The sequence below is a fragment of the Kiloniellales bacterium genome (assembly GCA_030064845.1).
Classification (GTDB): domain Bacteria; phylum Pseudomonadota; class Alphaproteobacteria; order Kiloniellales; family JAKSDN01; genus JASJEC01.
On sequence record JASJEC010000086.1, the window covers coordinates 1 to 50,886 of the forward strand.

Below are 50,886 nucleotides of genomic sequence, written 5' to 3' on the forward strand. Positions count from 1 at the left end.
GACCCCAAGGCCGCCGAGGCCGACGCGCTGGCCCGCCACGCCGTCGGGCGCCTGGGCAAGCCGGCCGACATCGCCGCGCTGGCCGTCTGGCTCGCTTCCGACGAGGCGGCCTTCGTCACCGGTCAAATGATGATCGCCGACGGCGGATTGACGGCAGCCTCGCCGATCAACCCAGCACTGTTCTAGCGGGCTTCGAGCCGCTTCGGCTTCCGGAAAACAACCCTCGCCGTTTGGGAGAAGTTGGCGAGGCGCAGCTGATCCGGGCGAGGGCGCGTTGGTTTCTCGAAGCCTGCCGCGTCTGGGGCGGCTCTTGTCGTTGCCGGGCTTGACCCGGCAATCCAGGAACGGTCAGAAAAGCTGGATGCCCGGGTCAATCCCGGACATGACAACCTGCAAGGGGGATAGAGGCATGGCGAAGGATCCTGTGGCGCCGGATCAGGTCGAGCGGGTGGCGGTTCTCGGCGCGGGCACCATCGGCGCCAGTTGGACCGCGCTGTTCCTGGCCCACGGGATGGCGGTCGATGTCTTCGACGTGGCGCCCGATGCCGAGGCTAAGGTGCGGGGCTACGTCGAGAACGCCTGGCCCGCGCTGGAGCGCCTCGGCCTCGCGGCGAACGCCGACCCGGGCCGCTTGCGGTTCCACCGCGACGCCAAGGCCGCGGTCGGCGAGGCCCAGTTCGTTCAGGAGAACGTGCCCGAACGCCTCGAGATCAAGCACGAGACCTACCGCGCGATCGAGCCGGCGCTGGCGCCCGGCGCATTGGTCTCGACCAGCGCCTCGGGTCTGATGATCAAGGACATCGGCGCCGTCCTCGAGCAACCGGAACGCCTCTTCCTGGCCCACCCCTTCAACCCGCCCCACCTGATCCCCCTGGTCGAGCTGCTCGGCACGGAGGCGGCCGTGGCCTGGGGCGAGGGCTTCTATGCCCGCTGCAACAAGACCACGATCCGGCTGCACAAGGAGGTGCCGGGTCACGTCGCGAACCGCCTCCAGGCCGCTCTCTGGCGCGAAGCGATCAACCTGGTGGTCGATGGTGTCGCCAGTGTCGAAGACGTCGACAAGGCCATCGTGCACGGGCCCGGTCTGCGCTGGGCGATCATGGGGCCGCATATGCTATTCAGCTTGGCCAGCAGCGGCGAGGGCATCGAGGTCTTCTGCGACCGCTTCGGGCCCGGCATTCAGACCTGGTGGGAGGATCTCGGGTCGCCCGATCTCGGGCCAGCGGTGCGTCAGGCGCTCGCCGACGGCGTGGCCGCCGAGGAGGCTGGACGCAGCTTCGAGGACCTCGCGGCGGAACGCGACGTCAAGCTGGTTGAGCTGATCCGCACGCTAGCCGAGATCGATGCGGCGCGAGGTTGAGACCGGATCGCAAAGTCGAGGCGCCACACGCAAGTCAGGACAAGTAGGGCTCGTAGGCGCCACCGAACCTTGTCATTGCCGGACTTGATCCGGCAATCCAGGGTTGGCTGAACACCAAACCTGGAAGCCCGGATCAAGGCCGGGCATGACAAAAAGGGGCGTTAGGACCGAAATCGCCATCATCTCAGCGAAGAAGAACCAGGACATCACCATGGCTAAGAAACCCAACATCCTGCTGATCATGGTCGATCAGCTGGCGCCGCAGTTCCTGCCGGGCTACGGCCACCCGGTGGTCAGGGCGCCCAACCTGACGCGGCTCTGCGACCAGGGCGTGGTGTTCGACGCCGCCTACTGCAACGCGCCGCTCTGCGCCCCGGCGCGCTACGTCATGATGACCGGCCGCCTGCCGTCCAGGATCGGCGCCTGGGACAACGCCGCGGCGCTCTCCTCCGAGGTGCCGACCTTCGCGCACTACCTGGCGGCGCTCGGCTACCGCACCTGCCTCACCGGCAAGATGCACTTCTGCGGCCCCGACCAGCTGCACGGCTTCGAGGAGCGGCTGACCACCGACATCTACCCGGCCGATTTCACCTGGACGCCCGACTGGGACCGGCCCGGCGCCAAGCTCGACTGGTTCCACACCATGGCGGTGGTGCGCGAGGCCGGGACCTGCCTGCGGTCGAGCTACCTGGACTACGACGACGAGGTCGCCTTCACGGCGCGGCGCTACCTCTACGACCTCGCGCGCGGCGGGGACGAGCGGCCCTTCTGCCTGGTCGCCTCCTTCATCCATCCGCACGACCCCTACATCAACCGGCCGGAGTTCTTCGATCTCTATCGCGACGAGGAGATCGACCTGCCGAAAGTGCCGCGCGAAGCGGCACCGGACGATCCCCACTCGGCGCGCCTGCGCGCCGCCATGGCGATGGACGATCCGCCGCCAAGCGAGGCCGAGGTGCGCCGGGCGCGCCGCGCCTACTACGCCTCGATCGACTACCTCGACGAGAAGATCGGTGAGTTGCTTGGCACTCTCGAGGAGGCCGGGCTCGCCGAGGACACGGTCGTGGTCTTGACCGGCGACCACGGCGACATGCTTGGCGAGCGCGGGCTCTGGTTCAAGATGTCATGGTTCGAGCACAGCGCGCGCGTGCCCCTGGTGATGCGCTGGCCACGGCAGTTCAAGGCGGCGCGGCGGCCAGAAGCCGTCTCGCTCGCCGACATCCTGCCGACTCTGGTCGATCTCGGGTCCGACGGCGCGGGTACGGACTACGCAACGCCCCTGGAGGGCCGCTCCCTGCTGCCGCACCTCTCCGGGAGCGACGGCCACGACGAAGCCGTCGGCGAATACTTCGGCGAGGGCTGTGACACCCCGCTCTTCATGATCCGCCGTGGCGCCCGGAAGTACGTCACCGCCGAGGGCGACCCGCCGCAGCTCTACGACCTCGCGGCCGACCCCGCGGAGCTGACCAACCTGGCGGCCGACCCGGCGCAGGGGACCGACGCGGCGGCCTTCGCCGAAGAGGCGGCATCGCGCTGGGACGCGGCGCTTCTAAAGGAGCAGGTCCTGGAGAGCCAGCGCCGTCGACGCTTCCTCGCCGGCGTCATGAAGGACCACGCGCCCGCCTGGGACTACCAGCCCTTCCGCGACGCGGCCAAGGACTACATCCGCAACACCCTGCCGATCTCCGAGATCGAGCGGCGGTCCCGCTTTCCGAGGGTGGGATAGGACCATCAGGCCTCGTACCGCGTGGCGCCGCGCCGGTTCGCGTCGATTGGGGCGATCAGCGTGACTCCCTCTTGGGCGCGCTGGTCGCAGTGGCTGCGCGGGCAGATGCGGCAGTTGATCCCGATTTCGGTCGCGTGAGCGGCCGGCAAGCGCAGATCGCTCGCGTAGCCGATCGCCTCCGCGTGCTCGAGCGCACAGCCGATCGCGACGGCGAGACGATTGCCTTGGTTGTGGCGCGTGAAGCTGGGGCGGTCGACCGTGCGTGCGCAAACGAGATACTGGCTCGCGTCGGGCATCTCGACGAGTTGCGGAACGATCCGCCCGGGCATACGGAAGCAGCGGTGGACCTCGAGCCTGGGGCAAGCGCCGCCGTACTCGGCCAGCGTGAAGTCGGTAGAGTTGAACCGCTTGGTGACATTGCCCGCGTGGTCGATGCGCAGGAAGAACAGGGGGACACCTGCTGCTCCCGGGCGGCGCAAGGTGATCGCCCGGTGACAGGCCTGTTCGAAGCTGACGCCAAACCTCGTCGCGAGGTGATCGAAGTCGTACTTGGACGACATGGCTTCAGCGAGGAAGCTGTCATAGGGCATCAAGGCAGCCGCCGCGAAGTAGTTTGCCAACTCGACCCGGCAACGGGCCTTTCCCTGCTCGTGGTCGATGCCCGACTGCGCGACAAGGTCATCCAGCAGCGCGCTGAACTGCACAAGACAGCGCACATGGAGAATCTGGAATACGCGGTTGGGGTAATCCAGGGCCTCGGACAGGTGGATCACGCGTCGCGGGGAATCATAGCGCCGCAGCGTGTTCGGCAGTTCCGCAACGGGACGCAGCTGCACGTCAATCCCGAAATCCTCGCGCAGCCGCTCCTTCGCCCAGGAGTAGACTTCATCCGGCGGCGGCGGGTCGGCGGCGAAGATCGATTGAGCGCCCGACTCGAGCGCTTCGAAGTAATTGTCGTGCTTTCGGAAGAATGCGTGGACCAGGGCTTCGGGCGACGTCGAGACAAGTTGCGTGGGCGAGTCGCCGGCAGCTCCGCTCAATAGGCGTTCAGTGAGAGCCTGATAGGCGGCGTGAAGGGTCAGAAAGCTCGCGGCCAGCTCCGGGCAGTGAACCAACGAAGACCGCAACTGCATCAGATCTGGGCGTGCTTGGTCGAACAGGGGATCGAGCAGGGCCGCCCGCATGTCCGACAGCTTGTGGACGTGATCGTCTTCCGAGATCTCGCGCCAGTCGACGCCATAGGCCTCAAACAGCTTCAATAGCACGGCGGCCGAGACGCTTCGTTCGTTCTTTTCCAGGAGATTGACGTAGGACGTGCTTATTCCCAAAGCCTTGGCCATCTCGCTTTGGGTTTGCTTCCGTTCCTGTCGAAGGCGGCGCAGGTGAGGCCCAATAAACGTCTTCACGGGAGCTTGCTGCCTCTTTGGATTTCACAAATTTACGATAAGTATAAATGTAAATATTGCGTTTTACAAGTCGACCCGGATCAGCTTTGTGCCCGACGATCGGCATGATAGACCGTTGGAGATGGTTAATGCGGTGAAGCGAGTCGGCCGCAGCGTAGCCGGGAGTAAAGGGCACAACCGGCATGACCGTCGAAACAACCTGACCGGACTGAAAAGCAAGCTTCTGTGAGGGACGTCAAAATGGCCAAATACAACACCCAGTTCAGCCTCAGCATCAAGGACATGGACTTGATCGAGATGGCCCTGCGCTCAGCCCAGTCTGCCGGAAAGGCGGGTGATGCGCAGAGCATACAAAATCTCTTGGGCCGACTTCACAATCAGAAGATCTTCTTTCGGCCGCGCGAAGGCACTTACATCAGCGGGTAACGAATAACCTAGACCGGAATTTCTGCCGAGCTGCGTTCGACCTCGCACGTGTTCTTGCCGGTCTAGCCGGACTGCAGCAGGTCGGGCGCGGCGGCGACGGTCGGCTTCTCTGCCGTGTTGCCTCCCTTATCCACCCGCACGATCCCTCTATCAATCGGCCGGCGTACTTCGGTCGCTATCGCGACGACTAGATCGATCCGCCTGAAGTCTGGTTGGAAGCCGCCCAGCACTTGAGCGCCGCGGTCCGCGAGACTACGCCACGCCGCTGGAGGGTCGCTCCCTCCTGCGCCGCGCGCCTCTCTGACCTCCGGAACATTCACAAGCCGCCATCCGGGAAGCGGCCCCACCCTGCGACCTTCCGCTGCTTCCGATGCAAGTTCCTGGCCCGGCGGCAACTTGATGCCTACCCTGGGCTGAACAAATCATGCGGCTTGGACAGGGGGGAAATTGATGCTTGAGGTGATTTCAGAACCCGGAAGATCTTTCCTCGTCTTCAAAGTGTCGGGCCTTGTTCGGTCAAGCCACATTGTGGAGCGCATGACTGAAGTGAACAGCTTGATCGCGGAGACTCGTCCGAGAGGCTTGTTGTGCGACTGGACGGAACTGGAGGGGTGGGACGAAGAGTCCGAGTCCCTTCGCTTCTTCGCCCGCCTTGAAGTGCGCGACAAGTTCGAGCGCATAGCCGTCCTCGCCGCCAAAGCCTGGCACGCCGAGGTCTCTAGGTTGCAGGAAATTATGGATGTCCCGATCCGCCGCTTTTCGCCATCAGATCGAGACACGGCAATGGCTTGGCTGGAAACCGACTCCCCATAGCTGACCGGTTCGGCTTCGCGAATGCCGCCCCGGGATCTCGACCCCCAACGGGGATCCGGATCAGAACCCCTCGAGCACCATCTTGCCGCGGGCCTTGCCGCTGGCGAGCGTCAGGTGGGCGCGCCTCAGGTTCTCCGCAGAGATCGTGCCCAGCGTCTCGGTCGCGGTCGACCGGATCCTCCCGGCGTCGAGCAACTCGGCAACCTGGTTGAGGATCTCGCCCTGCCGGGCCATGTCGGCGGTCTGGAACAGCGGCCGGGTGAACATCAGCTCCCAGTGGGTTGAGATCGCTTTGATCTTGAAGGGCATGATGTCCATGGTCTCGGGATCGTCGATCAGGCCGAAGCGGCCCTGGGGCGCGATCAGCTCGACGATCTGGTCGACGTACTCTTGCGTGTGGGTGGTGGAGAACACAAAGCCGGGCGCGCCGATGCCGAGCGCCTCGATCTGCTCCGGCAGCGGCTTGGCGTGGTCGATGGCGTAGTGCGCGCCCAGTTCGCGCACCCAGGCCTGGGTTTCCGGCCGCGATGCCGTCGCGATCACGGTCAGGTCGGTCAGTGCGCGAAGCAGCTGGATGGTGATCGAGCCGACGCCGCCCGAACCGCCGATGATCAGGACGGCGGGCGCCGCGCCCGGCACGGGATCGGTGACGCGCAGGCGATCGAACAGCATCTCGTAGGCGGTCAAAGCCGTCAGCGGCAGAGCCGCGGCCTCGGTGTTCGACGCCGTCCCCGGCTTCTTGCCGACGATGCGCTCGTCGACCAAGTGGTACTCGGCGTTCGTACCCGGCCGGTCGATCGCGCCGGCGTACCAGACCAGGTCGCCCGGCTTGAACGACGTGACCGCGTCGCCGACCTGGACGACCTCGCCGACCGCGTCCCAGCCCAGAACGTTGGGCAGTTCGCCTTCGGGCGGGCGCCGGTTGCGGATTTTGTAGTCGACCGGGTTGACCGAGATCGCCTGAATCCGGACCAGCAGGTCGCGCCCGCTCGGAACGGGCCGCTCCATCTCGAAATCGACCAGGGCGTCCTCGCGGTCAAGGGCCCCCTGCATGGTGTAGCCAATGGCTTTCATGATTCTTCTCCACGGTTTGCGCCGTTCAGGCGAGCGCATCCTTGCCCTCAATGAGGACGTGGTCGCTGTCGCAGGTAGTCTTCAGCCCGGTCTTCGCGGATGGCCGTGACAGCCAGGACCGAGTAACAGGTCATCTGCTCGACGCGTCCGGTTTTTGACATTCGGGCGATGCGCAGGCATAGGTCGAGTGGCGCCCAGCGCGCAAGTACGCACAATTTGGGCTTATAGGGGTCGAATGGATACCATAAAGGGAACCGGCGTCACGACCGCCCGCTTCGAGCGCTACGATTGCAGCGGGGGCTGCCCGGTCGAGGCGGCGTTGGAGCAGATTGCCGGCAAGTGGAAGGGGCTGATCATCTTCCATCTGCTGAACGAGACGCTGCGTTTCAACGAGCTGTCCCGCCGGGTCGGCTCGGTCACGCAGCGCAGCCTGACCAAGCAGCTGCGCGAGCTGGAGGCCGACGGCATCGTGCGGCGGGAAGTCTTCGCCGTGGTCCCCCCCAAGGTGGAATACAGCCTGACCGACAAGGGCCGGCAGCTCCGCGATGCGATAGAAGCCCTGCGCCTCTGGGGCTCCTTGCACCCAAAGTGAGCGTGCGGCAGGCGGGGATTCTCCAGGGCGTGTCTGTCGATGGGCGTAGCGACGGCTTCCGGCTTCGGCGCCGACCCTTCATGTCGAGCGCCCGGGAGGCCCGGCCGCCGGCCGCTCAGGCGTAGCCGGCCTCGATCAAGCCGCGGAAATAGTCGATCGTCGGATCGAGACCGTCGTCCAGTGAAGTCGTCGGTGCCCAGTTCAGGATCTCGCGCGCGAGGGCGATGTCGGGCTGGCGCTGGCGCGGGTCGTCCTGGGGCAATTCACTGAACTGCAGGGTGGATTTGGAGCCGGTTTTCCGAATCACCGCTTCGGCCAGATCCAGCATCGTGAACTCCACCGGATTGCCGAGGTTGACCGGCCCGGTGACGTCGTCTGGCGTCTCCATCAGCGCCATCAAGCCGACGATCATGTCGTCGACATAGCAGAACGACCGGGTCTGCAGGCCGTCGCCGAAGATCGTGATCGCCTCGGCCCTGAGCGCCTGGAGAACGAAGTTCGACACCACGCGGCCGTCCGCCGGGTGCATGCCGGGCCCGTAGGTGTTGAAGATCCGCGCGACCTTTATCTCGAGCCCGTGCTGACGGCGATAGTCGAAGAAAAGCGCCTCGGCGCAGCGCTTGCCTTCGTCGTAGCACGAACGGGGCCCGATAGGATTCACGTTGCCCCAGTAGTCTTCGGCCTGGGGATGCACCGAGGGGTCGCCATAAACCTCCGAGGTCGAGGCCTGGAGGATACGGGCGCGGGTCCGCTTGGCCAGGCCCAGCATGTTGATCGCGCCATGCACGCTCGTCTTGGTCGTCTGGACCGGGTCGTGCTGGTAGTGGATCGGGCTCGCCGGGCAGGCGAGATTGTAGATCTGGTCGACCTCCACGTAGAGCGGGAAGGTCACGTCGTGGCGTAGGATCTCGAAGTTCGGTTCCGCTTCGAGACCGGCGATGGTCGTGCGGCGGCCGGTATAGAAATTGTCGACGCAGAGCACCTCGTGACCCGCGTCGACCAGCCGCCGGCAGAGATGCGAGCCGAGGAACCCGGCGCCTCCAGTCACGAGAACGCGGCAGCTGTTCGGATTGCCGTAGAGTTTCATCCCACGCTCAACCACGGCGTCTAAGGAACTGGCACGTCATCGTTTGTACCGCGGCGCGCGGATAGGGCCACGGAAGCCGCAACACAATCCTCGATTCGCTGACGGCTGTCTCTTCCACGTCCTAGCCCGTCTGTGCCTGCAGCCGCGCCAGCGGCTTCTCGTTGATCGGCAGGTGGACCGCGGCCGCGAGCAGCCCGAGGGCGATGCCGGCCCACCAGACCGGGTCGTAGGACCCCAGCGTGTCGTAGAGCCGGCCGCCGAGCCAGACGCCCAGGAAGCTGCCGATCTGGTGGCTGAAGAAGACGATCCCGAAGAGGGTCGCCATGTAGCGCAGGCCGAAGACCTGGGCCACGATGCCCGTGGTCAGTGGCACGGTGGAGAGCCAGAGGATGCCCATGACGGCGGCGAAGAGGTAGATCGTTGTCTCGGTCTTGGGTGCGAGGAGCAGGGCCGTGATCGCCACGGCGCGGGCGAAGTAGATCGCGCTGAGGCCGCACTTCTTGCTCCAGCGCTGGCCGGCCGCGCCGGCCAGGAAGGCGCCGGCGATATTGAACAGGCCGACCAGGGCGATGGAGTAGGCGCCGACCTGGGGGCTGAGGCCGAGATCGACGACATAGGCCGGGAAGTGCACCGTGATGAAGGCGACGTGGAAGCCGCAGACGAAGAAGCCGATGGTTAGAAGGATGTAGCCCCGGTGGTTCATGGCCTCGCGCACCGCGCCACCGACCGATTGTTCACTCGGCGCTTCGCCCTTGGCCCCGGGGTCGCTCGGCAGGATGAAGGCCAGAGGCAGGATGGCGAGAGAGCAGGCGGCCAGGATGACCATGGCCTGCTCCCAACCGTAGGCGGCAATGAAGCCTTGGCCGAGCGGCGAGAAGACCACCTGCCCGAAGGAGCCGGCCGCGGTCCCGAGGCCGAGGGCGAGCGACCGCCGCTCCGGGCCGACCACCTTTGCCATGGCCGCGAGCGCGAGAGAGAAGGCAGTGAAGGCGACGCCGATCCCGGTCAGGAGCCCGCCGAAGAGGTGCAGGCCCCAGCCGGACTCGACGCTGGCCATGCCCCAGACCCCGAAGGCATAGACCAGTGAGCCTCCGGCGATCACCTTGGACGGGCCGTAGCGGTCGGCAAGCGCGCCGGCGAAGGGCAGACCGAGGCCCCAGAGTAGGTTCTGCAAGGCCATGGCGAGCGCGAAGGTCTCGCGGTCCCAGCCCCGTGTCACGGTCATGGGCTCGAGGAACAGGCCGAAGACCGACCGTACGCCGAATCCAATCGTCGCGATCAGGCAGCCGGCGAGGATGACGACGAGGGGCGTGCGCCAGCCGGCGCGGGTGACGGTCTCTGCGCTGGTCATGACTCCGCTCCCCGAGATCGCGCTTCGCTGGGGGCCGGTGACCACGACGGCCTCTCAACATCCCGCGCCCAGCCGGTCACACTAGTAGAGCGATCCGGGACGGTCAAAGCCGGCGGCCCGCCGCCTGCCCGCCTCACGGCACGAATGCGCAGTCGACCGATCCGAGGCTCTCGTAGCGACCCTCGACCCGGACCGGCGCGTCGATCCAGAGGGTCTTGGCCACCGACCCCAGCGTTATGACCTGGCCGCTTTCCAGGCCGTCTGCCGCCGGCGGATGGTCGGCCAGCCAGCGTAGCGCGTTCAGCGGATGGCCCAGGATATCCCGCCCGTGGCCGGCGCCGGCGGCGGTCCCGTCGAGCAGGATTTCGCAGGTTTCCCCGGCCAGGTCGCCGGGCCGCCCGGCCGCCGGGCCGAGTACGCAGCCGGCGGAAAAGAAATCGTCGGCGACCAGGGTCGTCATTCCGATGGTCGGCCAATCCTCGTAGCGGTCCTCGACCAGCTCGATCGAGGGATGGAAGCTGGCGACCGCCGCCTCGATCTCCGCGGCCTCGTAGGGTCTCGACCGGGCCGGCAGGTCTCGGCCGAGCCGCACCGCGATCTCCAGTTCGACGCCGATCCTGCGGAACCGGGACAGAGAGAGGACGGCGCCGCTCTCGACCAGCGTCGAGCGGTAGAGGCCGCCCGCGCAGGGGTGCGCGATGCCGAGATAGTCCTGCATGACCGCCGTGGTGCAGCCGATCTTGAAGCCGACGCAGGGGCCGGGGGCGCGGTGAGCGAGCAGCCGGCGCAGGGCGGCCTGGATCTCGTAGGAGTCTTCGAGACCGGCGGGCCGGCAGCGTGGCGGCAAGGCAGCCAGCACACCTCCCTGACAGCGCAGCGCGGCCAGGCGTTCGGCGGCGGTTGCGATGTCGCTAGGCTCCATGGTCGTTCTCGCGAGGTCGCTGGAAGCCTTCATCGTACAACAAAAAAAGGACCTCGCGAGAGGTCCTCAGGTGGTAGCCCTGTTGGGGAGACAGGGCGGGGGCATACCGATTAACAAAAGCCGCGTTCGTCAGAATCGAGAAGAAGGTTGGTTAGCCGCATTTCCCGCAGACAAGATTTCTCGAGGTCGATTGCACATTCGTGACGCGGCGGTGAAGCTTTGATGGAGAGTCGGCTTCCGCATTCCGAATTCGCGATCGATCATTTTTCCGCCGCCTGTCGGATAGCGGGGCACCCTTCTTCATTTGCTTTGCGGAAAAGGGAGTAGTCTTTGACACTATTCCCGGCCGAGCGCTGCTGATCTAGGCTGGGCCTCCCCAAGAGGGAAGAGGAGGGTCCGGGCAATCATGGCATCGGAAGCAAGCGCGGCCGACCGGGAATTCATGCGCCTCGCGCTGGAAGAAGCGCAGACGGGTTTCAACGAGGGCGGCGTGCCGGTCGGCGCGGTCCTGGTCGAAGAGGGGGTGCTTGTCGCTCGGGGCCGCAACCGCCGGGTCCAGGCCGAGGATCCCATCGCCCACGGCGAGATGGATTGCCTGCGGCGCGCGGGGCGCCGTCCCGGCTATGGCAAGGCGACGCTCTACACCACTCTCAGCCCCTGCATGATGTGCAGCGGCACAATCGTCCAGTTCGGCATTCCGCGCGTCGTGGTCGGCGAGGCGCGCAACTTCCCGGGCAACCTCGACTTTCTGACCGAGCGGGGCGTCGAGGTCGTGCTTCTGGACGATCCTGCCTGCGTCGCCCTGATGAAGCGCTTCATCGAGGAGCGGCCGGCCCTCTGGAACGAGGACATCGCGGTCGAGGAAGAGTAGCCGGACGGGCCCGAAGTTCAGCACGATGAAGGTGCCAAACTTCTGGCCTCGGATCTTATCGGGGAAACTTGGCCCGCTTAAGCCCCTCTATCAGGTGCTTACGGTCTTCCGCGCGCTTGAACGGGTTGGTCTGCTCGAAGTGGCGTAGCGTGCCGGTTTCGCGCAGCTTTCGGAAGGCCTTGCGCTTGTCTTCGGCTAGCTTCTGAAGCCGCTTCTTCTCCGCCTGATCCTGGGCGATATGGGCCTTCTGCGCATAGATCGCGGCCATGATGACCAGGACCTCGGCGGGACACTTGCCTTCGCCGGGCTGCTCGCAGATCTGCTCGAGCTCGCGAATCGCAAGGTCGTAGTAGACCGGGTCGGTCCGCGCCTTGAAGTAGTAGGCCCAGCCAAGCGTCCAGCGGTACCAATCCGGCACTCTAAGTGCGCGCATTATCAGCTCAACCGCCTTGTCCGGGTCGCCGGCATAGACCCTTTCGTCGGCGTTCTCGACCAGCAGATCCCGGTTGCTGACGTTCAGGCGCCGCGCCGTCTCGAAGTTGCTCTGCGCCTCCGCCGCTTCCTTGCGGTGCAGTCTGACGTAGCCCCGGGCCCAGAAGGTGTCGTAGTCGCCCGGATCGAGCTCGACCGCCTTCTCCGCCAGCTGCAGGGCCTTGTCCAGGATTTGAGCGGGTTTCAGGCTGTGGTCTGGTTTCGGCAGTTTCCAGCCGTCGACGACGCTGATCGCGTAGCTGTATCCCAGCCAGCCGTGGCTGCGGGCGAAGCTGGCGTCCAGCCTGATCGCCTGCTTGAAATGCCGGATGGCGGTGTTGAACTCTTTCTGGTTGTTGATCGGAAACTGCTTCGCACCCTCGCGCCAGTGCTCGTAGGCGTTGTCCGGGCTTGCGTTGGCCATGGCTTTCCCCCTCAAGTCTTCTTGACGTGGTGACCTAAAAAAAAGTCACGGAGCGCTACGGAATTGTGCGCTTGGAACTAATCCGCAACCAAGCGAATCGCGTGTCTTGATCATCTCACAGCCGAATTGCCTTGGCCATGTCGTTGTGATGCCAACAATCTGGTCTGGCCGATTTCGGCCCTATCAGCGCTCCGGCAGGCCCGCCTCGCGCAGCGCATCGAGCCAGCGTCGCTCGTCCTCCTTGTTGCGGTAAGGCAGGGTTTGCCGCTCCTTTTCGACCGTCCAATCGGCGCGGCGCTCCAGGAAGGCTTTCATCGCTTCAGCCGCTTGCTCGTCGTTGCCCAGCAGAACGTGGTTGGCGGCCAGTATCAGCCGCACCTCGTTGTTGGGCCTCAGAATTTTCTGGAGCTCTGCGTTCGACTCCTCGTGCCGCCTGAGGTGATGAAGCACCCAGCCGCGAGTCCAGCAATACCATTCGGGATAGCGCGGATTGATCACCATGGCGTGGTCGATCTGCTCGAGCGCCTCGCGGTGATGGCCGAGGTAGCCCAGGGACTCCGCCATCTCGGCCCTGAGGTCGGCGTCGTTCTCGTTCAGCTCCAGGGCCTTGTGATACGACATCAAGGCGCGATCCAGCTCGCCGGACGCGGAATAGGCATAGGCCAGGGCCCAGTGGGTGTCGTAGTCCTCGGGCTCGAGCGCGACCGCTTTCTGCGTGCATTCCTTGGCCACGGTCAGAGCCTCCGGGCCTTCCCAGCCTTCGACATAGCCGATCACATGGGTGTAGCCCAACCAGCCCCACGCGCGGCCGTAGTAGGGGTCGAGGCTGGTCGCCTTCTCGAACCAATTGCGGCACTCGATCACCGCGGCTTGGCGTTCGTTGAGAAAAGGCAGGTTCGTCGCCAGTTGGTGGGTGCCGCGGAGAAAGGCGACATAGGCGTTGATATCCTGGGTCCCACTGCGCACCAGGCGCTCCCGCTCCATGGCGGTCACCTTGGGCGCCAGCTCCGCAACGGTATGCGCGATGATCTCGTCTTGTATGGCGAAGAGATCCGAGAAGTCCTTGTTGAAGCGCCGCGACCAGAGATGATGACCCTGTTGGGCATCGACCAGGACGGTGTTGACGCGCAGGCGCTTGTTGGCGCGCTGGACGCTGCCTTCGAGTATGTACTTGGCGCCCAACTCCTGCCCGATGTCCTGGACCCTCATATGCTTGCCCTTGTAGGCGAAGGCCGAGTTGGCGGCGATCACCAGGAGGTTGCGGAACTTGGAAAGGTCCGTTGTGATGTAGACCGTCAGGCCGTCGCAGAAGTGCTCCTGCTCCTCGTCGCCGCTCAGGTTCTCGAAAGGCAGCACCGCGATCACCGGCTTGCCCACGGCCGATTCGGTCGAGACCGGTTCTTTCGAGCCTGGGATCTTTAGCGCTTTGTACACCCGCACCGGGCTGTCGGTCTCTTCCAGCTGGTGCTCGCCCAGGTCCTGGAAGTGCAGCTCGAGCCGCCGTCTGACTTGCCGATAGACCTCGGCCGAGACGCAGATCCCGCCGGGTTCGGCCAGGCTCTCGAGGCGAACCGCGATGTCGACACCCTCGCCCTTGATTCTGTCGCCCTCGACGATGATCTCGCCGAGGTTGACGCCGATGCGAAACAGCATCCGGCGGTTCGCCGGCACGTCCGCGTTACGATCGGCCATCGCCGACTGGATATCCCAGGCGCAGGTGACTGCGGCCACGACACTGGGAAACTCGACGATGGCGCCGTCGCCCTGCAGGCGCACGATCCGGCCCTGAAACTCGGTGACCTTGGGGTCGACCAGCTCGACCCGATGACGCTTGAAGGCGGCGAGGGTGCCTTCCTCGTCTGCGCGTACTAGGCGGGCAAATTCCGGGATGTCTGCCGCCACGATCGCGGCCAATCGACGCTGCATCGAACTCCGCCCCCGCCGAGCGCGCACCGTGACACGCTGCGCTTTGTCTTAGGATTGCCATCGTAGGTCTAAAGGCCGGGGCCAAAAAGTCAAAAGGGCCGGCTCGTTAAATCCATTGTTTGTCGAATAGTTTCGACTATCTGAGCTGGAACGCGTCGCTTCCTTGGTCGGGCGAAAGCCTGGTCGTAAATAATACCAAAGGTAGTGTTCGGTTCGCGGGGGCGGTTATCCTTTGTTATCAAAGGGGCTGGCAAGCTCCCGTCAAATGGAGTACACGCGGGCGCCGCTCTGGCGTGACCGGGATGCGACCCTCAAGAAACCGGCGGTTCCGAGAGTTCTAGCATGCTTGATGAAAAGGAAAGTCAGGACGGGGGCACGGCTGCCTCGCCTGTGAGCAAGGCCGCGGCCGGCAAGGGCGGCGGCGTCGCCAACCCTATCGATGCCGGTCGCCTGACCCATCTGCGGCGGCTCGAGGCCGAGAGCATACATATCATCCGCGAAGTCGCGGCGGAGTTCGCCAAACCGGTCATGCTCTACTCGATCGGCAAGGACTCGGCGGTGATGCTGCACCTGGCCTTGAAAGCCTTCTATCCGGGAAAGCTTCCCTTTCCCCTGCTGCACGTCGATACCACCTGGAAGTTCCGCGAGATGATCGCGTTCCGCGACCGGCTGGCCGAGGAACAGGGCCTCGAGCTGATCGTGCACATCAATCATGAGGGCGTGGCGCAGGGCGTAGGGCCCTTCACCCACGGTTCCCAGCTGCACACCGATGTCATGAAGACCCAGGCGCTGAAGCAGGCGCTGGAACAGCACAGCTTCGATGCGGCCTTCGGCGGGGCGCGGCGCGACGAAGAGAAGTCGCGCGCCAAGGAACGGGTCTTCTCGTTCCGTACCCAGGATCATCGCTGGGACCCGAAGAGGCAGCGGCCGGAGCTGTGGAACCTCTACAACGGGCGGATCAACAGGGGCGAGAGCATCCGCGTCTTCCCCCTGTCGAACTGGACCGAGCTAGACGTGTGGCAGTACATCCACCTCGAGAACATCCCCATCGTGCCGCTTTATTTCGCCAAGGAGCGCCCGGTGGTCGAACGCGACGGCGTCCAGATCATGGTCGATGACGAGCGCATCCCCCTCAAGGAGGGCGAGAAGCCGCAGATGAAGTGGGTCCGCTTCCGGACTCTGGGGTGCTACCCCTTGACCGGGGCCGTGGAGTCCCGCGCGACCACCTTAACGGAAGTGATCCAGGAGATGCTCCTGACCAAGACCTCCGAGCGCCAGGGACGGGTGATCGACCACGACCAGGCCGGCTCGATGGAGAAGAAGAAGCAGGAGGGTTACTTCTGATGGCCCACGCCTCGGCGCTGATCGAGAGTGATATCGACGCTTATCTACAATCCCAGGAAGCGAAGAGCCTGCTGCGCTTCATCACCTGCGGCAGCGTCGACGACGGCAAGTCGACGCTGATCGGTCGGCTGCTCTACGACACCAAACTGATCTTTGAAGACCAGCTGGAGGCGCTGGGCAGCGACAGCAAGAAGTTCGGCACCCAGGGTGAATCGATCGACTTGGCGCTTCTGGTCGATGGCCTGCAGGCCGAGCGCGAGCAGGGCATCACGATCGACGTCGCCTACCGCTTCTTTTCGACCGACAAGCGCAAGTTCATCGTCGCCGACACGCCAGGCCACGAGCAGTACACGCGCAACATGGCGACCGGCGCCTCGACCGCCGACCTGGCCGTCATTCTGGTCGATGCGCGCAAGGGTGTTCTGACCCAGACCCGGCGCCACAGCTACATCGTCAATCTGCTTGGGATCAGGCAGGTGATCCTGGCAGTCAACAAGATGGACCTGGTGAACTACGACCAGGAACGCTTCGAGGAGATCGCGACGGACTACCGGACCTTCGCCGGCGAGATCGGGCTGGGCGATATCCGTGCCATACCGATATCGGCCCTGACTGGTGACAACGTCTTCTCCGCCAGCAAGACGATGTCCTGGTACCAGGGGCCGTCGCTGCTGCAATCGCTCGAGACCGCTCCGGTCGCCGCGGACCGCGTGGACAGCCCTTTCCGGCTCCCCGTTCAATGGGTCAACCGGCCGAATTCGGAGTTCCGCGGCTACAGCGGCACCGTCGCTTCGGGGCGTATCAAGCCCGGCGATACCGTGGTGGTCTGCCCGGCCGAGCGGTCGAGTACGGTCACCCGCATCGTGACCGCCGAAGGCGATCTCGAGGAAGCCCGCGCCGGACAGGCCGTGACGCTGGTCTTGGCCGACGACATCGACGTCAGCCGGGGCGATGTCATCGCCGAGAGTGCGCGGCCGGCCCAGCACACCGATCAGTTCGCGGCGCATCTGCTCTGGATGCACGACGACCCCATGCTGCCAGAGCGCCAGTACCTCATGAAGGCGGGCACCTGCGGTGCGACCGCCGCCGTGACCGACCTGCGTTACAAGATCAACGTCAATACCCTGGAACATGTTGCGGCCAAGACCCTCGAGCTGAACGAGGTGGCCTACTGCAACTTCAGCCTAGACCGGTCGATCGCCTTCGATCCCTATGCCGAGAACCGGGATACGGGAAGTTTCATTCTGATCGACCGCTTCACCAACGCCACGGTGGGCGCGGGCATGATCGACTTCGGCCTGCGCCGGGCGACCAACCTGACCTGGCACGAGATGGCCGTGGACAAGACCACCCGCGCCCGGCAGAAGACCCAGAAGCCTTGCGTGCTCTGGTTCACCGGCCTCTCGGGATCGGGAAAGTCGACCGCCGCCAACCGGGTCGAACAGAAGCTCCTGGCCATGGGCCGCCACACCTATCTGCTGGACGGCGACAACGTGCGCCACGGCCTGAACCGGGACCTGGGCTTCACCGACCACGACAGGGTTGAGAACATCCGCAGGGTCGGCGAAGTCGCCAGGCTCTTCGTCGACGCCGGCACCGTCGTTCTGGTGTCCTTCATCTCGCCGTTCCGCAGCGAGCGGCGCATGGCCCGCGAGCTGGTTGAGGCGGACGAGTTCATCGAGGTCTTCATGGACACGCCCCTGGATGTCTGCGAATCGCGCGATCCCAAGGGCCTCTACAAGCGGGCCCGGGCGGGAAAGATCAAGAATTTCACCGGCGTGGACTCCGATTATGAGCCGCCGGAGCAGGCGGAGATCGTGCTGAAAAGCGCCGATCACGATGTCGAAGCGCTGGCCGACCAGGTGATCACGTACCTGAAGAAGGGCGGTTACGTCTGAGCCGCACCCGGGCTGATCAGGCTGGGGCAGAAGCCTGCCACGGTCTGCGGCTCAATAGCCGCCGGGCGCGTTGCCGGTGCGGTCGGCCTGTATAAGCTCGGCCGGGGCGCCGGGAATGAAGGTCTTTTCCACGAAGCGGTAGACCTCTTCCTGGAGGGTGCCGGCTCCGAGGAAGGTCATCGACATGAAGGCCATCTTGTGATCGTAGAGATAGGCGATTCGCTCCGGCTGGCCCATGGCCTGCCTGAGCTGCTCGCGGCCGGGGCGCGGCATGCAGGTGTCGTGCTCCGCTTCGATGATCAGGATCCGCCGCGGGTCGATTCGCGTGCGGTAGCGGCCCGGTTCGATCGGCGCGAGCGGCCCTTCGATCCTCTCGCGGTATTCCTCGACGCTCCAGCCGAAGCGTTCCATGGCCGCGGTGCGCAGATCTTCCAGCATGCTGTCGCAGGCCGAGAACACGCCGGGCAGGTCAGCGCCGCCCATGACCAGGATCCCGGCGCCGAGGCGCGGTTCGTGCGCCAGGGTCAGGCTCGCGGCGACCGCGCTGACCGAGAACCCGACCAGGCCGATGCGGTCCTGGTCGATGCCCGGTTGCCGTCGCGCCCAGTCGACGATCCGGCGGATGTCGTTCACGGTATTGATCATCCGGACGACGTTGCGATCCATCCGGTCGAAGAACTCTGCCTCGCTGACGGCGGCTGCGTTGCCCTCCCAATCGAACAGGAAGTTCTCGCCGTGCACCTGAAGGATCTCGACCTCGCCACCGCTTCTGTCCATTACGTGCGAGGCCAGGGTGTTCGAGGGAAAGGTGTACTTGCCCCAGATCGGCAGAATGATGATCAGGGGCTTCTCGCCGGTTGACGTGCTCCTGTAGTATCGCGCGGTCACCAGGTTTCCTTCCTGGCCGTTCCCGCCGGTCGCGGGCCACGCCAAGGCTCTGACCTCATAGCCTTCGGTCTCGCCCTCCGCCTCGACGGTAGGCGCGGCGAAGCTGGCCTTGTAGTCGTAGCGGCTGGGGCCGAGCGCTGCGGGCACCAGCCGCGGCGTTTCGACTCCGGCGACATAGGGCGTGTGCACCCGCGCTGAACAGCCGGACAGCCAGAGCGCCGCGACCGTGACGGCAAAGGCGGCCTTGCAAAGCGAAGCTCGGTTCATCGCGTCCGACGGGTCCCGCGGCGTGAAAGGGAGCCCCGAACTTACGGACCCGTGCTTGCGTCTTTCTTAATTCGGAAAGTAATTCTTGCGATGGGACCGTGTGAAAAATTTTTATCTACAATCCAATACAAGTGTTCGAGTAGAAACAGATCTACTATCCATCTCTTCTATGAAAACGTGTGTGGTGCAGAGAAAAGAGCCGTGATTTTACTTCAGGCGCCCCGGCTTGGCCGTCAAAGCGTGCTTTTCTCGAGCCGATGCGCGGATCCCGCATAGCTTTCGATCGCCGCGACAACTTCATCGAGGCTGCGTCTGGCGCCATGCTGAAGATACGCCATGGCGCGCAGCGATGCCTCGTGCGCCGCCTCGCTGGATCCGGCGACACAGTCTTCGACCACCCGGCAGAAGTAGTCGTGCTGATGGCCATCGACGAAGGTGTAGTGGACGCAGACATCGGTCAAACCGCCGACCATGATCAGCGTCTGGGCGCCCAGGCCCTTGAGCAGGATCTCCAGGTCGGTGCCGAAGAAACAGGAATAGCGGCGCTTGCGAATGGTGTAGTCCTCGGCGCCGACACCCAGGCGCGCTGCGTACTCCGTACCGGCGTTTCCTTCCAGGCAATGAACGTCCTCGACCCCATCAAGCTCACGGCCGAAATCGACGAGGTCCCTGCGGTGCGCCTCCTGAACGAAGATCACCGGGACCCCGCAGGCACGGGCCTTCTCGATCATGGCGAGGGCACGGTTCATGCGCTCGGCATAGCCCGGCATATGAGGGATCGCGGCATCTTCGCTGGAATGGAAGCTGCCTTCCTGGATATCGATCACCAGGAGGGCCGGCCGGCCCTCGATCAACGCGCGCTTTGGTTCTTCGGTCATGGCCCTCGAACTCCTCCATCACCGCCGGAAACCAGTCTAGGTCCGGGCGAAAGGCTTCCACAAGCTGTTGAAAGCTTGCAGCTTGGGCCTATCCTGGCGCCCTCGCCGTAGCGCGCCCCATTCAGAGGCCGTCCCCCATGTCCTGGCTGCTGCTTGCCGAACAGATCCTGAACGGTCTCCAGTTCGGCATGATGCTGTTTCTCATGGCGGCCGGCCTGACGCTGGTCTTCGGCATCATGAACCTGATCAACCTGGCCCACGGGTCCCTCTACATGGTCGGTGCCTACGTCTGCGCGAGCGTGACCGACTGGACCGGATCCTTTCTGCTCGGTCTGCTCGCCGCGCTGCCGGCCGCGGCCCTGGTCGGCGCCGCCGTCGAGATCGTCGCCTTGCGGCGGCTCTACGACCGCGATCACCTGGACCAGGTGCTCGCGACCTTCGGCCTGATTTTGTTCTTCAACGAAGCGGCGAAGATGCTCTGGGGCGCGCAGCCGCTCTACCTGACCATTCCGCATTGGCTCTCGGGGTCGGTCGAGATCATTCCCGGTGCGCCCTATCCGGCCTATCGCCTGGCGATCATTCTGGTCGGCGCGGCGGTCGCGCTCCTGCTCTATCTCCTGATCGGCAAGACGCGTCTCGGCATGCTGATTCGCGCCGGCGCGACGTCGCGGGAGATCGTCGCCGCCATGGGCGTCGACATTCGTCTTCTCTACACCCTGGTCTTCGCGCTCGGCGCGATGCTGGCCGGTCTGGCCGGCGCGTTGATCGGGCCGCTTCAGTCGGTCGAGGTCGGTATGGGCGAGGGCATCCTCATCCTGACTTTCGTCGTCATCGTCATCGGCGGCATCGGCTCGATCAAGGGCGCGCTGATCGCGGCGCTGCTGGTCGGCCTGGTCGATACCCTGGGACGCGCCTTTCTGCCCAGTCTCTTCGGCCTCTTCATGGACCCGTCAGCCGCCAACGGCGTCGGGGCCTCCCTGGCCTCCATGGCGATCTACATCCTGATGGCGCTGGTCCTGGTCCTGCGCCCCAGGGGACTGTTCCCGGCCAATGGCTAGAGGTGCTCGGCTCGATCGGCCGACCACCGTCGCCGCCGTCGTTGTCGCCGCTCTCGTGGCGGCGCCGCTGATCGCCGCGGCGTTCGACGAGCCCTACTACATCGGGCTGCTCAGCAGGGTCGTGATCTTCGCGCTGGCGGCGGTCAGCCTCAACCTGATCCTCGGTTACGGCGGCATGGTGTCCCTCGGCCACGCCGCGTTCTTCGGCATTGGCGGCTACGTGACCGGTGCCCTCTCGTTCCATGCCTTCGAGGGCAGCGCGGTCTTGACCTGGCCGCTCACCCTGCCGGGGAGCGACCAGGTCCTGGTTTTCTGGTTCGGCGCCGTGGCGGTCGCGGTGCCGGCCGCGCTCGTGATCGGCGCGCTCTGCCTGCGCACCAGTGGCGTCTACTTCATCATGATCACGCTCGCCTTCGCCCAGATGCTGTTCTATCTCTTCATCTCGTTTCAGCGCTACGGCGGCGAGGACGGCCTCTCCCTGTTCCAGCGCGGCCGCCTGTTCGGGGCCGAGCTGGAATCCGATCTCGCCTTCTACTTCGTCTGCCTCTCGCTGCTACTGGTCTATCTCGGCGTCTGCAAGCGCCTCGTGGACTCCCGCTTCGGCATGGTGATTCAGGCGGCCAGGCAGAACGAGGCCCGACTGCGCTCTCTCGGCTTCGATCCCTATCCCTACCGCCTCTGCTGCTTCGTCATCTCGGCCGTCGGCGGCGCCTTGGCGGGCAGCCTCATGGTCGACCTGGACGGATTCGTATCGCCGGCGCTCCTCGCCTGGACCCGCTCGGGCGAGATCCTGGTCATGGTCATACTCGGCGGCATGGGGTCGCTGATCGGGCCGGTGCTCGGCGCCGCCGCCTTTGTCTTTCTCGAGACGGTCATCTCTTCCTACACCGAGCATTGGATGGCGGTCTTCGGGCCGCTGCTGCTGCTGGTCGTGCTCTTCGCCCGGGGCGGCCTGCACGGCTGGCTGGCCGGACGGCGGGGCGGTCATGGCTGAGCCGGTTCTTCGGGTCGAAGGCCTCAGCAAGAGCTTCGGCGCGATCCGCGCCAGCGATTCCCTGTCGCTCGAGGTCGCTGCGCAAGAGATTCACGCGGTCATCGGGCCGAACGGCGCCGGCAAGACGACGCTGATCGCCCAACTCGCCGGTGAAATCGCGCCCGACGAGGGCCGGATCTGGTTCCACGGCCGGGACGTGACAGCCTTGGCGAGCCACCGGCGGGCCCGGCTCGGCCTGGCGCGCAGCTTCCAGATCACCTCGATCTTTCCAAGCTTTTCCGCCGAGGACAACGTCGCTCTCGCGATCCAGGCGCGCAGCGGCCGGAGCTTCCGGTTCTGGCGCCCGGCGCGCCGCGATCCGGCGCTGCGCGAGCCGGCGCGCGAGATGCTGGAACGGGTCGGTCTCGGTGCCCGGGCCAGCGCGCCGGCCGCGATCCTGTCCCACGGCGAGCACCGCCTCCTGGAGATTGCCATGGCGCTCGCGGTTGAGCCGAAACTGCTGCTGCTCGACGAGCCCATGGCGGGGATGGGCGGTGCCGACACCGCACGGATGGTCGAGCTCCTGCGCACGCTCAAATCGCGGGCCGCCATGCTGCTGGTCGAGCACGACATGGACGCCGTCTTCGCACTGGCCGACCGCATCACCGTGCTGGTCTACGGCCGGGTCATCGCGAGCGGCCCGCCAGCCGCCGTGCGCGCCGACCCGGCCGTGCGGGAAGCCTATCTTGGGGAGCCGGCATGATCCTCGCCGTCGAAGGGCTCGAGGCCGGCTACGGCCGCAGCCAGGTCCTCTTCGGGGTCGATCTGGCGGTCGGCGCGGGCGAGGTCGTGACCTTGATGGGCCGCAACGGCATGGGAAAGACCACCACCGTGAAGGCGATCCTGCAGATGCTGCGGCCGATCGCCGGCACGGTCACCTTCCTGGGGGACCGCCTCGACCGTCTGCCGAGCCACCGGGCGGCGCAGCGCGGTCTCGGGCTGGTGCCGGAGGGGCGCCAAGTGTTCCCCACGCTGACCGTCCACGAGAACCTGGTGGCGACGGCGCGGCCCGGGCCGGACGGCCGGCGCGCCTGGACCGAGGAGCGGGTCTACGGCCTCTTCCCCCGCCTGAAGGAGCGCGCGGCGCAATTCGGCCGCACGCTCTCCGGCGGCGAACAGCAGATGCTCGCGATCGGCCGGGCGCTCATGACCAATCCAGCGCTGCTGATCCTGGACGAGGCGACAGAGGGCCTGGCGCCGCTGGTCCGCCAGGAGATCTGGGCCTGTCTCCGTCGGCTCAAGGCCGAGGGGCAGTCGATCCTGGTGATCGACAAGAACCTGGCCGATCTCTGCGCGCTCGCGGACCGCCACTACATCATGGAGAAGGGCAGGGTGGTCTGGTCCGGCGATTCCAGCGCCCTGCGGGCCGAACCCGCGGTCGCGCAGCGATACCTCGGCGTCTGAGCGGCCGTCAGGCCCTGCCGACGATGTAGTCGCGCAGGACGTGGGTCTCGGTCTCCAGCTCCTCGAGCCGGTTCTTCACCACGTCGCCGATGCTGACGATACCGGCGAGCTTGCCTTCCGCCATGACCGGCAGGTGCCGGATCCGGCTACGGGTCATCTCACCCATGATCTCCTCGACGCTCGCGTCCGGGCCGCAGGTCTTGACGTCGGTGGTCATCAGGTCGGCGACCTTCATCTGCAGCAGGGCCGCGCCGTGCTCGGGCAGGCCTCGGACGATATCCCGCTCGGAGATGATGCCCGCGGCCGACCGACCGTCGTCGCTTACTACGAGCGCGCCGACCCCTTCCAACTTCAGCCTGTGCAGAACCGTTTCGATGGTCGCGTCCGAACTGGTCGTCGCGACCTCGTCTCCCTTAGCGGTCAACAAATCACGCACCTTCATGGCCTGGCCTCCTTTCCCGGCGGCCGGGCCCTGGCGGGGTGCGATATCGCACGCCGCCCCGCAGGCCCGACGTGGCTGTTCTGGTTTCGGACGCGGGCGGCGCCTGGGCCGGCGCGGCGCCGGTCGAAACCAGGTCTTATGGCCGCAAATGTTCGGTCGTCGAGGGCGTCCCGCTTGAACCCGACCGCATTGCGACAAACCTAGAGTGTAATACCAAAGCCCGGGCCTTTGTAGGGGCTTATCCGAGGCGCTTTCTTTGAGCGCGTTACTTGGTGTACCCTTTTTACCACAATGGCTGGGGTGCCGAGCGCTTTCGTGCCGGCTGAGAACACACCCATTGAACCTGATCTGGATTATGCCAGCGAAGGGAGCCTCGTGAACGCGAAGCTATCCTCATCCAAGCGAACAGACCGCCCGCGCGTGGCGATCATCGGCGGCGGCGTGGCCGGCCTCGGCATCGGCTGGCGCCTGGCCGAGGCCGGGTGCCCGGTCGAGGTCTTCGACCGTGGCGAGGCGGGGCGCGGCGCGACCTGGGCGGCGGCCGGCATGCTCGCCGCTGGGGTTGAGACCGAGCCGGGCGAGGAGGCCCTGCTCGCGCTGACCCGCTGGAGCCAGGAGCTCTGGCCTGGTTTCGCCAGCGATCTGGAGCAGGCTTCGGGCCGGAACATCGGCTACCGAGACGAAGGCACTCTGGTGGTCGCGCTCAACCGGGACGACGCCGCCCGCCTGCGCTCGTCCTTCGAGTTTCAGACCGGGCTCGGGGTCGAGCTGCACTGGCTCTCGGGCCGCGAGGCGCGCCGCCGCGAGCCCTATCTGGTACCCGGTACCACCGCCGGGGTCTTCTCGCCGCGCGATCACCAGGTCGACAACCGCGCCTTGGCGGAGGCGCTGAAGACCGCCTTTTCTCGCGCCGGCGGCCGGCTCCACGAGCGGGCCCCGGTTACCGGCCTGGATCACGCGGGCGGCAGGGTTCGCGGCGTAAGCCTCGAGAACCATTCGGTTCCTGCCGATCTCGTTGTGCTCGCCGCGGGCGCCTGGTCGCGCGATCTCGCGGGCCTGCCCGAGCACCTTCGACCGCCGGTGCGGCCGGTCAAGGGCCAGATGCTGGCGCTCGCCATGGACCCAGCGGCGCCGCTTCTTCATCACGTGCTCTGGGCGCCGGGGATCTACCTCGTGCCCCGCCGCGACGGGCGCCTGATCGTCGGCGCCACGGTCGAGGAGAAAGGCTTCGACGACCGGCTGACGGCCGGCGGGCTGTTCGCCCTGCTCGAGGCTGCCTGGCGTGCGGTGCCGGCGATCGAGGAGCTGCCGGTCGAGGAGATCTGGGTCGGCCACCGGCCGACGAGCCGCGACGACGCGCCGATCCTGGGGCCCAGCGCCCTGGAGGGCCTGGTGATCGCGACCGGCCATCACCGCAACGGTATCCTCCTGGCGCCGGTTACCGCCGACGCGGTCAGCCGCTACGTCCTGACCGGCGAGATCGCCGACGCGCTGCTGCCCTTTGGCGCCGAACGCTTCGCGGACCCGGCCGGAGGGTCGCCGGTCGCGCGGGTGGCGGGGGCCTCATCGTGAGCGGGACGATCACCGTGAACGGCGAGACCAGGACGCTGCGCGCGGCGACGGTCCTCGAGCTGCTGCGGGACGAGCGGCTGGAGACGGAGCGCGCCGGCCTAGCCGTTGCGCGCAACGGTGCCGTGGTGCCGCGCCGGGCCTGGCCCGATACGGCGCTGGCCGACGGCGACAGGATCGAGATCGTTAAGCCTTTCTCCGGGGGATGAGGTCCCCGCCTGGATACGCGAAGAGTGCCAGCCATGTCGGATCCGCTTAAGATCGGTGACCGTAGCTTTGAATCCCGCCTCATCATGGGCAGCGGGCATTTCTCCAACCAGCAGGTGCTGCTGGACTCGCTCGGGGCGAGCGGGGCCGAGGTGGTGACCGCCTCGATCCGCCGCATCAGCCTCGAAGGCTACGCGGAGTCCCTCGTCGACCTGCTCGGCGACCGCTACGTCCTGCTGCCGAACACCTCGGGCTGCGCGACCGTGCGCGACGCGGTGCTGACCGCGCAGCTGGCGCGCGAGGCGCTGGAAACCGACTGGGTCAAGCTCGAGCTGATCGGCGACCGCGAGACGCTCTATCCCGACGTAGCCCAGCTGATCGAGGCGGCGGAGCTCCTGGTTAAGGACGGCTTCACCGTGCTGCCCTACTGCACCGACGACCCGGTGGTCTGCCAGACCCTGGCCGACATCGGCTGCGCCGCCGTCATGCCCCTGGGCTCGCCGATCGGCTCGGGCATGGGGATATGCAACCCCTACAACATCGAGCTGGTCGTCCAGCGCAGCCCCGTGCCGGTGATCCTGGACGCCGGCGTGGGCACCGCTTCCGACGCGGCGCTGGCGATGGAGCTCGGCTGCGACGCCGTCATGCTCAACACCGCGGTTTCGCGGGCCCACGACCCGGTTCGAATGGCCGGGGCGATGCGCAAGGCCGTCGAAGCGGGTAGGGCGGCCCGGCTGGCCGGGCGGATCCCGAGGCGCGCATACGCCGATCCCTCCAGCCCCCAGCTCGGGCTGATCGGAACGTGAGACTGCCGGACCCGCCGCTGCTGGTGATCACGGACCGGCGGGCGGCGAAACGCCCGCTCGAGGCGGTCGCCGAGGAGATCTTTGCGGCCGGCTGCCGCTGGCTCAGCCTGCGCGACAAGGATCTGCCCGAGCCCGAGCGCCTCGCCTTGCTTCGGCGGCTGACGGCGCTGGCCGAGGGTTCGAACGCCTTGGTGACGGTGCACGGCCACGGCGTCGGGGCGGCCGCCCGAGCTGCGCGGGGCCTACACCTCGACCGGTCGGGCGACGCGGCCGCGGCGCGGCTGGCCCTCGGCCCGACGGCGCTGATCGGCCTGTCCGCTCACGACGACACGGAGGCCCAGGCAGCTGCGAAGGGTGGCGCCGACTACGTCACCTTCAGTCCTGTGTTCCCCAGCCTCAGCAAGCCCGGTTACGGCCCGACGGCGGGACTCGAAGGCCTGCGGGAGCTGACCCGGCGGTCGCGGCTGCCGATCGTGGCCCTGGGCGGGATTGCCGCCGGCAACGCCGCCGCCTGCCTGGAGGCAGGGGCCGCGGGTCTCGCGGTTATCGGCTCGGTGATGGCGCAAGACTCGCCGGGCCGGGCCGTCGCGGCCCTGCTGGAGCAGGTAGAGGGCTATCGAGAGCGGTCGAGTCTCGCCGAAAGCGGCAACTTAAGATAGAGTTAACCAAGGTCTCCCTCGGTCGCCGCCGCCGACCGGTTCAGGGCCGCGCGCCGGCGGAATCCGGAGTCGCTTTTCCGGCAGGCCTCGGTTGACCGTTTCAAAAGCGACGGGTGTGTCAATTTCGTGGCCCTGTCGTTGGGGAAAAGAGGTTAATCAATTTTTATAACTCTATGCTTTTACTGGGATCACACCCAGGGAACGAGGACGAGTTGAGCGTGTTCCGAATGACAGCAGAGCTTCGTAACCGCTTGCTTGAGACGCCCGCCATCAATAGGCTAACCGCCGGAAACAACTGGAAAACGCGGTCAGGCGCGCGGTGCACTGGCAACGCCCGCCCCGGCCGCCGTCAGCGGTTGAATAATCAGGCTGTTGAGCTTTACCGCGGGGGTTGCACCGATGTCCTCTTCGCCAACGAAAGGCAAGCCCAAGAAGTCGGACCGACCACGACGCCCAACCAGCGGTGACGGCAAGGCCGCCGCCCAGAAGGGGTGGCCGAAGCATGAGAAGAGGACGAACCTTGTGAGCCACAGCCTTCAACAGAGAGTAGCCAATCTGTCCGATCGCTTGTTCGTCGAGCGTGAACTCTTCCTGAGGTCGGACGGGCGGGTTCGCTACCTCCGGATATCCCGAAAGCTGCAGATCTCCGCGGCGGCCATGTTGACCGTGGCCTTCGTATGGATCGCCTTTTCCAGTCTCACGGTCGCCTTCCACCAGACCATCGTCTCCGGCAAGGAGACCGAGATCGAGCGCCAGCGTCTGGCCTACGTCGACCTGCTGAGCGAGGTCTCGGATTACCACGAGGAATTCACGCAGATCACGCGCAACCTCGAGGAGAACCAGGACTACCTGCTGTCGCTCCTGGCCCGGGGCGAGGAGGCCTTCGACGAGCTGTCCTCGCTGCGCAGCGAGCTGCGCGAATCCCAGAGCGAGCGGGCGCGGATCCTGCTGGCGCGCGAAGGGCTGCGCCGCCGTCTCGATACCTTCCAGACCGAGCTGTCGCAGACCCTCGGCGGGACCGCCGAGCTCGAGGACAGGCTGTCCAAGCTGTCGGCGGTCCTCGCGCCGGATGACGCGGAGCTGCGCGGCCTCGAGGAGGCGCGCCGCCGCCTGGTGCGCGACCTGAACCGGACCGACAAGGAGATCGCCGAGGTCAGCCAGGAGAACAACCAGCTGTCCTCCGCCATGGAAGACCTCGGCCAGCAGCTGACCGAGACCTCGAGTGAGCGCGACGAGCTGATCGAGGAGCGCGGGGCTCTGACCGAGCAGGTCGCCGAGCTCGAGCGCCAGGTCACCCAGGCCGACCTGACGACCGGAGGCCTGAACGCCCAAATCGTGAGTCTCGAAGAGGCGCTCGCCGCGATGCGCGACCGCAGCGACCAGGTGGTCGTCGAGCGCAACGAACTGCAGACCCGCATCGCGGGCCTTGAACAGCGCCTGGTCGACATGCGCGAGACCCAGCAATCGATCGTCGACCGCCTGTCGGAGCGCACCCTGGTGTCGATCGACGCCTTCGAGCAGACCGTGGCCATGACCGGCCTGGACATCGAATCGCTGCTCGCCAGCGCGGGCGGAGAGAGCCAAGTCAGTGGCCAGGGCGGCCCCTTCATTCCGGGCGATTTCGTTGTCGAGCAGGATCCGCTCCACTCGCTCCAGGCTTCGATCGCTATGCTCGACCTGCAGATGGACCGCTGGGAGGGTCTTCAGGAGGTCGTCCGCAGCATCCCCTTGACCTCGCCCCTGGACCAGTTCCGCATCACCAGCACCTTCGGCAAGCGGCGCGACCCGGTGAACGGGCGAGTCTCCAGGCACTACGGCCTCGACCTCGCGGCGCCGATGCGCACCCCGGTGATGGTCACGGCGCCGGGCAAGGTCGTCTTCGCCGGTTGGAAGGGCCGCTTCGGTCGCGTGATCGTGGTCGACCATGGTCACGGCATCCGGACCCGCTACGCCCATCTCAGGAAGATCCTGGTCAAGGTCGGCCAGAAGGTCGGGCACCGCGAGAAAATCGGCCTGCTGGGCAGCTCCGGGCGCAGCACGGGCCCGCACGTCCACTACGAGGTGCAGCTGAGAGGCAAGCCCCTCGATCCCATGAAGTTCCTCCAGGCTGGAAAACACGTCTTCAAAGGATAACAGCGCTATGCCGGCAGCTACGCCTTCGATCATCGGTGCCGATCTGGTCATCAACGGCAACCTGATCACCAAGGGAGACATCCAACTCGACGGCACCCTGATCGGGGACGTCGACAGCGATTCGCTGACCATCGGCGAGAACGCCAAGGTAGAGGGTTCGATCTCGGCCAAGCAGCTGCGCATTTCGGGTGCGGTGGTCGGCGAGCTCTCGGCCGAGAACGTCGTTCTGACCAAGAGCGCGAAGGTCACTGGCGACGTGATCCACGAAAGCCTCGAGATCGAGATGGGCGCGACCGTGGAAGGCAATCTGAAACGCCGACAGGCCAAGACCGAGCCGGCCGCCAAGCTGGCGGCGGTCGCCGGCGCGGACGCCGACTTCAGCGCAGCGGACGAGGCCTAGCCCGCGCCTGGGCCGCGGTTCAGCGGCCGATCGCGGCGCAGAAGGTCTCCGGGTCCACGTTTCCGCCCGATAGCACAACGCCGACCCGCTTCCCGCGGGCGCGGGCCTTGCCGCTCAGCAGTGCCGCGAGGGCAACGGCGCCGCCCGGCTCGACCACCAGTTTCAGGACGCGAAAGGCAAAGGCCATGGCCTGGGCGACCTCGGCGTCGCTGACCACGAGACCCCCGGCCAGCCGCTGACGGTTGATCTCGAAGGTCACGGCGCCGGGCCGCGCCGCGAGCAGGGCGTCGCAGAACGAGCGGGCCTCGGGGTCGTTCCCGAGCCTCTCGCCGGCGGCGAGCGAGCGCGCCGTGTCGTCGAAGCCCGCCGGCTCGACCGCGAATATCTCGGTTGCCGGGCTCAGCTCGCCGAACGCCAGGGCGATGCCCGAGACCAGACCGCCGCCGCCGCAGCACACCAGCAGCAGGTCCACGGCGCCGCCCTGGTGCTCCGCCTGGCGGGCGATCTCCAGGCCGCAGGTGCCCTGGCCGGCGATGATGTCCCGGTCGTCGTAGGGCCGGACAAGGGTCGCGCCGCGCTCGGCGACGATCTCGGCGGCGACCGCTTCGCGCTCCTGGCGGTAGCGGTCGTAGCACAGCACCTCGGCACCGTAGCCCCGCGTGTTCTCGATCTTGATCGCGGGGGCGTCGGCCGGCATCACGATCGTCGCCGGCGTGTCCAGCAGCGCGGCGGCGGCGGCCACGCCCTGGGCGTGGTTGCCCGAAGAGAAGGCGACGACGCCGGCCGAGCGCTCCGCTTCGGAGAGTTGCGCGATCCGGTTGTATGCGCCGCGGAACTTGAAGGAGCCCGTACGCTGCAGCATCTCGGGCTTGAGCAGCACCTCGGCACCGGCCAGCTCGTCGAGGGCGGCGGAGCGGAGCAGGGGGGTCTCCTCGGCGACGCCCGCCAGCCGCCGCGCGGCGGCTTCGATCTCGGCGAAACCAGGCGCCGTCCCGCGATCCTCGTTCATGCCGTTCCGGTCCCGGTCTTCATCGCCGCCCCGGCGTGACCGGCATCGACCAGATCCAGGTAGCGTTCGATCTCGGGCAGCGCCGGCTCTTCATCCAGAGCGGGCGTATGGCCGACGCCCTCGACGGCGAGCCGGATCAGGTCCGGCTTCTCCTCCGCCATGCGGTCGAAGGTGTCCTGTTTCAGGATATCCGACAGCATGCCGCGGATCGCGAGCACCGGCAGATGACGCAGTCCCCGGAAGTAGGGCCAGAGGTCGGGCAGCCCGTTGCGCGTCTTGCGCAGCGCATGGGCAATCGCGGGGTCCCAGTCCTGATGCAGGCGGCCGTCCTCCTTGCGCCGGAAGGTGGCCTCCGCGAAGTGCCGCCACTTCTCCTCGCTGTTGAGCGAGAACTGCGCGTAGAGCTCCTTGACGTGGACCACGGCGCTGTCCCAGTCGTCCACGATCTGCTCGCGCTCCACGTAGACCAAGATCCGGTCCATGCCGTCGAGGTCCACCTCCGGGCCGATATCGTTCAGGATCGCCCCGGACAGCATGGTGGGCGCCAGCACGGAGAGACCCATGGCGATAATGCCGCCCAGCGAGGTGCCGCAGACGACCACGCCGTGTACGCCTGAAGCGAACAGGATCTGCAGGATATCGGCGGCGTAGACCTCGGCCCGGTAGTTGCGCCAATCCGGATCGCGGTCGGAGAGGCCTCGGCCGCGGTAATCCGGGCAGAGCACACGGCGGTGCGCCGCCAGGCGCCTGGCCAGGGTGTGGTAGTCCTTGGAATTGCGCACGAGGCCGCCGAGGCAGAGCACCGGCGTCCCCGGCGCCTGCGGCGACCCGTAGTCGCGCAGATAGAGCCGCAGACCGTCCTGGGCGGTCACCCATCGTTCGCGGTATTCTGGTGCCTCGTCCGTCATGGCGCGCCGGTCAGAGGCCCAGCAGGGGCGGCAGGTCTGCCAGAGAGTGGATGATGGCCGAGAACGTCCCCGGCAGACGGTCGGGCTGCTTGTTGAAACGGTTCATCCACGCGACCCGGAAGCCGAAATGCGCCGCCCCGGAGGCGTCCCAGGCGTTGGTCGAGATGAAGGCGATTCGTTCGCCCGGAACCGCCAGCTGGTCTACCGCGAACTGATAGACGCGTCCGTCGGGCTTGTAGACGCCGACGGACTCGATCGACAGGCAGTGGTCCAGCAGACCGGCGATCCCGGCGGAGGTGACGGCCGCCTCGAGCATGCGTGGCGACCCGTTGGAAAGGATCGCGGTCGCCTTGCCGCCTGCGCGCAAGCGGTCCAGGCAGTCCGAAACGTCATCGTAGGCGTCGAGCGTCAGGTAGAGTTCCATGAGCCGCGCCTGAAGCGCCGGATCCTCGGCCGCGTGGGCCTGGAGGGCGAATGCCAGGGCCTCCTCCGTGACCTGCCAGAAGTCCGCGTGGGCCCCCATCAGGCTGCGCAACCAGGTGTACTCCAGCTGCTTCTGACGCCAGAGATCCGACACGGCCTGGGCCTTCTGGCCGAGCGCGCCGCCGCCGCGGGCCACGGCCGAGTGGACATCGAACAGCGTCCCGTAGGCGTCGAAGACGCAGGCGCCGATGTCTGAGAAAGCCGGATTACTCATCCCTGTCCCGTCCTCGCAATCCCGCCGGCCCGATCCTCGGATCACCGGCGCGGCTGCTCAAGAATGCGTCTCCAGCCCTGGAAGGCAATCGGAAAGTGCCCCGCCCGGGCCGGCACGATACCGGTCGTGGCGCCAGGCCCGGCAAGCCGCCTGGCGGGCGTTCTAGAGGGCGCCCTGATAGGGCGCGTCGATCCACTCTGGACGGATGGCCAGCTCCTCGGCCGCCAGGCGGGCGTTGTAGACGGGAACGGACTCGAGCACGCGCTGCACGTAGTTCCGGGTTTCCGAGAAGGGAATGCGCTCGATCCACTCGATCGGATCGACATCCGGGTCGCGCGGATCGCCGTTCTCCGCGAGCCACTCGTCGACACGCTTGGGTCCGGCGTTGTAGCCGGCCAAGGCGAGGATGTAGGAGCCGTCGAAACGCTCCAGCAGCGTCTTGATGTAGGCCTGACCCAGGCGGAGGTTGAAGTCCGGGTCCTCGGTCAGCTTGCGCCGGTCGTAGGAGACCTTGAGCCGGCGCGCCACCCGCTTGGCGGTCGCCGGCATGAGCTGCATCAGGCCGCGCGCCCCGGCGTGGCTCTTCGCCGCCGTGTAGAACCCGCTCTCCTGGCGGATCAGGGCGTAGACCAGCCTGGGATCGAGGTCCTTGACGATCTCGATGCGCGGGGCGGGATAGAGGTGCTCGCGCAGGATAATGCCCTTATTGCGCGCCGCCTTGGCGGTCCGCAGGGCGAGATCAGGACGATTCTGAGCCGCCGCCAGCCGCGCGGTCAGCAGGTAGTCGCTCGCGTCTTCGGCCCGCCCGATCAGATGCAGGAAGAAGCGCTTCTGGACATTTGCCTGCTCCAGCTCGCCCAGAACCCGGACAACGCGGACCAGCTCGCGCTGGTGGAAGCTTTTGTGTGCCGCGTCGTCCGGTTCCAGCGGCTCCGGCAGGTCGACCCTGAGGGTCCTCTGGCCGAGCCGCTCGGCCGCCATCTGACCGTAGAAGGTCGCCGAGAGGTTGGCGGCGATCCGTCGCCAGTGCTTGACCCACTTCGTGTCGCCCTTGGCTTCTGCCGCCTCGCCGGCCCAGAAGGCGCCGCGCGCCCGGCTGACCCCGGTGGTCACGTTGTGGTAGAGGCGGGTGAAGTGCTGATAGGCGAGCTTCGCGTCGTCGAGGAAACTCAGGGCGACCCAGCCGGCCAGCCATTCGCCCTCGGCGTAGCCGACCCCGCGTTCGAACCCGTGACTGCTGGCGATGCGGTAGGCGACCTCGTAATCCTTCCGCTCGATCGCCTCGCGCGCCGCCCAGCGGCGCAGCGACCACCAGGTCTTGGGATAGGGCGCTTCCGGGCGCGGCGGGTCGAGGTAGGCGATGACACCCTCGTAATCCCGCTTGCGCCGATGCCAGCGGGCGCGCTCGTAGACCAGGCCGGGGTCGTCCCGCAGGGCTTCGGGGACCTTCTTCACGGCCTGCTGCGCCCCCTTGCGGCGCAGGGCGGTCAGCAGCCGGGCCTCCGCCAGCGCGACGTAGTCGTAGCCCACCCGGCGCGCCTGGCGGCGCGCCGGCCCGACGCGCCGCTTCCACAAGAGACGGTCGAGGCGGTTGACGTTGTCGCGCGTCTGCAGGACCGGCTGATAGCCTTGGAGGACCGCGCGCTCCTGCGCCTCGGTCAGGTCGTGGCGCGTCCAGGCCCGGCGGATCTGGGCCGTCGCCTCCTCGCTGCGGCCGGCCGCCTCCAGCGCTTCGGCGTAGCGCAGAATCCCGGTGGCCGAGATCGGGCGGCGCTTGTCGAACCAGAGCAGGGCCTCGGCTGCTGCAAGATCCTCCGGCATCGCCTCTTCCGCTTTCCGGCGCAGCGCGGTCATGCCCGGCCAATGGGGGTTCTGGTCCAGAAAGGCCACAAGCTCGTCGAACTCTGCCTCGCTGGCCGCGTCGCTATAGACCAGCCATTCGACCAGCTTGCGGGCCAGCGGCGACCCGCCCTTTTCGGCCTCGGCCAGGGCTTGATCGAACCTGCCGCGCTCGACCGCTTCGAGGGCCCGGCCATAGCGCTCGCGGTCCTGCTCCGAGAGCAGGCGGGCCTGCGCGGTCGCGGCCCCCATGCCCGGAATGAGCAGGAGAATTGCGACAAAAATCCCCCAAAGTGGATGCAATCGCCTCCCCATGACCTCTAGCTTCGGTGCTGTTCGGACACGCCGGTAATCTACCCCAAGGGGGTTAACAGTTCGAGCCGGCCCTGTCCGCGACCTTCTAGATCATTCGTGTTGGTGTGATAACCACACTCCCGGCCGCGCCCCGGCCGCGCTTGCCGCTGGCGGCCTTCGGGAGGTATGGTCCGGCTTCAAGCTTAATGGGGGGCCGGTGTCCTGGACGGGGCCGGCCGCCGACAGACAGAAGAATCGGGAAAACGCGCCATGTCCGGGCCGATGTTTCGGGGATCGATCCCCGCCCTTATCACTCCCTTCGCTAACGGCAGCGTGGACGAAAGCGCCTTCCAGGACTTCGTCGACTGGCAGATCGAGCAGGGCAGCCACGGGGTCGTGCCCTGCGGGACAACCGGCGAGTCGCCGACCCTGTCCCACGAAGAGGACAGGCGGATCACCGCGCTCTGCGTCGAGGTGGCCAAGGGCCGGGTACCGGTAATCGCCGGGACCGGGTCCAATTCGACCGAGGAGGCGATCGAGCTAACCCGTCACGCCAAGTCGGCGGGCGCCGACGCGGCCCTGATCGTGACGCCCTACTACAACAAGCCGAATCAGGAAGGCTTGTTTCGGCACTACGAGGCGATCCACGACGCGGTCGACTTGCCGATCATCATCTACAACATACCGGGACGCTGCATCGTCGACATGTCCGTCGAGACCATGGCGCGCCTGGCCAAACTGCCGAACATCGTCGGGGTCAAGGACGCCACCAACGACCTGGCGCGGCCGCTGAAGACACGCCACGTCATCGGCGAGGACTTCTGTCAGCTGTCCGGCGAGGATGCCACGGCTCTCGCCCTGCTGGCCCAGGGTGGTCACGGCTGCATCACGGTGACCGGCAACGTGGCGCCGCGTCTCTCGGCCGAAATGCACGAGGCCTGGCAGGCCGGCGACGTCGAGCGCGCGCAGGAGATCAACGACCGGCTCCTGCCGCTGCACGAGGCCCTCTTCTCGGAGCCCAGCCCCGGCCCGGTCAAGTATGCCGCCAGCCTCCTGGGCAAGTGCCGGAACATCGTGCGCCAGCCGCTGATTCCGATCTCCAAGGATACCGAAGCCAAGGTGCGCGAGGCCATGGTCTACGCCGGCCTGATCAACTAGCGGCCGGGAGACGCAGCACTTTTTGTCAACCAGCGGGCAAACCCTGGTCGCCCAGAACCGCAAGGCGCGGCACAACTACCAGATCGAGGATACCCTGGAGGCCGGACTGGTCCTGACGGGCACCGAGGTCAAGTCGCTGCGCCAGGGCCGGGCCTCGATCGGCGAGGCCTACGCGGCCGATCAAGGCGGCGACCTCTACCTGATCAACGCGCAGATCCCGGTCTACGAGGCGGCGAACCGCTTCAATCACGAGCCGAAACGGGCGCGCAAGCTGCTCGTGCACCGGCGGGAACGGAGCCGCCTGATCGGCCTCGTGCAGCGTCAAGGCTATACGCTCGTGCCACTGAAGCTCTACTTCAACAACCGCGGACTCGCGAAAGTGGAGCTGGGGCTCGCGCGCGGTAAGCGCCAGGTCGACAAGCGGGAGACCGAAAAGCAGCGCGACTGGCAGCGGCAGAAGGCCCGCCTCATGCGGGAGAAGGGCTGATCCCAGCGGCTTCCGTCCGGTCGATGCGGCGGCGCAGCTCGGCGAAGACCGCCTCGAACATCTCGGCCGTCAGGCGCCCGGTGTTGGTGTTGTAGCGCGAGCAATGATAGCTGTCCGCCAGGAGGCGGCCGTCCGGCAGCGCGTGGCAGGCGCCGTGGCCGAAGGGGTAGGGGCTCCGGCGGAGCGCCAGGGCGCCGAGCACCGCGTTGTGCGCGATCGCGCCGAGCGCCAGCACGATCCGCGGCCCCGGCGTCCCGCCGAGCTCGGCCTGCAGGAAGTGCCGGCAGTTCCGCACTTCCAGGGTCTCCGGCTTATTCTGCGGCGGCACGCAGCGCACCGCGTTGGTGATCCGGCAGTCGTGCAGGGTAACGCCGTCGTCCGGGCGGCGGTCGTAGCCGCCCGAGGCGAAGCCGAACTTCTCCAGGGTGGCGTAGAGCAGATCGCCCGCGTAGTCGCCGGTGAAGGGACGGCCCGTGCGGTTCGCCCCTTTGAGGCCCGGTGCAAGACCGACAATCAGCAGGCCTGCGTCGCCGCCGCCGAACGACGGCACGGGGGCGTTGAAGAAGTCTGGGTGGTCCTGCCTGTTGGCCGCCCGAAAGGCGGATAGCCGAGGGCAGAGCGGACAATCCTGGTCTGGCGCCAGGATCGTCCGCGTCGCCATTGGTCCGCGCCTTGCTCAGGCGGTCTCGGCTTCGTAGTAGTCGTCGTCGTCGAACTCTTCCGCGTTGTCCGCTGCCTCCTCTTCGCGGGCCCGGTTGCGCGGATGATCCGCCGGCAGCTCCCGTTCGATCTGGCTCTGCAGTTGCAGCAGGTCGACGAAGACATCGGCCTGCCGACGCAGTTCGTCGGCAACCATGGATGGTTGAGAGCGCACGGTCGATACGACGGTTACTCGGCGCCCTTTTCTCTGCACGGCTTCGACCAGGCGGCGGAAGTCGCCGTCACCCGAGAAGAGCACCACGTGGTCGAGATTATCCGTCATCTCCATCACGTCGATGGCGAGCTCGATGTCCATGTTGCCCTTGATCTTGCGGCGACCGGAAGCGTCGGTGAACTCCTTGGTCGGTTTGGTGACCATGGTATAGCCGTTGTAGTCCAACCAATCGATCAGCGGACGGATCGGCGAATACTCCTGGTCCTCGACCAGAGCCGTGTAGTAAAACGCTCTTACTAGACGGCCTTGCTTAGTGAAGAGTTCGAGAAGACGCTTGTAATCGATGTCAAATGACAAGGCCCGCGCAGTTGCGTAGAGGTTGGCACCGTCTATAAACAGACCGATGCGCTCCTGAGGATAAAAATGCATCACAACCCTCTCTAGAAATGGCCCAATGTGGCCACCCGATTTTTTTCGTCGGTTTAGCGGCGATTGCTCCGAATACCACCTCGCAGGTTGCCCTGCAAAATCTTTCGGTGGTGTCGGTTTACCTAGGTTAGCGCTTGCAATAGACAAGGGCAATTCAACTGAGGAAACGGTCTTGTGATCCTGGTCGGAATCGGCGCGAACTTGCCTCATCCTTGTCACGGGTCTCCGCGCGAAACCTGCGAAGCCGCCTTGGCGGCCTTGGGCCGCCGGGGCGTGACCGTGCTCGGCCGCTCGCGATGGTTCAAGTCCGCGCCGGTACCGCCGTCGGATCAGCCCTGGTACGTCAATGGCGTTGCCGCGCTGCAGACGGCGCTGCCGCCGGACGACCTGCTCGAGATTCTACACGAGGTTGAAGAGTCGTTTGGCCGGGTCCGGCGTGTCCGGAACGAAGCGCGGGTCCTGGACCTCGATCTGCTGGCCTACGGGGAACTGGTCAGCGCCCCGGGCGAAAGCCCCGAACTGCCGCATCCGCGCCTGACCGAGCGCGCCTTCGTGATCCTGCCCCTGGCCGACCTCGCGCCGGCCTGGCGGCACCCGGTCAGCGGGAGGTCGGCGCTCGACTATGCCGAGGCCTTCAAGGGCGATGACGCGGTCGTGCCGCTCGAGGGCGCGCCGGTCGATAGCTAGGCTGAAATTCGGTCGGCAGGCGGACTGGCCGCTGCGCCGCGGGAGCCGGCAGAAACCTAGTCGGCGCGGGCCCTTTGGCCTTGCTTCGCCCGGGGCGTGATCATATATTTCCGCTATCCCGTAAAGTGTTCAAACTGTGTCCAGATTCTGGGAGTTTCGGCCTCATGGCGCGAGTTACCGTTGAAGATTGCGTTGAGAAGATCGAGAACAGGTTCGATTTGGTCATGCTGGCCGCCCAGCGGGCCCGTGACATCGCCTCCGGGTCGCCTCTGACCGTCGACAAGGACAACGACAAGAACCCGGTCGTGGCCCTGCGCGAGATCGCCGACGAGACGATCGACCTTCGCGGCCTCGGCGAGTCGCTGATCCAGAACTTGCAGAAGCACATCGAGGTCGATGAGCCGGAAGAGGACATGCAGGAATTCGACGTGCCCAACCCGCTGAGCGTGCAGGAAGAGAACCTGGCAATGGCAGACGCGCTCGCCGTCGGCGGCGATACCGAGGGGCCGGCTGAAGAAGCGCAGGGCGACGCCGACCAGGCGGCGGCCGCGCCGTCTGGCGAGGAAATCCCGGCTGGCATGGTCTTCACCGACGTCGCGGATCCCACGGACCCGGAAGAAGAGGCCTGACGCTGAAGTCGACCGTCGCAGGACCTCAAAGCCCTTTGGCGCGGTCCGCGGCGCTGCGGCCCCAATCCGTGATCGAGTTTCCCATCTTTGCCGTCATCCCGCCCCGCCGCCCGGGTGCCGCGCGAGGCTGATGCATCATGATGCGGCAATTCGAACTGGTCGAACGCGTCAAGTCCTATGACCCCGGGGCCGACGAAGAGGCGCTCAACCGCGCCTACGTCTTCGCCATGCAGGCCCACGGTTCGCAGAAGCGCGAATCGGGCGATCCCTACTTCTCGCATCCGATCGAAGTCGCCGGGATCCTGACCGACCTGAAGCTCGACGACAGCTCGATCATCACCGCGCTGCTGCACGATGTCGTCGAGGACACCGACACCACGCTCGACGACGTCGAGCGCATGTTCGGCGAAGGGACCTCGCGCCTCGTCGACGGCGTCACCAAGCTGTCCCAGCTCGAGCTGCAATCCGAGGACACCAAGCACGCGGAGAACTTCCGCAAGCTGGTGCTGGCCATGTCCGAGGACATCCGCGTCCTCCTGGTCAAGCTGGCCGACCGGCTGCACAACATGCGCACCCTGCACTGCGTCCGGTCGCCGGAGAAGCGCCGCCGCGTCGCCCGCGAAACCATGGACATCTATGCCCCCCTGGCCGAGCGGATCGGCATGCAGCGGTTCAAGGACGAGCTGGAGGACCTGGCCTTCGCCGAGCTCAACCCCGACGCCCGGGAATCGATCCAGGCCCGCCTAGACTTCCTGCAGCGCAGCGGTGACGATCTCTCGGAGCGTATCGTGTCGCAGCTGCGCGAGGTGCTGTCGGAGGAGGGGGTCGAGGCCGCCGTCTCGGGCAGGGTGAAGTCGCCCTACTCGATATGGCGCAAGATGCAGCGCCAGAACGTCGCCTTCGAGCAGCTCTCCGACCTGATGGCGTTCCGGATCGTGCTCGACGACGTCGAGCAGTGCTATCAGACCCTCGGCGTCCTGCACAGCCGCTATCCGGTCGTCCCGGGGCGCTTCAAGGACTACATCTCGACCCCGAAACCGAACGGCTACCGGTCGATCCACACCGGGCTGATCGGGCCGGAACGGCAGCGCATCGAGGTTCAGATCCGCACCGGGGAGATGCACGCGGTGGCCGAATTCGGCGTCGCGGCTCATTGGAAGTACAAGCAGGGCGCGCACAAGATCGACGGCCGCCAGTACCGTTGGCTGCGCGAACTCCTCGACATCCTCGAGCACGCCTCCAATCCGGAGGAGTTCCTGGAGCACACCAAGATGGAGATGTTCCAGGACCAGGTCTTCTGCTTCTCGCCGAAGGGCGACCTGATCGCCCTGCCGCGCGGCGCCACGCCGGTGGACTTCGCCTACGCAGTGCACTCCGAGATCGGCGACACCTGCGTCGGCGCCAAGGTCAACGGCCGCATGCTGCCCCTGCGCTCGCCGCTCAAGAACGGCGACCAGGTGGAGATCATCACCTCTCGGGCGCAGCGGCCCTCGCCGGACTGGGAATCCTACGTCGTCACCGGCAAGGCGAAATCGCGGATCCGCCGCCTGGTACGCCAGGAGCAGCGCGCGCAGTACGGCGAGCTGGGCAAGGAGATGGTGCAGAAGGCCTTCCGCCAGGAGGGCTACGAGTATGCCGACAAGGCGGTGGAGGGCGTGCTCAAGAAGCTGGGCAGCGACAGCCTGGTCGATCTCTTCGCCGAAGTGGGCCAGGGCCACGTCTCGGCCCGCGACGTGCTGGTCGCGGTCTTCCCCGGCGTGCGCTCGGCCGAGAAGCGCGGCCTGCTCTCGTTCGGCCGCAAGCGCGCGCCGGCCGCCAAGACCAAGAAGACGAAAGAGAACGCGGTTCCGATCAAGGGCCTGATCCCGGGCATGGCGGTCCACTACGCCCACTGCTGCCACCCGCTGCCGGGCGACCGCATCGTGGGGATCGTGACGACGGGCAAGGGCGTGACGGTGCATACGATCGACTGCGAGACGCTGGAGCGCTTCCAGGAGACACCGGAGCGCTGGGTCGACCTCGCCTGGGACGTCAACGAGGACGGCGCACAGCGCACCGGACGGCTGCACGTCATGCTGGCCAACGAACCGGGCAGTCTGGGCTCGGTCTCGACCATCATCGGCAAGAACCAAGGCAACATAAGCAACCTGAAGATCACCAATCGCTCCATGGACTTCTTCGAGATGCTGATCGACGTGGAGGTTTCCGACGTCAAGCACCTCACGAACATCATCGCCGCCCTGCGCGCCACGCCGGTGATCACCTCGGTGGAAAGGGCGCGCGCGTGAACCGGAAAACTTGCCGACAGGGGGGCGTGATGCGCGGCAGGGTCCCGGCTCCGGGGCAGGTCTGAGCCGCCTTTAAGACCAGCCCGCCCGCGAAAGAAGCCATGTTCAAACGCCGCAACCCGCAACCCCTCTATCTTCGGATCAAGGATCTGATCTGGCCGGCCCGCGGCTTTCACCGCTCTAGCCAGTACATCGCCCACCGCCTGCGGCGCCTGCCCGGCACGCCGCACCGCATCGCCGCCGGCTTCGCCTCGGGCGCGGCTCTTTCCTTCACGCCCTTCGTCGGCTTCCATTTCGCCTTCGCGGCGCTGATCTGCCTGCCGATGCGCGGCAACATCCTGGCCGCCGCGCTGGGGACGGCGGTCGGCAATCCGGCGACTTTTCCCTTCATTTGGGCCTGGCTCTACACTTCGGGGCACTGGATGTTGGGCCGCAGCGTCACCGAACCGCTCAATATCCAGTTCGATCTGGACTTCGTCATCACGCACTTCTGGGACGTCTTCTGGCCCATGACGCTCGCCGGCATCCCGACCGCCTCCTTGGCCTGGTTCGCCTTCTTCTTCCCGGTCAGAAGGGCGGTCAGGGAGTATCAGCGCGCGCGGCGCTGGCGCATCCGCCGCAAAGTCAAGAAGCGGCACGACCAGGTGACGGCGAAGCGGGGCGCGGAGTTCGCGGAGGGCCTCGTGACACGAGAATCGCGGGTCGAGGGGCGCCGGCAGCCATGATTATCGGCCTCGGTAACGACCTGATCGATATCCGGCGCATCGAGCGCACGCTCGAGCGTTTCGGCGACCGCTTCATCGAGCGTGTCTTCACCGAGGTGGAGCGCAGCAAGTCGGACCGGCGCGCCGCCCGTGCCGCCAGCTACGCCAAGCGCTTCGCGGCCAAGGAGGCCTGCGCCAAGGCGCTCGGCACCGGCGTGCCGCGGCGCGGCGTGCACTGGCGCGACATGGGCGTGGTCAATCTGCCCTCGGGCAAGCCGACCGTTGCGCTGACCGGAGGCGCGGCGCGCCGCCTGGCCGAGCTGACCCCGCCCGGAATGGCCGCGCAAATTGACATTACGATCACCGACGACTATCCCCTGGCCCAGGCCATCGTCATCATCAGCGCCGTCCCGCGCGGTGACGAATGACCCGCTCCCGCCGGTCGGACGCCGAGACGCCCGGCCGTGACCCCGCTCCGCAGGAACACCAGCCCGCAGGCGCAAGAGGAACCCGACAAGCCAGATGGATGAGCCGATGACGGAGAAGCGGCGGGGTGGCTGGGGCGAGACGGTTCGCACCGTCGTCTACGCCGTGCTGATCGCCCTGGTCGTGCGGACATTCGGCGTCGAGCCCTTCAATATCCCCTCGGGGTCCATGATCCCCACCCTGCTGGTGGGCGACTATCTCTTCGTCTCGAAGTTCTCCTACGGCTACAGCCGCTTCTCGATGCCGTTCAGCCCGCCGCTCTTCTCGGGTCGGGTCTGGGGCAGCGAGCCGGAACGGGGCGACGTGATCGTCTTCAAGCTGCCGCGCGACAACGAGACGGACTACATCAAGCGCCTGATCGGGCTGCCTGGCGACCGGATCCAGGTCAAGGGCGGCATCCTGTACATCAACGGCAAGGCGGTCAGCCGCGAGCTGGTCAGATCGGAACGGCTCACCTCGGGCACGGCCGGCGTCTTCGAGGTGCGCGAGTACCTGGAGACCCTGCCCGGCGGGCGGCGCCACCTGATCCGCGAGGAAGCGGACAACCATCACTTCGACAACACCCGCGCCTTCGTCGTGCCCGAAGGGAAGTACATGTTCCTGGGCGACAACCGCGACCGCAGCCAGGACAGCCGCGACGTGGGCCGGGTCGGTTTCGTGCCCTTCGAGAACCTGGTCGGACGGGCCGAGTTCCTGTTCTTCTCCCACGACGGCACGGCCAGTTGGTGGGAATTCTGGCGCTGGCCGACCTCGATCCGCTGGAGCCGGATCGGCAAAGGCATCGAATAGGGCCCGGTACGGCCGACAGCGTGACCGACGGCGACGACACCAAGACCCGGAAGCTTGCAGAGCGCATCGGCCACGACTTTCGGCGGCCCGAGCTTCTGCGCGAGGCCCTGACCCATCCCAGCGCCGCGGACCGGGCGCGGCGCAGCTACGAACGGCTGGAGTTCCTGGGCGACCGCGTCCTCGGCCTGATCGTCGCCGACCTGCTGCTGGCGCGCTTTCCGAAGGAGACCGAGGGCGCCCTGGCGCGGCGGCTGGCCGCGCTGGTGCGCAAGGAAAGCCTGGCGGAGGTCGCGGAAGGGCTGGACCTTGGGAGTTTCCTGATCTTGGCGAAGGGCGAGCGCGAGGCCGGCGAGGACAGCAATCCCGGTCTCCTGGCCGATGCCTGCGAGGCGGTCATCGCGGCGCTCTACCTGGACGGCGGGCTCGAGGCGGCGCGCCGTTTCGTCGAACCCCGCTGGGCGCCCCTGGCCGAGGCGGACCCGACGCCGCCGCAGGACGCCAAGACAGCGCTGCAGGAGTGGGCCCAGGGACGGGGCCTGCCGCTGCCGGCCTACCGTGAGCTGAAGCGCGAGGGCCCGCCCCACGACCCGGTCTTCACGGTCGAGGCCGCCGTCGCGGAGCAGGCGCCGGAGACCGGCACCGGCCGGTCGAAGCGCCTGGCCGAGCAGGAGGCGGCCAGCCGCCTGCTGGCCCGACTGACCGGCCGGGCGCGGCCGGGGACGGCCCCGTGAGTAGCCCTGGGAGCGGTGGCACCTCGCACGGCGCCGAGGAAGGCCGCGCTTGCGGCTTCGTCGCGATCCTGGGCGCGCCCAACGCGGGCAAGTCGACGCTGCTGAACGCGCTGGCCGGGGCCAAGGTCTCGATCGTGTCACCCAAGGTCCAGACCACGCGCAGCCGGATCCGCGCCATCGCCGTGGAGGGACCGAGCCAGCTGATCTTCGTCGACACCCCGGGCATCTTCGCGCCCAAGCGGCGCCTGGAGCGGGCCATGGTGGCGGCGGCGTGGAGCGGCGCCGGCGACGCCGACGTGCTGGTCCTGGTGGTCGACGCCGGGATCAAGCAGCCCGATCCCGACACGCAGCGGATCCTCGAAGGACTCCGCGAACAGGGGCGCCGCGCGGTCCTGGTCCTCAACAAGGTCGACGCCGTCAAGCGCGAGACCCTGCTGGCGCTGGCCGCGCGTTTCCAGGAGGAGGGGCTGTTCGACCGGATCTTCATGATCTCGGCGCTGGAGGGCGACGGCATTGCTGACCTCAAGGCCCACCTGGGCGGCGCCGTGCCGCCGGGGCCGTGGCATTACCCCGAGGACCAGCTGTCCGATCTGCCCCAGCGCCTGCTGGCGGCGGAGGTGACCCGCGAGAAGCTGTTCCTGCGCCTGCACCAGGAGCTGCCCTATGCGCTGACGGTCGAGACCGAGACCTGGGAGGAGCGCGCCGACGGCGGCATCAGGATCGAGCAGACCATCTACGTCCGGCGCGACTCCCAGAAGGCCATGGTCCTGGGCAAGGGCGGCCGGGCGATCAAGGCGGTCCGGGAAGCCGCCCAGCAGGAGCTGGCCGAGAGCCTCGAGCGCCCGGTCCACCTCTTTCTCTTCGTCAAGGTGCGCAAGAACTGGATCGACGACCCGGCGCGCTACCGGCCCTGGGGCCTCGATTTCGAGGCCTGAAGCGAGTCGCGCCGACACGGATGTCGGTGGCAAGAATCGGGCGAAGGCCGATTCGCCCTTTGTCATCTCGCTCCGGCCTCGGCAAGCTGGCGCCATGGAATGGAGCGACCAGGGCATCGTGCTGAGCGCCCGGCCGCACGGCGAGGCCGGCGCCGTGGTGCAGCTGCTGACCCGTGGCCACGGCCGCCATGCCGGGCTGGTCCGCGGCGGGCAGGGGCGCCGGGCGCGCGGCGTGCTGCAGCCGGGCAACGAGGTGGCGGCGACTTGGCGCGCGCGGCTCGCCGAGCATCTCGGCAGCTACAGCTGCGAGCTCGCGGTCAGCCACGCCGCCGGGCTGCTCGACCGGCCGGCCGCGCTGAACGCGCTGGGCGCCGCGTCCGCCGTCCTCGAGCGCGCCCTGCCCGAGCGCGAGCCCCATCCCGCCTGCTACGAGGGCATGGTGGCGCTGCTGGCCGCCCTGCAGGGCGAGCACTGGGCAGAGGCCTTCGTCCTATGGGAGGTCTCCCTTCTGGCCGAGCTGGGCTTCGGCCTCGATCTCACCGCCTGCGCCGCCGGCGGCGACAATGATCAGCTCGCCTATGTCTCACCGCGCAGCGCGCGCGCTGTCTCGCTCGCCGCCGGCGAGCCCTACCGGGACCGTTTGCTGCCGCTGCCGGGGTTCCTGATCGGGCGCGGCGGCGGCGGCCCGCTCGAGGTGGCCCAGGGGCTGAAGATGACCGGGTTCTTCCTCGAGCGCTTCGTTTTCGGCCCCCAGGAACGCCCGCTCCCCGGGCCCCGCCGGCGGCTGGCCGAGCGCTTTCCGCTGCCCGAAGGGCAGGAGGCGGGGGCCGCCCCATGACGGCGGAGGGCAGGACCCGCTGCGCCTGGGTCGGCGCGGAAGCGATCTACCGCGACTACCACGACCGCGAGTGGGGCGTGCCGTTGCTGGACGACTGCGCGCTCTTCGAGATGCTGATTCTTGAAGGCGCCCAGGCCGGTCTCTCCTGGCTGACGATCCTCAAGAAGCGCGAGAACTACCGCGCCGTGTTCGACGGCTTCGACCCCGATGTGGTCGCCGGATACGGCGCCGAGAAGACCGCCGCGTTGCTCGCCGACCCGGGGATCGTGCGCAACCGCGCCAAGATCGCCGCGGCGATCGACAACGCCAAGGGCTGGCGCGCGATCATGGAAAGCGAGGGCAGCTTCGCCGGCTTCGTCTGGTCCTTCGTCGGTGGCCGGCCGATCGTCAATCGCTGGCGCGGCCTGGACGAGGTCCCGGTTGAGACGGAGGAGTCCCGCGCGCTCTCCAAGGCGCTCAAGAAGCGGGGCTTTCGCTTCGTCGGCCCGACCATCTGCTACGCCTTCATGCAGGCCGTCGGCATGGTCAACGACCACACGACCGACTGCTTTCGCCACCGCGAGGTGTCGGCGATGGCGACCCACGAGCCATGAAGGCGCCCAACTCGCACTATCGGCGGCTCATGACGGCGCCGCGCCTGGCGCGCGTCGGCCTCGGACTGCTGCTGGTCGTCGGCGGCTTCTTCGGCTTCCTGCCGGTGCTGGGCTTCTGGATGATCCCGCTCGGCTTGGTCGTGATCTTCTTCGAGGCGCCCTGGGTGCGCGAGCGCTGGCGCCGGTCCCGGGCCTGGCTGAAGCAGAGGCGCTCGCAGCGCGAGCGGGCGTGACCGCGGGCGGCAGGCGGGCCCGCGGCATACCATGTGACGTCGATCTGGTCCGCTCGTGAGGTTTCCGCCATCATGGGCGGCGATTCCCATGACACGGAACGGAGAGGGTCCATGCGCAAGCTTTTCCTGGTGCTGTTCGTCGCCGCTCTGACCAGCGGCTGCGCGGTCGGCAACTCGCACCGCTACGACCTGGGAGACGCGGAACTCACTCTGGAAACCCAGAAATCCGTGGCGGTCATGACCATCGATCTTCGGCCCTATATCCTGGACGGCGACAAGGAGCCGACCTTCGTTGGGCTCCAGCGCGGAGGCTACGGCATTCCTTTCAATGTTTCGACCAGGAGCGGACGGCCCCTGTCCAAGGACATGACGATCTCCATCGTTGACGCCATGAAGAAGAGTAAGGTAGACGCCTTCGGCGTGAACGCGCCCGACGAACCGACGCGTGCGCTGGCTCGTCAGCTTCTGCTCAAGGAGAATGCCGACCGCCTCGTGCTTTTCCAGCTGCGAGAGTGGAAGGCCGATACCTTCATTAACACGGCGCTGATTTACGATGTCACCCTTGAAGTGTTGCGCGGCGACGGCACGTCTTTGACCAAGAAAGACCTGGCCGGTCGCGACAACCTGGGAGCAGCGCTGGTGCCGGCCGACGCGCGGGTGAACACCGAGCGGGCCTTCAAGGGTAAGCTGGAGCAGTTGCTCAACGACTCCGACGTCGCGGCGGCGCTCCGGTAGTCCGCAAGGCCGTCAGTCTTCCGCCGGTTGCGGCGCGAGCTCCGCGGTCAGCGGGGCCTGGGCGCTGATCTGCTGATAGGGCTCGGTCTCGGCTTCCGGCGTCGGCTCCCGGCGGATCACGCGGAACAGCACGAAGAGGGCGTAGCTGCCCGCGATCACCAGGGCGATGGTCATGAAGGCCTTGGGCCCCAGGACCGGGGTGAGGGCGGTGGCGACGGCAGGCAGGACGAGCGCCGAGACCGACCAGGCGATCATCAGCGTGCTGGAGAGCGAGACGTAGTACTCGGGATCGGCGCGGTCATTGGCGTGGGCGTTGGCGATGGCGTAGATCGATTCCGTGGCGCCGGTCCAGACCGCGAAGACGATCACCACCCAGAAGAAGGCGTCGGTGCCGATCCGGCTGGCGATTCCCGCCATGGCGAGGACCAGCAGCGAGGCGGCGATCAGCACGAAGCGGCGGTCGATCCGGTCGGACAGGGCGCCTAGCGGATACTGCACGGCGATCATGCCGAACTGCATGAGGAAGAGCAGCAGCGCCACCTCGTCCTTGCCGTAACCTTCGGCGGTCACGTAGATCGGCGCGAAGCCCTGGATCAGCATGGTCAGCCCGCCGACCGCGAGCAGGCCGACCAGGCCCACGGGCGAGATCCGCCAGACCGCCTTGACGGCGATGGTGACCGAGGCGGGCGGGGGCGGCGTCTGCAGCCGGGTCAGGCCGACCGGCAGGATGGCGAGCGCCGCGAAGAAGATGCCGAGCAGCGGCGCCTGCAGCCCGTCGAGCGAGACCAGGCTGAGCAGGAAGGAGCCCGCGCCGATGGCGATCACGTAGACCATGTAGAAGACCGCGATCACCTTGCCGCGCCAGTCGTTGGGGCAGGCGTCGTTGAGCCAGCTCTGGCTGACGATGAAGAGGCCGGAGGCGGCGACGCCGTAGAGCGCCCGCGACGCGATCCAGAGCAGCGGGACGGTCCCGAGGCAGATCAGCAGGACCGAGAGGATCACGAAGGCCGTGAAGGAGCCGAAGGCCCGCGCGTGGCCGACCCGCCGGACCATGGGCCCGGCGATCAGGCAGCCGAGCAGGCCGCCGCCCGCCAGCGCGGTCAGGATCGCGCCGGCGACCCAGGGCGGGAAGCCGGCGTCCGCCAGCTTCACCGGCACGTAGGCGAACATCAGGCCGTTGCCCAGCGCCAGCAGGCCCATGGAAAGGATGATGCTGCTGATCGCCAGCGGCGGGCGCGGCCCCGCTTCCTTGCCCGATGCCATGCTCATGCTCGCCCCCGCCTCCGCCGCCATCCTTCGCCCGGGCTCCGGCGGCTGTCAATCCGCCCCGTGACTGTGGCAAGCTCCGGCGAGGCCTGGAAGTAGAGCCTCTGGAAGAGGGACGCGGAGCATGGCGGAAGCGCGCCGTTTCGATCACATCGTGGTCGCCGTCGAGGACCTCGACGCGGCCGCCCGGCGCTATGAAGCGCTCGGCTTCACGCTGACTCCGCGCGCCGCGCACGAGGCCCGCATGGGCACCTCGAACCGCCTGGCGCAATTCGCCGAGCGGAACTTCATTGAGCTGCTCGAGGTCGATCGTCCCGGCGGCATAGAGGAGCACGCCTTCGACGCCGTGCCGCCGCGCTTCAGCTTCGGCGCCCACAACCGGGACTTCCTGCGCCGGGGGTCCGGCCTCTCCATGCTCGTGCTGGCCAGCGAGGACGCGAAGCAGGACCACGCGGACCTGCTCGAACGCGGGCTCGAACCCTACGCGCCCTTCTCCTTCGAGCGCCGGGCGCGGCTGCCCGACGGTGCCGAGGTCACGGTCGGCTTTTCCCTGGTTTTCGCGACCAGTCCGAGCCTTCCGGGCCTGGGCTTCTTCCTCTGCCAGCAGCACGCGCCGCAGTACTTCTGGAAGCCGGAATACCAGTGGCACGCCAACGGCGCGCGCGGCCTGGCCGCGGTCACCATCGCCACCGAGGATCCGGCGTCTGCCGCCGATTTCCTCGCCAGGCTGACGAACCGGGAAGGGGAGGCGGTCGAGGGCGGATTCCGGCTGGACGGCGCGGACCAGGAGCTCCTGGTCCTGACGCCTGAGCGGATCCAGGCCGCCATGCCCGGCTGCGGCCTCGCGCCGGCCTCGGGCCCGCGCTTCGCCGGCGTGGCCCTCCGCTCCGACGCTCGCGAGCCCGGCGTCGTGCCTGCCGGCGAAGCCTGCGGCCTCTTCCTCGAATGGCGCCGCGGCTAGGCGCGGTTTAGGAGAACGGCGCCGGTGTTGGAGCCTCCACTCTCGGGGCTTGTGAGCTGGAAGCCGTGCGGGCGGATGGCTGACCTTGGGTCGCCTTGGGGTCAAGAGCGGTCCAGCGGGCCGTTTGCCTTGCGTTTCCGCTTACTGAGCTAATCCGGTTTTGAAGCTTGCGGCACATAGCCCCATACGGAGATCGGAGGAATGTTCCGCAACGTGAAGGCAAGCCTTTCGCCGTGGAGGCCGAGCTTCTCCGCTGGCAGGGGCGAGGCCAGCCGATAGGAGTATGCGAGTAAGCGGCGGCCCGCAGGCATGAGGGAGAATATACCCGCTACCAGCTCCCGTTCCTGCTCAAGCGGCAATAGCGAGGCAGGGATGCCGCAGACGACTGTTCCAACATTACCGATTACCGATGGTGGCAAGATCTTCCCCAAGTCTAAGGCGTCGCCCTCGATGACCGAGACATCCGCATAGGTGCTGCGCAGAAACCGGGCCATTTCCGCGTCGATCTCAACCGCAATCAGCTTGCTCGCAGGGATGCCCGAGTCGAGGAGAGCACGCGTTACCACACCGGTGCCGGCCCCCAGCTCGACGACAAATTCACCCTCCGCGCGGCGTACCTGGTCGGCGACCAGCCGGCTCAAAGTTCTCGACGAAGGAATAATCGATGCCAACCTGTTCGGGTGTGTAACGAAGCGCCAGAAGTGGAGCCAGCTTGCGGAGCCCGGTCGCGTCCCACTCGGTTCGGTCAAGGTTCGATGTTCGGTCATCTCGTCCATTGTGCATTGCGAAATGATTGTAGGCTCTCCTGTTCCGGAGGAGAAAGGTCGGCCTCCGGTGGGGTTAGCCTAGCGCAACTATTTCGTAGTGTCGTCTTGCGCGCGCGTCTCGGAGCAGATTCGATCAACCCGCCGGGGCTTCGAACTGCCATGGCCTTTGGTGGCCCCACCATAATGGCAGCGCAACACGCCGACAAATCGATTGCTTTGATGCAAGTGGGTGTAATGCGGCAGACTGGCGATTGCCGGAGAGACGCCAGCCAGTGAGGCATGTCGGAAGCTAATCCGCCGTCGCGGTGCGGCGCGGCCTTCGGCTGGGATAACGCGGCGGCACCTCAGCGGCACCTCTCTATGGTCTCCATGATGCCGTTCCAGATGGCGCCGTTCCACACGACCCGGGGCTTCTCGACGATGTTGTAGGTGATCTTCTGCGCTTTCTCATCGAAGCTGAAATCCAGCAGGAACAGCCCGACCCACTTCTTCGTCGTCGCCCGGCCCTGATCCGCGTCGGGTGGCTCAAAAACGGTGCCGTGCTCGGCGCCGCTCCGGGTTTTGACGCAATGCCAGATCTCCTCGGTCATGAAGAATGACCTCTGGTCCCCTCTGGCCGGGGCTTGCCCGTTGACGTGCGGGTCTCCAGCCGCCCCACCGGCGTCCGGAGCGGCGAACCCGGAGGCGCCGAACCCGAGCGTGAAGACCACGGCGGCGGCCGCCAAAGCGCGCGTTCCAGCGCTCACTCCAGCCAGCCTGCCGGCGCCGAAGGCCGTCCGTTGACAGAGGGGTCGCAAGCGAAACGCGCTGTCCACCCGCGAACGACCTCCCGACATGGTGTATGCTCTCCGGAGTTGGCGCCGGCAGGCAGTCTATACCATCCGATGCACTTGGCGAGCGGCGTTTGGAGCGCCGGAGTGTTGCCGAAGGTCACGGCCGGCTCCGGCGAAGCGGTCCTGAACAGGCCCTAGGCCGCCGGCATGTGAAAGCCGGGCGTCGAGAGCGACAGCGCGACCTCTTCCTCGGTCATGTTCTCCTCGATGGTCTCGAACAGCGGCGACGAGAGATAGCGCTCGCCGGTATCCGGCAGCATGCAGAGGATGACCGTGCCGGG

General features: G+C 66.8%; 52 protein-coding genes, 1 pseudogene and 1 riboswitch. Of the genes and pseudogenes, 34 read left to right on the forward strand and 19 right to left on the reverse strand.

Going from position 1 to position 50,886, the window contains the following annotated elements; genetic code table 11:
* From QNJ67_20785 to betC, 3 genes are all read left to right on the forward strand, one after another.
* On the forward strand, positions 1-186 hold a 186-nt coding region (locus tag QNJ67_20785; protein ID MDJ0611423.1), incomplete at its 5' end, for an SDR family oxidoreductase.
* A gap of 223 nt (positions 187-409) precedes the next feature.
* Positions 410-1,360 carry a 3-hydroxyacyl-CoA dehydrogenase NAD-binding domain-containing protein gene (locus QNJ67_20790; GenBank protein ID MDJ0611424.1) on the forward strand — a complete coding sequence of 317 codons (951 nt, stop codon included), beginning with the start codon at positions 410-412 and terminating at the stop codon, positions 1,358-1,360.
* 211 nt (positions 1,361-1,571) lie between these two features.
* Positions 1,572-3,086: a choline-sulfatase gene (gene betC / locus QNJ67_20795; protein MDJ0611425.1), complete on the forward strand. Its 1,515-nt coding sequence runs from the start codon at positions 1,572-1,574 to the stop codon at positions 3,084-3,086.
* Between the two features lie 5 nt (positions 3,087-3,091).
* Here betC and QNJ67_20800 read toward each other — a convergent pair whose 3' ends face one another.
* Positions 3,092-4,492 (reverse strand): short-chain fatty acyl-CoA regulator family protein, encoded by a 1,401-nt coding sequence (locus QNJ67_20800; protein ID MDJ0611426.1) that lies wholly within the window; start codon positions 4,490-4,492, stop codon positions 3,092-3,094.
* Positions 4,493-4,732: 240 nt separating this feature from the next.
* Between QNJ67_20800 and QNJ67_20805 the strand changes: the two genes are divergently transcribed.
* Positions 4,733-4,918, forward strand: coding sequence for a hypothetical protein (locus tag QNJ67_20805; protein ID MDJ0611427.1), 186 nt, complete (start codon positions 4,733-4,735; stop codon positions 4,916-4,918).
* 450 nt (positions 4,919-5,368) lie between these two features.
* Positions 5,369-5,731 carry an STAS/SEC14 domain-containing protein gene (locus QNJ67_20810; protein MDJ0611428.1) on the forward strand — a complete coding sequence of 121 codons (363 nt, stop codon included), beginning with the start codon at positions 5,369-5,371 and terminating at the stop codon, positions 5,729-5,731.
* Between the two features lie 60 nt (positions 5,732-5,791).
* Here the strand turns inward: QNJ67_20810 and QNJ67_20815 are convergent, their stop codons facing one another.
* Complete coding sequence (locus QNJ67_20815; GenBank protein MDJ0611429.1) at positions 5,792-6,805, reverse strand: zinc-binding alcohol dehydrogenase family protein; 1,014 nt, start codon at positions 6,803-6,805, stop codon at positions 5,792-5,794.
* A 235-nt stretch (positions 6,806-7,040) separates the two neighbouring features.
* Between QNJ67_20815 and QNJ67_20820 the strand changes: the two genes are divergently transcribed.
* Positions 7,041-7,397: a helix-turn-helix domain-containing protein gene (locus QNJ67_20820; protein MDJ0611430.1), complete on the forward strand. Its 357-nt coding sequence runs from the start codon at positions 7,041-7,043 to the stop codon at positions 7,395-7,397.
* 115 nt (positions 7,398-7,512) lie between these two features.
* On the opposite strand, the gene QNJ67_20825 is transcribed toward QNJ67_20820, so the two are convergent.
* The 3 genes from QNJ67_20825 to QNJ67_20835 form a co-directional block, all read right to left on the reverse strand.
* Positions 7,513-8,484 carry an SDR family oxidoreductase gene (locus QNJ67_20825; protein ID MDJ0611431.1) on the reverse strand — a complete coding sequence of 324 codons (972 nt, stop codon included), beginning with the start codon at positions 8,482-8,484 and terminating at the stop codon, positions 7,513-7,515.
* A gap of 121 nt (positions 8,485-8,605) precedes the next feature.
* Positions 8,606-9,835, reverse strand: coding sequence for an MFS transporter (locus tag QNJ67_20830; GenBank protein MDJ0611432.1), 1,230 nt, complete (start codon positions 9,833-9,835; stop codon positions 8,606-8,608).
* A gap of 133 nt (positions 9,836-9,968) precedes the next feature.
* Positions 9,969-10,757: a fumarylacetoacetate hydrolase family protein gene (locus QNJ67_20835; GenBank protein ID MDJ0611433.1), complete on the reverse strand. Its 789-nt coding sequence runs from the start codon at positions 10,755-10,757 to the stop codon at positions 9,969-9,971.
* Between the two features lie 406 nt (positions 10,758-11,163).
* Between QNJ67_20835 and QNJ67_20840 the strand changes: the two genes are divergently transcribed.
* Positions 11,164-11,628, forward strand: coding sequence for a nucleoside deaminase (locus tag QNJ67_20840; GenBank protein MDJ0611434.1), 465 nt, complete (start codon positions 11,164-11,166; stop codon positions 11,626-11,628).
* Positions 11,629-11,683: 55 nt separating this feature from the next.
* On the opposite strand, the gene QNJ67_20845 is transcribed toward QNJ67_20840, so the two are convergent.
* Both QNJ67_20845 and QNJ67_20850 read right to left on the reverse strand, forming a co-directional pair.
* Positions 11,684-12,523 carry a hypothetical protein gene (locus QNJ67_20845; protein ID MDJ0611435.1) on the reverse strand — a complete coding sequence of 280 codons (840 nt, stop codon included), beginning with the start codon at positions 12,521-12,523 and terminating at the stop codon, positions 11,684-11,686.
* 183 nt (positions 12,524-12,706) lie between these two features.
* The gene (locus QNJ67_20850; protein MDJ0611436.1) at positions 12,707-14,449 is read right to left on the reverse strand and encodes an adenylate/guanylate cyclase domain-containing protein; all 1,743 of its coding nucleotides are present in this window, start codon (positions 14,447-14,449) and stop codon (positions 12,707-12,709) included.
* A 342-nt stretch (positions 14,450-14,791) separates the two neighbouring features.
* Here QNJ67_20850 and cysD point away from each other — a divergent pair, with 342 nt between their 5' ends.
* On the forward strand, positions 14,792-15,793 hold the full coding sequence (gene cysD, locus QNJ67_20855; protein ID MDJ0611437.1) for a sulfate adenylyltransferase subunit CysD: 1,002 nt from the start codon (positions 14,792-14,794) through the stop codon (positions 15,791-15,793).
* Positions 15,793-17,691, forward strand: a complete 1,899-nt coding sequence (gene cysN / locus QNJ67_20860) for a sulfate adenylyltransferase subunit CysN (protein MDJ0611438.1) — start codon at positions 15,793-15,795, stop codon at positions 17,689-17,691. Before cysD ends, cysN begins: the two co-directional genes overlap by 1 nt.
* 51 nt (positions 17,692-17,742) lie before the next feature.
* Here cysN and QNJ67_20865 read toward each other — a convergent pair whose 3' ends face one another.
* Positions 17,743-18,846 carry a hypothetical protein gene (locus QNJ67_20865; protein ID MDJ0611439.1) on the reverse strand — a complete coding sequence of 368 codons (1,104 nt, stop codon included), beginning with the start codon at positions 18,844-18,846 and terminating at the stop codon, positions 17,743-17,745.
* 233 nt (positions 18,847-19,079) lie between these two features.
* The gene (locus QNJ67_20870) at positions 19,080-19,724 is read right to left on the reverse strand and encodes an isochorismatase family cysteine hydrolase (protein MDJ0611440.1); all 645 of its coding nucleotides are present in this window, start codon (positions 19,722-19,724) and stop codon (positions 19,080-19,082) included.
* Positions 19,725-19,861: 137 nt separating this feature from the next.
* On the opposite strand from QNJ67_20870, the gene QNJ67_20875 reads away from it, so the two are divergent.
* Genes QNJ67_20875 through QNJ67_20890 form a run of 4 tightly spaced genes read left to right on the forward strand, consistent with a single transcriptional unit; the run spans position 19,862 to position 23,219 of the window.
* Entirely contained in the window at positions 19,862-20,782 is a 921-nt protein-coding gene (locus tag QNJ67_20875; protein MDJ0611441.1) for a branched-chain amino acid ABC transporter permease, read from the forward strand.
* Positions 20,775-21,776 (forward strand): branched-chain amino acid ABC transporter permease, encoded by a 1,002-nt coding sequence (locus QNJ67_20880; protein MDJ0611442.1) that lies wholly within the window; start codon positions 20,775-20,777, stop codon positions 21,774-21,776. Before QNJ67_20875 ends, QNJ67_20880 begins: the two co-directional genes overlap by 8 nt.
* Complete coding sequence (locus tag QNJ67_20885) at positions 21,769-22,518, forward strand: ABC transporter ATP-binding protein (protein ID MDJ0611443.1); 750 nt, start codon at positions 21,769-21,771, stop codon at positions 22,516-22,518. Before QNJ67_20880 ends, QNJ67_20885 begins: the two co-directional genes overlap by 8 nt.
* The gene (locus QNJ67_20890) at positions 22,518-23,219 is read left to right on the forward strand and encodes an ABC transporter ATP-binding protein (GenBank protein MDJ0611444.1); all 702 of its coding nucleotides are present in this window, start codon (positions 22,518-22,520) and stop codon (positions 23,217-23,219) included. The genes QNJ67_20885 and QNJ67_20890 overlap by 1 nt, the downstream gene beginning before the upstream one ends.
* A 7-nt stretch (positions 23,220-23,226) precedes the next feature.
* Here the strand turns inward: QNJ67_20890 and QNJ67_20895 are convergent, their stop codons facing one another.
* Positions 23,227-23,661 carry a CBS domain-containing protein gene (locus QNJ67_20895; protein ID MDJ0611445.1) on the reverse strand — a complete coding sequence of 145 codons (435 nt, stop codon included), beginning with the start codon at positions 23,659-23,661 and terminating at the stop codon, positions 23,227-23,229.
* Between the two features lie 286 nt (positions 23,662-23,947).
* Positions 23,948-24,048: riboswitch (TPP riboswitch) on the forward strand.
* Between QNJ67_20895 and thiO the strand changes: the two genes are divergently transcribed.
* The 6 genes from thiO (at position 24,037) to QNJ67_20925 (ending at position 29,435) form a co-directional block, all read left to right on the forward strand.
* The gene (thiO, locus tag QNJ67_20900; GenBank protein ID MDJ0611446.1) at positions 24,037-25,233 is read left to right on the forward strand and encodes a glycine oxidase ThiO; all 1,197 of its coding nucleotides are present in this window, start codon (positions 24,037-24,039) and stop codon (positions 25,231-25,233) included. Its footprint overlaps the riboswitch before it by 12 nt.
* Entirely contained in the window at positions 25,230-25,439 is a 210-nt protein-coding gene (gene thiS, locus QNJ67_20905; GenBank protein MDJ0611447.1) for a sulfur carrier protein ThiS, read from the forward strand. The genes thiO and thiS overlap by 4 nt, the downstream gene beginning before the upstream one ends.
* 33 nt (positions 25,440-25,472) lie before the next feature.
* On the forward strand, positions 25,473-26,243 hold the full coding sequence (locus QNJ67_20910) for a thiazole synthase (protein MDJ0611448.1): 771 nt from the start codon (positions 25,473-25,475) through the stop codon (positions 26,241-26,243).
* Complete coding sequence (locus tag QNJ67_20915) at positions 26,240-26,902, forward strand: thiamine phosphate synthase (protein ID MDJ0611449.1); 663 nt, start codon at positions 26,240-26,242, stop codon at positions 26,900-26,902. Before QNJ67_20910 ends, QNJ67_20915 begins: the two co-directional genes overlap by 4 nt.
* A gap of 522 nt (positions 26,903-27,424) precedes the next feature.
* Positions 27,425-29,035, forward strand: a complete 1,611-nt coding sequence (locus QNJ67_20920; protein ID MDJ0611450.1) for a peptidoglycan DD-metalloendopeptidase family protein — start codon at positions 27,425-27,427, stop codon at positions 29,033-29,035.
* Positions 29,036-29,042: 7 nt separating this feature from the next.
* Complete coding sequence (locus tag QNJ67_20925; protein ID MDJ0611451.1) at positions 29,043-29,435, forward strand: polymer-forming cytoskeletal protein; 393 nt, start codon at positions 29,043-29,045, stop codon at positions 29,433-29,435.
* A 19-nt stretch (positions 29,436-29,454) separates the two neighbouring features.
* Here QNJ67_20925 and QNJ67_20930 read toward each other — a convergent pair whose 3' ends face one another.
* The 4 genes from QNJ67_20930 to QNJ67_20945 all read right to left on the reverse strand — a co-directional run bounded on the left by QNJ67_20930 (position 29,455) and on the right by QNJ67_20945 (position 34,191).
* The gene (locus QNJ67_20930) at positions 29,455-30,444 is read right to left on the reverse strand and encodes a threonine/serine dehydratase (protein MDJ0611452.1); all 990 of its coding nucleotides are present in this window, start codon (positions 30,442-30,444) and stop codon (positions 29,455-29,457) included.
* A complete protein-coding gene (locus QNJ67_20935) occupies positions 30,441-31,352 on the reverse strand; it encodes an alpha/beta hydrolase (GenBank protein MDJ0611453.1) in 912 nt (303 codons plus the stop codon). Before QNJ67_20935 ends, QNJ67_20930 begins: the two co-directional genes overlap by 4 nt.
* 10 nt (positions 31,353-31,362) lie before the next feature.
* Entirely contained in the window at positions 31,363-32,049 is a 687-nt protein-coding gene (locus tag QNJ67_20940) for a haloacid dehalogenase type II (GenBank protein ID MDJ0611454.1), read from the reverse strand.
* A 162-nt stretch (positions 32,050-32,211) separates the two neighbouring features.
* Positions 32,212-34,191: a lytic transglycosylase domain-containing protein gene (locus tag QNJ67_20945; protein MDJ0611455.1), complete on the reverse strand. Its 1,980-nt coding sequence runs from the start codon at positions 34,189-34,191 to the stop codon at positions 32,212-32,214.
* A gap of 273 nt (positions 34,192-34,464) precedes the next feature.
* Here QNJ67_20945 and dapA point away from each other — a divergent pair, with 273 nt between their 5' ends.
* On the forward strand, positions 34,465-35,340 hold the full coding sequence (gene dapA / locus QNJ67_20950; protein MDJ0611456.1) for a 4-hydroxy-tetrahydrodipicolinate synthase: 876 nt from the start codon (positions 34,465-34,467) through the stop codon (positions 35,338-35,340).
* A 22-nt stretch (positions 35,341-35,362) separates the two neighbouring features.
* Positions 35,363-35,827, forward strand: a complete 465-nt coding sequence (gene smpB / locus QNJ67_20955) for an SsrA-binding protein SmpB (protein ID MDJ0611457.1) — start codon at positions 35,363-35,365, stop codon at positions 35,825-35,827.
* Here the strand turns inward: smpB and QNJ67_20960 are convergent.
* Together QNJ67_20960 and QNJ67_20965 are read right to left on the reverse strand one after the other, a co-directional pair.
* Positions 35,808-36,488 carry a uracil-DNA glycosylase gene (locus tag QNJ67_20960; protein MDJ0611458.1) on the reverse strand — a complete coding sequence of 227 codons (681 nt, stop codon included), beginning with the start codon at positions 36,486-36,488 and terminating at the stop codon, positions 35,808-35,810. The two genes, smpB and QNJ67_20960, sit on opposite strands and share 20 nt — an antisense overlap.
* A gap of 15 nt (positions 36,489-36,503) precedes the next feature.
* Positions 36,504-37,130 carry an NYN domain-containing protein gene (locus QNJ67_20965; protein MDJ0611459.1) on the reverse strand — a complete coding sequence of 209 codons (627 nt, stop codon included), beginning with the start codon at positions 37,128-37,130 and terminating at the stop codon, positions 36,504-36,506.
* Positions 37,131-37,304: 174 nt separating this feature from the next.
* Between QNJ67_20965 and folK the strand changes: the two genes are divergently transcribed.
* From folK to QNJ67_21025, 12 genes and pseudogenes are all read left to right on the forward strand, one after another.
* Positions 37,305-37,817 carry a 2-amino-4-hydroxy-6-hydroxymethyldihydropteridine diphosphokinase gene (gene folK, locus QNJ67_20970; GenBank protein ID MDJ0611460.1) on the forward strand — a complete coding sequence of 171 codons (513 nt, stop codon included), beginning with the start codon at positions 37,305-37,307 and terminating at the stop codon, positions 37,815-37,817.
* A gap of 164 nt (positions 37,818-37,981) precedes the next feature.
* Positions 37,982-38,242: pseudogene (gene rpoZ, locus QNJ67_20975) on the forward strand (DNA-directed RNA polymerase subunit omega).
* Between the two features lie 341 nt (positions 38,243-38,583).
* Positions 38,584-40,734, forward strand: a complete 2,151-nt coding sequence (locus tag QNJ67_20980) for a bifunctional (p)ppGpp synthetase/guanosine-3',5'-bis(diphosphate) 3'-pyrophosphohydrolase (protein MDJ0611461.1) — start codon at positions 38,584-38,586, stop codon at positions 40,732-40,734.
* Positions 40,735-40,835: 101 nt separating this feature from the next.
* Positions 40,836-41,459, forward strand: coding sequence for a DUF2062 domain-containing protein (locus QNJ67_20985; protein ID MDJ0611462.1), 624 nt, complete (start codon positions 40,836-40,838; stop codon positions 41,457-41,459).
* Complete coding sequence (gene acpS / locus QNJ67_20990; GenBank protein MDJ0611463.1) at positions 41,456-41,866, forward strand: holo-ACP synthase; 411 nt, start codon at positions 41,456-41,458, stop codon at positions 41,864-41,866. The genes QNJ67_20985 and acpS overlap by 4 nt, the downstream gene beginning before the upstream one ends.
* Before the next feature lie 106 nt (positions 41,867-41,972).
* Positions 41,973-42,713, forward strand: a complete 741-nt coding sequence (gene lepB, locus QNJ67_20995; GenBank protein ID MDJ0611464.1) for a signal peptidase I — start codon at positions 41,973-41,975, stop codon at positions 42,711-42,713.
* A gap of 20 nt (positions 42,714-42,733) precedes the next feature.
* Positions 42,734-43,444, forward strand: coding sequence for a ribonuclease III (gene rnc / locus QNJ67_21000; GenBank protein MDJ0611465.1), 711 nt, complete (start codon positions 42,734-42,736; stop codon positions 43,442-43,444).
* Complete coding sequence (gene era, locus QNJ67_21005; GenBank protein ID MDJ0611466.1) at positions 43,441-44,379, forward strand: GTPase Era; 939 nt, start codon at positions 43,441-43,443, stop codon at positions 44,377-44,379. The genes rnc and era overlap by 4 nt, the downstream gene beginning before the upstream one ends.
* A 94-nt stretch (positions 44,380-44,473) precedes the next feature.
* Entirely contained in the window at positions 44,474-45,217 is a 744-nt protein-coding gene (gene recO, locus QNJ67_21010; GenBank protein MDJ0611467.1) for a DNA repair protein RecO, read from the forward strand.
* Positions 45,214-45,810, forward strand: coding sequence for a DNA-3-methyladenine glycosylase I (locus QNJ67_21015; protein MDJ0611468.1), 597 nt, complete (start codon positions 45,214-45,216; stop codon positions 45,808-45,810). Before recO ends, QNJ67_21015 begins: the two co-directional genes overlap by 4 nt.
* Complete coding sequence (locus QNJ67_21020; GenBank protein MDJ0611469.1) at positions 45,807-46,043, forward strand: hypothetical protein; 237 nt, start codon at positions 45,807-45,809, stop codon at positions 46,041-46,043. The genes QNJ67_21015 and QNJ67_21020 overlap by 4 nt, the downstream gene beginning before the upstream one ends.
* A 111-nt stretch (positions 46,044-46,154) precedes the next feature.
* Complete coding sequence (locus QNJ67_21025; protein MDJ0611470.1) at positions 46,155-46,778, forward strand: hypothetical protein; 624 nt, start codon at positions 46,155-46,157, stop codon at positions 46,776-46,778.
* Between the two features lie 12 nt (positions 46,779-46,790).
* Here QNJ67_21025 and QNJ67_21030 read toward each other — a convergent pair whose 3' ends face one another.
* Positions 46,791-48,047: an MFS transporter gene (locus QNJ67_21030; protein ID MDJ0611471.1), complete on the reverse strand. Its 1,257-nt coding sequence runs from the start codon at positions 48,045-48,047 to the stop codon at positions 46,791-46,793.
* Between the two features lie 121 nt (positions 48,048-48,168).
* Between QNJ67_21030 and QNJ67_21035 the strand changes: the two genes are divergently transcribed.
* A complete protein-coding gene (locus QNJ67_21035; GenBank protein ID MDJ0611472.1) occupies positions 48,169-49,005 on the forward strand; it encodes a VOC family protein in 837 nt (278 codons plus the stop codon).
* A 149-nt stretch (positions 49,006-49,154) separates the two neighbouring features.
* On the opposite strand, the gene QNJ67_21040 is transcribed toward QNJ67_21035, so the two are convergent.
* Together QNJ67_21040 and QNJ67_21045 are read right to left on the reverse strand one after the other, a co-directional pair.
* Positions 49,155-49,781, reverse strand: coding sequence for a methyltransferase domain-containing protein (locus QNJ67_21040; GenBank protein ID MDJ0611473.1), 627 nt, complete (start codon positions 49,779-49,781; stop codon positions 49,155-49,157).
* 335 nt (positions 49,782-50,116) lie between these two features.
* A complete protein-coding gene (locus QNJ67_21045) occupies positions 50,117-50,497 on the reverse strand; it encodes a hypothetical protein (protein MDJ0611474.1) in 381 nt (126 codons plus the stop codon).
* Positions 50,498-50,886: the final 389 nt, after the last annotated feature.

Excerpts from the sequence above, each read along its gene's own strand:
- QNJ67_20825 (MDJ0611431.1), bottom strand. The coding sequence starts at position 8,484 with ATGAAACTCTACGGCAATCCGAACAGCTGCCGCGTTCTCGTGACTGGA.
- cysD (MDJ0611437.1), top strand. The coding sequence starts at position 14,792 with ATGCTTGATGAAAAGGAAAGTCAGGACGGGGGCACGGCTGCCTCGCCT.
- QNJ67_20815 (MDJ0611429.1), bottom strand. The coding sequence starts at position 6,805 with ATGAAAGCCATTGGCTACACCATGCAGGGGGCCCTTGACCGCGAGGAC.
- QNJ67_20935 (MDJ0611453.1), bottom strand. The coding sequence starts at position 31,352 with ATGACGGACGAGGCACCAGAATACCGCGAACGATGGGTGACCGCCCAG.
- QNJ67_20790 (MDJ0611424.1), top strand. The coding sequence starts at position 410 with ATGGCGAAGGATCCTGTGGCGCCGGATCAGGTCGAGCGGGTGGCGGTT.
- QNJ67_20845 (MDJ0611435.1), bottom strand. The coding sequence starts at position 12,523 with ATGGCCAACGCAAGCCCGGACAACGCCTACGAGCACTGGCGCGAGGGT.
- QNJ67_20965 (MDJ0611459.1), bottom strand. The coding sequence starts at position 37,130 with ATGCATTTTTATCCTCAGGAGCGCATCGGTCTGTTTATAGACGGTGCC.
- QNJ67_21040 (MDJ0611473.1), bottom strand. The coding sequence starts at position 49,781 with ATGGACGAGATGACCGAACATCGAACCTTGACCGAACCGAGTGGGACG.
- QNJ67_20940 (MDJ0611454.1), bottom strand. The coding sequence starts at position 32,049 with ATGAGTAATCCGGCTTTCTCAGACATCGGCGCCTGCGTCTTCGACGCC.
- QNJ67_21015 (MDJ0611468.1), top strand. The coding sequence starts at position 45,214 with ATGACGGCGGAGGGCAGGACCCGCTGCGCCTGGGTCGGCGCGGAAGCG.
- QNJ67_20930 (MDJ0611452.1), bottom strand. The coding sequence starts at position 30,444 with ATGAACGAGGATCGCGGGACGGCGCCTGGTTTCGCCGAGATCGAAGCC.
- QNJ67_20980 (MDJ0611461.1), top strand. The coding sequence starts at position 38,584 with ATGATGCGGCAATTCGAACTGGTCGAACGCGTCAAGTCCTATGACCCC.
- QNJ67_20875 (MDJ0611441.1), top strand. The coding sequence starts at position 19,862 with ATGTCCTGGCTGCTGCTTGCCGAACAGATCCTGAACGGTCTCCAGTTC.
- QNJ67_21030 (MDJ0611471.1), bottom strand. The coding sequence starts at position 48,047 with ATGAGCATGGCATCGGGCAAGGAAGCGGGGCCGCGCCCGCCGCTGGCG.
- QNJ67_20925 (MDJ0611451.1), top strand. The coding sequence starts at position 29,043 with ATGCCGGCAGCTACGCCTTCGATCATCGGTGCCGATCTGGTCATCAAC.
- betC (MDJ0611425.1), top strand. The coding sequence starts at position 1,572 with ATGGCTAAGAAACCCAACATCCTGCTGATCATGGTCGATCAGCTGGCG.
- QNJ67_21035 (MDJ0611472.1), top strand. The coding sequence starts at position 48,169 with ATGGCGGAAGCGCGCCGTTTCGATCACATCGTGGTCGCCGTCGAGGAC.
- QNJ67_20810 (MDJ0611428.1), top strand. The coding sequence starts at position 5,369 with ATGCTTGAGGTGATTTCAGAACCCGGAAGATCTTTCCTCGTCTTCAAA.
- QNJ67_20910 (MDJ0611448.1), top strand. The coding sequence starts at position 25,473 with ATGTCGGATCCGCTTAAGATCGGTGACCGTAGCTTTGAATCCCGCCTC.
- QNJ67_20835 (MDJ0611433.1), bottom strand. The coding sequence starts at position 10,757 with ATGGAGCCTAGCGACATCGCAACCGCCGCCGAACGCCTGGCCGCGCTG.
- cysN (MDJ0611438.1), top strand. The coding sequence starts at position 15,793 with ATGGCCCACGCCTCGGCGCTGATCGAGAGTGATATCGACGCTTATCTA.
- QNJ67_20985 (MDJ0611462.1), top strand. The coding sequence starts at position 40,836 with ATGTTCAAACGCCGCAACCCGCAACCCCTCTATCTTCGGATCAAGGAT.
- lepB (MDJ0611464.1), top strand. The coding sequence starts at position 41,973 with ATGACGGAGAAGCGGCGGGGTGGCTGGGGCGAGACGGTTCGCACCGTC.
- QNJ67_20870 (MDJ0611440.1), bottom strand. The coding sequence starts at position 19,724 with ATGACCGAAGAACCAAAGCGCGCGTTGATCGAGGGCCGGCCGGCCCTC.
- dapA (MDJ0611456.1), top strand. The coding sequence starts at position 34,465 with ATGTTTCGGGGATCGATCCCCGCCCTTATCACTCCCTTCGCTAACGGC.
- QNJ67_20885 (MDJ0611443.1), top strand. The coding sequence starts at position 21,769 with ATGGCTGAGCCGGTTCTTCGGGTCGAAGGCCTCAGCAAGAGCTTCGGC.
- QNJ67_20805 (MDJ0611427.1), top strand. The coding sequence starts at position 4,733 with ATGGCCAAATACAACACCCAGTTCAGCCTCAGCATCAAGGACATGGAC.
- QNJ67_21025 (MDJ0611470.1), top strand. The coding sequence starts at position 46,155 with ATGCGCAAGCTTTTCCTGGTGCTGTTCGTCGCCGCTCTGACCAGCGGC.
- QNJ67_20960 (MDJ0611458.1), bottom strand. The coding sequence starts at position 36,488 with ATGGCGACGCGGACGATCCTGGCGCCAGACCAGGATTGTCCGCTCTGC.
- QNJ67_20840 (MDJ0611434.1), top strand. The coding sequence starts at position 11,164 with ATGGCATCGGAAGCAAGCGCGGCCGACCGGGAATTCATGCGCCTCGCG.
- QNJ67_20880 (MDJ0611442.1), top strand. The coding sequence starts at position 20,775 with ATGGCTAGAGGTGCTCGGCTCGATCGGCCGACCACCGTCGCCGCCGTC.
- QNJ67_20850 (MDJ0611436.1), bottom strand. The coding sequence starts at position 14,449 with ATGCAGCGTCGATTGGCCGCGATCGTGGCGGCAGACATCCCGGAATTT.
- QNJ67_20895 (MDJ0611445.1), bottom strand. The coding sequence starts at position 23,661 with ATGAAGGTGCGTGATTTGTTGACCGCTAAGGGAGACGAGGTCGCGACG.
- QNJ67_20865 (MDJ0611439.1), bottom strand. The coding sequence starts at position 18,846 with ATGAACCGAGCTTCGCTTTGCAAGGCCGCCTTTGCCGTCACGGTCGCG.
- QNJ67_20830 (MDJ0611432.1), bottom strand. The coding sequence starts at position 9,835 with ATGACCAGCGCAGAGACCGTCACCCGCGCCGGCTGGCGCACGCCCCTC.
- QNJ67_20820 (MDJ0611430.1), top strand. The coding sequence starts at position 7,041 with ATGGATACCATAAAGGGAACCGGCGTCACGACCGCCCGCTTCGAGCGC.
- recO (MDJ0611467.1), top strand. The coding sequence starts at position 44,474 with ATGGAATGGAGCGACCAGGGCATCGTGCTGAGCGCCCGGCCGCACGGC.
- QNJ67_21020 (MDJ0611469.1), top strand. The coding sequence starts at position 45,807 with ATGAAGGCGCCCAACTCGCACTATCGGCGGCTCATGACGGCGCCGCGC.
- acpS (MDJ0611463.1), top strand. The coding sequence starts at position 41,456 with ATGATTATCGGCCTCGGTAACGACCTGATCGATATCCGGCGCATCGAG.